Origin of the sequence: Flavobacterium sp., assembly GCF_044339515.1 — a bacterium.
GTDB lineage: Bacteria > Bacteroidota > Bacteroidia > Flavobacteriales > Flavobacteriaceae > Flavobacterium.
Genome location: NZ_JBIIVK010000008.1, coordinates 1 through 57,671 on the forward strand (window position 1 = coordinate 1; position 57,671 = coordinate 57,671).

Here is a 57,671-nt window from a genome sequence, read left to right on the forward strand (position 1 = left end):
AAATGAAGTCTACAAGCTTCTTCACTTCCAAAATTTGCCGTAAAACTGAATAAATTCATCGCTTTTTTTTATCAAATATAAGGCTTTTTATTTAATTATGGGTAATTGCGGACAATCAATTATTTTAAGATGGATTGTTACAATAATACAATTGATTCGTCTTCAATTTATTATTAATCAAAAAACAATCAATCATGAAAAAATTAATTTGTGTTGTAGCTGTTCTTTTTATCTCCATTTCCTCTTTTGCTCAATCATTTGAAAAGTTTGAGAAAGAAGAAAATGTAAGTAAAGTTTCAATGAGCAAGAGTTTATTTTCTTTAATTGGTAATTTGACAGAAAAAGAAAACTTATCCTCAGAAGATAAAAAAGTAGTAGATTTTATCAATCGTATTACATCGTTTAAAATGTATTCCACCAGTGATTCAAACTTGCGAAGCGAAATGAAATCAATTGCTAAAAAATTCAAAAAATCGAAAGAATTTGAAGAATTAATGCGAATAAATGACGGAGGAAAAGAAGTTGAATTTTTAGTAAAGAGCGGAAAAAACGATGAAATTAAAGAGTTAATTATGTTTGTGGAAGGTTCCGGCGAAAATGAATCAGTTGTATTTCAATTATCATTAAGTTAAGTATTATTTCAAATAAAAAGGTTCGCAAAAGAATTATTCTCTTTGCGAACCTTTTTTTATTTTATTTTGGAATTAAAACTAATCCAAACTCAACGTTATCTGTCCATCATCATCCAATTCGGTTTGAATATCATCAGAAACATTATCTTCTCCTGAAACTTCCATTTCTTCCGGTGCTTCTTCTTCCGGTTCTTCGAAAGGTAAAGGTTCTAATAGATTGATTTGCTTAATTTTATCCGTCGTCAACTGATTTCCAAGAGCTTTGATTCCCTTTATTGCAATAAATTGCTCGATATCAACTGTTTGATTCTCTTTTTGAACGCCTTTTACTTTCGCATAAATAACTTCAGCAACAGGTCGCCAATCGGTAGAAACGATTTCTAATTGCGATTTTTCATGTTCTGTAATAAAGGTTTCTTCTTTATTTTCATTTTCTACCAGAAAACGTTTCACAAAATAGCGATCTTTTTCCCCATCATAATAAATAGCAGAAATTGGTTTTTTAGGATGCCATTTTTCTAAAACCACCATGTCTTCATCAAAATGTGTGGTTAATTCAGGAATAATTGTTTTTAATTTTCCGGATTGGTTGATGACTAAAATTCGGTCATTCGGACGGAATTCACCCAACAACTCGCCTCTTCCATCTACATTAAGACGTTGCACAGTATCATCAAACCAAATTTTTCTTGGTCGTAAGGTGGATATTCCTTTTTCTTTCAATTCGATTTTTTTAATCGGATATTTGGTTACTGTATTTCCTCTAGAAGCTCTGCCTTTAATGGCAATGTCGGCAAAATCCACATCCCATTTCAACTTTTTTATGCTTCCCACTTGTCGCAATAAAATCGTCACAACTTCCGCTTCACCATTGGGATTCGCAGAAAAATACGAAACCATTGAACCGGCTTTTTCTTGGGTCAAATCGTAAAATTTATCTCTTGTCACCCCGGAAACATTGAATCGTTTGATGAAAGTGGAACCATTCTTTCCATCGCGATAAATCATATTATAAATCGTTCGTTTATCGTTTTTATCAAAAATGGCAATGTGAATAATGTCTTTCCCAATGAATTTTTTGTCATCTACTTTCGTCACCATCATTTTTCCGTCACGGAGAAAAACAATCACATCATCTATATCGGAACAATCCGCCACATATTCGTCTTTTTTAAGTCCGGTTCCCATAAAACCTTCTTCTTTGTTGACATATAATTTGGTGTTTCGTAAAACCACTTTGGTCGCTTCAATCGTGTCAAAACTGCGAAGTTCCGTTTGACGTTCTCTTCCTTTTCCGTATTTGTCTTTTAATTTTAAGAAGAAATCCACAGCAAAATCAATAATATGATCCAAATGATGCTTCACTTGCTCCATTTCAGCTTCCAATTTCGCAATGGCATCATCCGCTTTATCTGAATCAAAACGCGTGATACGAATCATTGGAATTTGGGTTAATTTCTGTAAATCGTCATCATTAATTTCCCGAACAAATGATTTTAAAAACGGTTGAAAACGGTCATACATATAAGCATACAACGATTCTCTATCAGAATATAATTTGAAATCAATGTACATTTCTTCCCGAATGAAGATTTTTTCCAAGGTTGAAAAATGCCATTTATTTTCGAGCTCATCCAATTGAATTTCCAACTCACGCTTCAGCAAATCAACTGTTCGATGGGTCGAAATTTTCAACATATCCGAAACCCCAATGAACAACGGTTTATGGTTTTCAATCACACAACCCAGCGGAGCAACAGAAGTTTCGCAAGCAGTGAACGCATACAACGCATCGATCGTTTTATCCGGAGAAACACCCAGCGGAAGATGAATCAAAATTTCAACTTCAGCAGCGGTATTATCTTCAATTTTTTTGACTTTAATTTTGCCTTTTTCGTTGGCTTTTAAGATACTATCAATCAACGTTCCGGTGTTGGTTGAAAACGGAATTTGCGTTATCACCAACGTTTGTTTATCCAATTGCGAAATCTTTGCACGCACTCGTACACGACCGCCACGCAATCCGTCATTGTAGTTGGAAACATCAGCGATTCCGGCCGTTGGAAAGTCCGGAAATAAAGTAAAGGGTTTGTTTTTCAAAACTTTAATCGAACAATCAATTAATTCATTGAAATTGTGTGGCAGCACTTTTGTGGATAAACCAACGGCAATTCCTTCGGCACCTTGGGCTAACAAAAGTGGGAATTTCACCGGAAGATTGATAGGCTCGGCACGACGACCGTCATACGACATTCCCCATTCAGTAATTTTTGGAGAATATAAAATATCGTGACCCAATTTTGAAATACGTGCTTCGATGTAACGGGAAGCTGCGGCACTGTCACCGGTTAATATATTTCCCCAGTTTCCTTGCATATCGATGAGCAAATCTTTTTGACCGATTTGCACCATGGCATCGCCAATACTGGCATCTCCGTGTGGATGATACTGCATGGTATGGCCGACGATATTAGCTACTTTGTTGTAACGACCATCATCAAGTTCTTTCATCGAGTGCATGATTCGGCGTTGCACAGGTTTAAAACCGTCTTCAATGGCCGGAACAGCACGTTCCAAAATGACATAGGAAGCATAATCGAGAAACCAATCCTTGTACATTCCCGTCACTTTGGTGATGGTATCTTCGGGGTTTTCGTCGTTTTCGTAAAAATGTTTGTTACTAAAAACTTTCACGTCGTCAAATCCTTGTTCTTGGCTTGAATCGTTTAGTTCGTCGTTGTTTTCATCGTCTGGGATGATGTTTTCTTCGTCTTCGTTCATTTATCGAAATCGATATTATTTTATGTATTCTATTTCTAAATTTTCCCTAACAAAAATCTCTTCTTTTTCCGTAATCAATGTTTTTCTTAGCTCTAAGACTTTTCTAATATCATTTTCAGCGAAAGCTTTACGCATTTCATCAGATAAAAATAATTCAAAATACTGTCCTTGGAATTCATGAGACAATAAAAAGGAAAGGTCTTTTTGTGAGCGAATCAGATTATTTAGGGTGTCATTATTTTCTATTACAAAGATTATATTTTCTGTAGATTTTTCACTTTTAAATAATTTAAATTCTTTAACTCCTTTTAAATCATTAAATCCTTCAATATTATTGTAGAAAAAATTTTCTTTATAAACAGAAAAATTAACCATAAAAAGTGCTAAAGATGTACCTCTTGCACTTCCAAAATCTATAGCCTTTGGAAATTCTTTTGTTTTAAATTTTAATGATGGAGCGATATATATTGGGTTATTATTTTCATTTTGAATAAAACTATTAAATTTCTTGTATGCCAGCCTAATCTCAGCCAAATTATAAATTGTAAAATAATTGGAATATGAAGTAATCCAAAACCATTTCTTCAATTCTTTCATTTGCTTAGGACTAGGCGATTTTACTTTATTAAAAAAATTAATAATAAAAATTAATTGATATTGAGATGAAATAAATTTACTATTTAAAACCAGTAATTTCTCAAATAAAAACTGAACTGTTTTTTCAAAATTATTTAGTGCATTTAAAGAAACATCTATAAAATTCTCCTCACTAGCCAACTTTTCTAATTCCTCTGTAGTTTTTGCAATATCAAAATAAGCTTTTTCCTCATCAAAAGCACTTAAAACACTTTGCAAAACTAAATTTCGCTTTTTCTTTTTATCATTTTTAGAAGTATAAAAATTATATTTTTCTAAATTTTCAAATAATTTATCAATTTCACTACCAAATCTAAAATTACGCTCTTTATTAAAACTTAATGCCGAAACTTTCCAATCATCAGAAACAGCTTCTCCTCTTGAGTTTAATCTTGAAAAAATATTTACAGCTTCTTTTATAGTACCTCCTATCAATTCAATAGCAGGAATATCATAACTAGATATCTTTGCTCCAAAGTTTTTATACCTATTAATGAATAGTTTTTTTTCATCATCGGAATATCCTAATGAAACAAGTGAAGTAGAAAAGTCAAAAAAGCTTTCTCCATCAATAAAATAATATAAAGGAATTTGATAAAACTCTAAATCATTTTTAGTCTTTTTATTTCTTTCAAATTTATCTGCTTTTAAATCGTAATAAAAGTCAAACTTTTTTCTTTCTGACTCATTTTGTTTTAAACTTGTATTTCTTGAATTTACAAAACATCCAAATAATGTAGATAATCTTTGATACCCATCTAAAATGTATTGAAACTCTGAATTAGTATTTTCTAAAAAATATCCTCCAATAATTTGAATTTCATCATCAATTAAATCATTTTTTACAGAACTTTCTGGTTTCCACAATAATACAGAACCTATTGGAAAACCATTTTTTAAACTATCCAAAAGATCTTTCTTCTTATTATCATCCCAAACAAAATCCCTTTGAAAAGGAGGAATTTGAATTAATCCTGCTTCAAATTCATTTAAATAATTTGATAAACGTCTTACTTTGGTACTTATTTCTAATTTGCTCATAGTAATTTGTTTATTTTATTTTGAATATTTTGAAGCTCGCCTTTTCCATCTCGTTCTTCTAAATTTTGTCTAGATATAAATGATTTTTTAAACCAATCAGGCATTTCATTTTTAAAACTAGATTCTTTAGCTGATTTCAAATTACCTTCATTTTTGAAACCTTGAAATTTGAAACCTCTATCTAATTTTTTAAATTGAATATCAGATGTATTCAATTCAAATAAAGATAAAATATCATTATCTATTTCTTTTCTAACATTATTTTTGTCAAACTTATTATCTTTAGGTTGAAATCCATCAGGAATATTTAAAAAATCTAACTGTTCCTTACTTGTTAAATTTAAATAAACATCAAGCCAATCTTTTATTTCTTCATTATCTAATCTATCCGTTTGTCTTTTTATTTCTTGAAAAACTTGTTTGGGAAGATAATTTTCCATCATTCTTTTTTCTAGAATATGAAAATTAGTATTTCTATTTAAAATTTCTCCTGAATTTTTATCAATTATATCCGAAGTATCAAAACCTAATGCATTTAACTTTCCTAACAAACTTATACAACTAGTTTTAACAAATTGTCTTTCCATATCCTTATCACTATCTATAATTATGATACCTCTAAAATAATCTATCAAATTCCTATTGTTTTTTTTAGCGATTGTTTTAAACTGATTTAAAAAACCTTCTAAAAAATTAGGTATATTTCCACAACCTCCAGCGTTTTCAAATTGAAGCCAAGCATTTTCAATATGTTCTTGAGCTTTATTATAGTTATTATCATTGCCAAAATATTTAATAATTGCCAAAATAAAATTAGAATCATTTTTATTATTCTCTAAAATAATGGATACAGGCTGATTAAAAAACAAAACTGCTTCCTCAATATTGAAATGTGATTTAACACTTTTTAGCGAAACTTGATATGGAATACTTGGGCTTAATGTGCTAAAATATATATACTCTAAATCTATAAATTCAATAAGACTTTTTTCCACAGAAACTAATTTTTTAAAATTTTCAGTTTCTTTAACTTTTTCTGTATCAATTAAAATATTATACCTAGGTCTAGAACTAGTTGATGGATTATATGATAAAATTTGATATAAATAATTCAAACCTTTAAAATCTGAATTTTCAAAAATATCCTTGTTAATTTTAATCCACATTTCTTAAATCATTTATATTAGCATTCATTATTGCTCTAGCTTCTATTACTGCTTCCCCAAAAACACCTTCTGGCCATTTTTCTACACTTCCATCTTCATGAACCACAATGTCTTCCAAATTACTTATGTTCTGTTCGTAATCAAAATCTACATAATAAATAGCTATTTGTTCAGGTTTCATTTTTCCTTCTGCTACTAATCTTCTCATTCTTAGTACGAAATTTTGAGAATGGGTTTCAATTAAATAACTTCTATTCTTATCTTCTAAATAGGAATCTACAAATCTTTCAGCTAAATTACCATGTGCCGCAGGATGTAAATGTGTTTCTGGCTCTTCAACAATTATTAATGTTGGTTTTTCAACTGGCATAAAAGACCTTAAAATCAATGGAAAAGATTGACTAATTCCTGAACCAGTATTTACAATATTGATAGGTTTATTAGTTCCATTTCTTAAAGTTATTTCATAAGAGATTACCGAACTTGGAATTTGATTAACTTCTAATTTCCAATTTTCAAAATTTTTAAAATACCAATCACTTATCAATTTATAAATTGGATTTTTCTCATCATAATATTTTGCAAATAAAGAGTATGCATTTTCTCCATTAAGACCAACTTTTAGAATTTCGGATGTCTTCTTTTGAAAATTAGCAAATGGTTTGTTTCTAAAAGCTTCAATATAGTCAAAATTTATCATTTCTAAAGATACTCCTTCAGGAATAAAACCTTTAGTCTTAGTGCTTTTCAAATCTATTTCTTCATCATTAACCAACAAACTTCTTAATCTAATATTATTATTTATATCTCCAATTATTGAAGCCTTAACAATAGAATTATCATCTTCAAAAACTTCAAAATTTAAAGAATCATTTGTAATTTCTCTATTGTAAAATGCATCTTCTGGATTTAGTCCAATCCGAACACCTTCGAATTCATTGTCAAATGGTTGAACAAATTCTCCGCTTAAACTTCCAGCAATCAATGTTGGTAACTTCAGAACAGCACTTTTTCCACTATTATTTTTTCCAATCAAAATTGTAATTGGTTTTAATTCTAATGTTTGCTTTTCTTTAAAAAGCTTATAATTTTTAAACGATATTTTATTAATCATTTTAATTTATTTAAACAGTTTCAAATTTAACTGTAATTTATTTTTCAACAACATCCAACTCCACTTTTAAATTATTGATAATAAACTCTTGTCTGTCCGGCGTATTTTTACCCATATAAAATTCTAACAAGGTTTCGATAGAAGTGGCTTTATCCAACATCACCGGATCTAATCGAATACTTTCACCAATAAAATTCTTGAATTCGTCGGGCGAAATTTCTCCTAATCCTTTGAATCGTGTGATTTCCGGTTTTGGTTTTAATTTCTCGATAGCATCTACTCGTTCTTGGTCGCTGTAACAATAAATGGTTTCTTTTTTATTTCGAACACGGAATAACGGCGTTTGCAAAATATATAAATGACCGTCTTTGATTAATTCAGGGAAAAACTGCAGGAAAAAAGTAATCAACAACAAGCGAATGTGCATACCATCAACATCGGCATCGGTAGCAATTACGATGTTGTTGTAACGCAAATCTTCCATTGATTCTTCAATATTTAAAGCCGCTTGCAATAAGTTGAATTCTTCATTTTCGTAAACGATTTTCTTTGTCATTCCATACGAATTCAACGGCTTTCCACGTAAACTAAACACTGCTTGCGTATTTACATCACGACTTTTTGTTATCGAACCCGAAGCCGAATCTCCCTCCGTGATAAAAAGCGTACTTTCTAAACTTCTAGGGTTTTTAGCATCGGTTAAATGCACACGACAATCGCGTAATTTTTTATTGTGTAAACTCGCTTTCTTTGCTCGGTCTTTGGCTAGTTTTCGAATACCTGAAAGTTCTTTACGTTCTCTTTCTGCTTGAAGAATTTTACGTAACAACGCATCAGCTACTTCCGGATTTTTGTGTAAAAAATTATCGAGCTTTTTGGAAATGAAATCATTAATGAATGTACGAACCGTTGGGCCTTTCGGACCAATATCAGTTGAACCTAATTTGGTTTTGGTCTGACTTTCAAAAACCGGTTCTTCTACTTTGACTGAAATAGCCGAAACAATTGATTTTCGGATATCAGACGGATCAAAATCCTTCTTATAAAATTCACGAATGGTTTTTACAATTGATTCACGAAAAGCAGTTAAATGTGTTCCTCCTTGAGTAGTATTCTGACCGTTTACGAAAGAATGATACTCTTCGGAATATTGCGATTTGCTGTGGGTTATTGCCAATTCTATATCATCACCGGAAAGGTGAATAATTGGATAAACCATATCTTCTTCCGTAATATTTTCTTCCAACAAATCTTTTAAACCATAATCGGAATAATATTTTTCACCGTTGTAATAAATTGTTAATCCCGTATTGAGGTAACAATAATTTTTGAGCATTTTAATGATGTACTCATTTCGGTATTTGTAGTTTTTGAAAATCGTTTCATCGGCAATGAAAGCTACTTTAGTTCCGCGACGTTTGGTAGATTCCTGAATGTCTTCTTCTAGGGTTAAATTTCCGGCAGAGAATTCGGCCGCTTTTTGTTGATTGTCACGAACGGATTCCACACGAAAATAATTGGACAATGCATTGACAGCTTTTGTACCCACACCATTCAAACCTACTGATTTTTTAAAGGCTTTGGAATCGTATTTACCACCGGTATTCATTTTAGAAACGACATCGACCACTTTTCCTAACGGAATACCTCGTCCATAATCACGAACGGTTACCAGCTTATCTTTAATAGTAACTTCGATCGTTTTTCCGGCTCCCATGACATATTCATCGATACAGTTATCTAACGTTTCTTTGAGTAAAATGTAGATACCGTCATCAGGTGACGAACCATCACCCAATTTTCCGATGTACATCCCAGGTCGCATTCGGATATGTTCTTTCCAATCGAGGGAACGAATATTGTCTTCAGTATATTGATTTTGCTCTGACATAGCGGAATTATGGATTTTCTGCTAATATAACGGATAAAGCAAAATTTTAAAAGAAATATGGTTTAAAGTTATTAAGAAACATATTGACAACCGAAGAAAAAAACTATAAATTAGGTTGGTAATATTTTTTTAACTTCATGTTTAATTCTTTTGGATTAAAAGGTTTGATGATGTATTCGTTTATGCCAATTTGTATAGCTCTATCCAAATATCCAAATGAAGCGGAAGCAGTCAAAGCTATAATAGGAATTAATTTATCATCTCTTCTTATAATTGAAGTGGCTTCATAACCATCCATCACAGGCATTGATAAATCCATTAACACCACATCGTATGCATTTGTTTTATATTTTTCCACTCCAACAAGACCATTTTCTGCCAAGTCAACTTCTACATTCCATTGTCCCATTATTTTTTGAGCGATTTTAATATTAATTAAGTTATCTTCAACCAATAATACCCGCATTCCTTGTAAATTTTGTTCTTTATAGTCTTCTTGCAAATCATCTGTAACTATAGCATCAAAATGTTTATTTAGGGGAAGACTAATCGTAAAATAGAATTTTGTTCCAACACCGATTTCACTTTCAAATTGAATATCAGAATCCAATAAGTTAAGCAACTTTTTGGTTATGACTAAACCTAAGCCTGTTCCTCCAAATTGTCGATACGTCTTTGTTTCTGCTTGTGAAAATTTTTGAAAAATATTCTGAAAATTTTCTTTATCAATGCCTATACCCGTATCTTTTACTTCAACTTTAAAAGTAGAAATATCATTGATTATTGAGATTTGATTGACTGTTATGGTAATTGTTCCTTCTTTAGTAAACTTAATTGCATTGGAAACTAAATTGGTGATAATTTGATTAATTCGCAAAGGATCACTAATCAAATTAGGTTTAAAATCAGCATCAATATTTATTTGAATTGTATTTAAATTTTCTGCTGCTTTAACTTGGAGTGACTTTGAAATTTGATTGATTAATTCTTTAAAATCAAATGGCATTTTTTCGATATCAACCTTACCGGCCTCAATTTTATTAAAATCAAGAATATCATTTATCAAAAGAAATAAATTTTGAGCAGAGTGTTTTAAAACTTCAATATTTTCATGAAAACTTTCTAAAGTATTTTCTTTTTCCATGATATAGACCAAACCAATGATAGCGTTAAGAGGGGTTCTTATTTCATGACTCATCATAGACAAAAATTCAGATTTGGCATCGTTGGCTTTTTCTGCCATTTCTTTTGCTAAGTTTAATTTTTGCTGATAATCCTTTTTTATTTCGATTTCACGATTTAGAATTTTAATCAGGTCTAACAAGCCAGCTTGTCCATCCAGTTCATCGCCGTCTTCATTCAGTTGCTTTATTGCCTCTATAATTTTTGCCTGAAAGAGCTCCTTTTTCTCTAGTTCTTCCTTAAGTTTTTTGTTTATTTCAGAATACTCTTTGTCATTTAAACGAGCAGATTGCTCAGAGAGTTCAATATCTTTATCATAATTCAAGTACGTTTGATTGATGACCTTTATAAAAGCAGAAAGATCCGGATTACTTTGAATTTGATTATTTGACAAATATTTTTCTATTTGTCTATTCAGGTGTCTATGTAAATTTGAGGTCATCATTATTCTTCAAATATAGTAGTGATAGTCATCGTTTGGTTGTGTAATTCACAAGCAATATTATCTTTTTGTGGGGAAATTTCGCCATATGAATAAAAGCCACAAAGCAAAGAGTTTTTTCCAAAAATTTCTTTCACAACTTCTAATTCTTCCTCTAATCGTTCTCCTAAAACAATTCTTCTCCCCACACAACTTACCAATAAAACTAACTGATTCTGTTCATTTGACTTATTTTCGATGTTGTGTGCTGCAGAGGAGGATGCATCGATTAGCTTATCCATATTTCCTTTTAATAATCGAACTAAAGCTCCTTGCGGAATATTTCCGGCAAAGGTCATCGATTTATTGGATTCATCTATAGAAAGTATCGTTCTAACTACTGATGGTGATAATGCTGTTTCTTTCATAGAAAGCGGAAAATATAATGAAGAACCGGGTAACTCTTCTGCGTATTTTCCTAAATATTCTTTATATAAATCCAATGCATACCTATCCCCTATTTTGTATAGAACATTTTTTTCTGATTGTGTCACTTCACGTTCAGGACCAAAATCACTCCATCCGCCTTTAGTGCTGTAACCAAAATGAACATTATTTCCGTAAAAACCTACTAGCACTATTTTACCTGATGATGCGTCAGAATTTAAACCAACTATTGTTTTTTCAAAGCTATATTCATCTCCAGCTAGTCCACCGAAAATTGGAATCTTCGATTCGGTTTGTTTAATCAATTCATTAATTAGTTCTGTCCCGTTAATGAATGTTCCTTCCGAAAGAACCAAAAGGGATTTCAACTCGGTAGTAACTAAATTATTTTTTATTTCTTTTCCTAAATTTTCTACGCTGTTATTCGCTAAAACATCAATGCTGGAGGTTTTAATAATTGTTTTATCAAAACTAATTGCTGTGATTACAATTTCCTCCGGAATTAAGCATTGATTTGATATTTGCCCTGAAGACGAGCAAATTACAATTTCAGCATTTGGAAATGAGGCTTTAACTTGAGCATAAGGTAAATATTTTTCAAGAATTGTTCTTTGACCAAATACAAGGACTAGATTAGATTCATTTGAATCAAATCCACCTGAGGCCTTTAACTCCCTGAACTGATTTGTACCATCATAAAGTAACTGTTGAAATTCCATGTTAAATAAATTTAGGCATCATAAATAAAAGAAAAAAATGATAAAAAAACAAAAAACCTACAAATTTCTTTGTAGGTTTTTTTATTATAAAGAAAAATGCTTTAAACATTAAAACGGAAATGCATGACATCGCCATCCTTCACAATGTATTCTTTTCCTTCTACGCGAAGCTTTCCGGCTTCTTTAACTTTGGCTTCTGAGCCGAAATTGGAATAATCTTCAAATGCAATCACTTCGGCACGTATGAAACCTTTTTCAAAATCGGTATGAATTACGCCTGCTGCTTTTGGAGCAGTATCGCCAATGTTGATGGTCCACGCACGCACTTCTTTCACTCCGGCTGTGAAATACGTTTGCAAGTTTAATAAATTGTAAGCGGCACGAATTAAAACGGCTGAACCCGGCTCGGTTAAGCCCATATCTTGCAAAAACATTTGGCGTTCTTCGTAGCTTTCTAATTCGGTGATATCGGCCTCTGCTCCTACTGAAAGTACGATGACTTCGGCTTGTTCATCTTTTACTAATTCGCGAACTTGATCTACATATTTGTTTCCGTTTACGGCTGAAGCTTCGTCTACATTACACACATACAAAACCGGTTTTGAGGTGATTAATTGAAATTCATCCATTAATTCTACTTCGTCTTGGTTTTGTGGGATGACTGTTCGAGCCGATTTTGCTTGCAACAACGCTTCGCGAATTCTGTCTAACAATGCTTTTTCTACTTGAGCTTCTTTGTTGCCGGTTTTGGCAGCACGATTGGTTTTTTCTAAACGTTTTTCAACCGTTTCTAAATCTTTTAATTGAAGTTCAATATCAATTGTTTCTTTGTCACGGATTGGGTTTACATTTCCATCTACGTGAACAATATTATCGTTATCAAAACAACGCAGCACATGAATAATTGCGTTACATTCTCGGATATTTCCTAAGAATTGATTTCCTAAACCTTCGCCTTTACTTGCTCCTTTTACCAATCCGGCAATGTCAACAATATCAACGGTTGCCATTTGAACACGTTCCGGTTTTACCAATTCTTCCAAACGAGCAATTCGCGGATCAGGAACGTTTACCACACCAATATTGGGTTCAATAGTGCAAAACGGAAAGTTAGCACTTTGAGCTTTTGCATTTGATAAACAATTAAAAAGGGTTGATTTTCCAACATTAGGTAATCCTACAATTCCTGCTTTCATTTTTAGGTAATGGGTTATTTGTAAAAGGTAATCGGTTTTTAAACGGGTGCAAATATAGTTTATAATATTGAAAGATTAAAAACATTCTAAATCATTGGGTGCGAATTGTATAAACCTTCATTAAAATTCTGTAACACAAGACAATCCGTAAGATTGTACCTTTACCATATTAAACAATTAAACAGATAAATTATGAAACTTACCACACTCATTGCACTTGTATTTACATTTTCATTAAGTCAAGCTCAAAATAAAAATGTCATCGACGAGACAAAAAAAACAATCATCACAGTAAACGATGGTGAGAAAGAGACAAAAACGATTAAAAACGAGAATTCCCGGGAAGTTCAAATGATTGAGTTAGAAGGTCCGAAAGATGCCACCGTGAATCGTGATATTAAACCCTCTCCAACCATTTTAGAACAGTCAACTGAAATTATCAACCCCGATGGTAGTATTAGAATTGTAGATGTCGATCGAACAAACTATTACACACTAAACGGTGAAAAATATAAAGTTGAATTTGATGCAAAAGGCTATCAATTAGTATCCGAAAACAATAAAAAGATTGGAAAAATCCGAAAAACTACCACTAACAGTTTCATATTCATAGGCAAAAACAAAACTGCTATTTCCTATTTTGATACCAGGGGAAACTTAGTTTTAGAATCGTATAACTCAACAACAGACATGGTTACCTATGAAACTTATGAAATTATGAAAAAGTAAATTTAACCCTAAATTTCTTTTAGAATCCTGAGTTTGGCTCAGGATTTTTTTATTTGGGTTCAAAATCCAATGGCAACATATCTCCAAATCGCTTTTCTGAAATTTCACCTGAAAAGTCTATTTGGTCAATATGGGTGTGATTACCAAATGCGTCAACATAGAATTCAGAAGTTTTAAAGATGATTTTGGATTGTTCTTTATTTTTATACAACACATTAAAACTTCTGAAGAATTTAGATGTAGTTTGTATATTTGTTGTGATTGCCTTTGGTTTCACTTTAATCAACTTCATGTTGTTGACATCTGAAATTTCAAAATGCAAATTGGCATCGGTAGCAAAGCTTCCATCAAAAAGAATGAATTCTTTCTTTCCCCATTTCTTTTCGATCAAATTTTTAAAAAAGTGCTTGAAAGAGCCTAAGTAAGAAGAAATTCTATTTTTATCATATGATTTGTCAATTTCTTCGATTTCTCTAAAAAAAGAAGTCACTGCAAAATAACTTCCACGCAAATAGTCATTAGAAAGTGTTCGTTTGTCATACAAAACATAAAAATCCACTAAATCAACTTCGATGATATACCCTAAATAATTATTTCTAATGGTTATTTTTTCATCTGAAAAAGCAGCTAATTTGAAATTTTTTGATTCGTACGAAAACTGAATGGCATCTTCATTTAAAATCACACAATTTTTTCCACCTTTGGTTCTTCCCAGAAACTGTTCTCTAAAAACAGCCAACATTTCTTTTCTGGAAAATGGAATGGGTTCTAAAATTACCTCTTTTAAAACAATGGAACTTGGTTTTAGCTTTATTTCAATTGGCGATTGAACAGTATTCAAATAAATCGATTCATACCCAATATAACTAATCACTAAAGTTGCATTCGGTACAGATTGTAGTTTTAATTCAAATAGACCATCATTATCTGTTGTAGTTCCGATAGTTGTGCCATCAAAATAAACTGATACACCATACAGAGGCGAATTATTTTCATCAACAATTTTTCCGTTTATGGTTTGTGCCAATAACGGAGTTATTATAAAAAAAATAAAAATCGGTAAGAATAAATTTTTCATAAAAAAATCCCAAAAGGGATTAATTTTTATTCGTTATGTAAAAAAGCTTGCCTATTCAAAAGTGTTTCTTCGCTTTCCACATGATTATCATCGGGAACACAACAATCTACCGGACAAACGGCGGCACATTGTGGTTCTTCATGAAAGCCTTTGCACTCAGTACATTTTCCTGGAACAATATAATAAATATCGTCAGAAATTGGTGTTTGAGCAGCTTCAGAATCTACTTCAGTTCCATCGGGTAAAATCACTTTACCTCGAAGTTTTGTTCCATCTTTATATCGCCAATCGTCTGCTCCTTCATAAATTGCTGTGTTTGGACACTCCGGTTCGCAAGCTCCGCAGTTAATACATTCGTCTGTTATGATAATAGCCATTTTTTTTTGTTTAAAAGTTATAGTGTTTAAAAGTTTAAAGTTATGCTATAAAATTAGTTTTAAACTTCCAACTATTTGCTGTTGCCAAAATTCTATTTCTTATTTTTGTGCAAAATTACAATCAAAAGACGTTATAAACAAGTATCAAATGTTACAAAAAAATAAAATTTCGAGTTTTGTTGAATTAGGAAAGTTTTTGACTCAGTTTTCATTGGATAATTCCCAGCGAAATATTGAGGTTCAACATAATAACCGCTTTTTTGATTCATTTGAAACATTGTTGGCTTTGTCGCAATCGCATTACGGTTGGTTTACACAAGAACAAGTTTATTTTGCTGTGAATTCGTGGGCAGAAGCTTTGACCGAAGAAAATTTAAATAAATGGCTTTCGCCTTATGATTTTTCGAAAGTGCAACCCAAAACAATCGGATTAATTTTAGCAGGAAATATTCCGCTGGTTGGTTTTCACGACTTTTTATCGGTGTTGATTTCAGGACATAAGGTTTTAGTAAAAACTTCATCTAACGATCAACATTTAATAAAATTCTTAGCAAATTATTTGATTTCCATCGAACCTGAATTAGCTGAAAGAATCACTTTTACCGATGGTAAATTAGAAAATTTTGATGCTGTAATTGCCACCGGAAGTAACAATACTGCACGTTACTTTGAATATTATTTTAAGAACAAACCGTCAATAATTCGTAAAAACAGAAATTCTGTTGCGATTTTGAATGGAAATGAATCGCACGAAGATTTAGTCAATCTAGGCGAAGATATTTTTCGCTATTTCGGTTTAGGATGTCGGAATGTCTCCAAACTTTTTGTGCCAAAAGGATATAGTTTTGACGCTTTTTTTCGAGCTATTTTTGAATACCAAGACGTAATTCATTATGAGAAATATTCAAACAATTACGATTACAACAAAGCTGTTTTTTTGATGAGTAATTTCAAATTATTGGATAATGGGTTTTTAACTTTAAAAGAAGATTCAAGCTACTCCTCTCCTATTTCCTCAATTTTTTATGAATATTATGATTCATTATCGGATTTAAAAAGTCGTTTGAAAAATGATGAAGATCAAATTCAATGTATTGTTTCCAATGGCTTAACAAAAAATAGTATTGCATTTGGTCAAACACAAAAACCGCAGCTTTGGGATTATGCCGATAATGTGGACACGTTAGAATTTTTGATTTCGGTTTAGAATTTTTCTTATATTTGTAGGAAACAACGCAATCATGATTAGAAAACTACTTTTGTCAGTCTTCGTTTTATTTCTAAATGGATTATTTGCTCAAACTAATTTAAGTGGATTTTCCCCTAACACAACTACACCTGCATTCTTATTTGGAAAAGAAACAGCATTATTTAACAACACAATTGTTGTTGCCGGTGGGTCATCTACTTTTCCACCTAGTATCGGAATGGTATATGTATTTTCACAAGAAAATCAAACAATAACTCAAGAAAATGTTTTCTATCCTGACGATGCAGCGTCTTCCGATCAATATGGGAAATCAATTTCTGTTAGTGATGAATTTATTGTCGTTGGATCACCTTTGCATGATGTTGGTTTTACGAATGCCGGAGCTCTTTATGTGTATAGAAAAACGAATAATGAATGGAGCTTTTTTCAAAAAATAACTGCAAATGATGCATCAGCTGATCAACAATTTGGTTCTTTTTTAAAAATTCAAGAAAATTCAATGTTCATCGCCGCTCCGAATGATGTAAATGTGGACGGAATTGGAGCTATTTATATTTATACATTTGATGGAACAGAATGGATTTTTAGTCAAAAATTGACTATTCCCAATACTGTCAATTTAGGAGAGAAAATAGAAATTCAAGATGATTTATTAGTTGTTTCAGAGCACACATTTAATCAAAGAAAATATCATACCTTTTTATTTGGAAGTAATTGGACTTACAGCGATTCAAGTGAAGAATTTGGTAGTTTAGAAAAAAATATAAAAGATTTTTCTTTTGATGGCCAAAGATTATACCTTAGTATACATGAATTAGATTCCGGTACTGGCTCTATAAACAATTTGTATATTTATAATCGTGTAAACAATACTTGGGAGTATGAAACTATTCTACCAATGGATTTTAATGATTTTGTAATTGGGAAAATTAACGTATCGGAAAATAATATGCTTGTTGGGTATGATGAATATGTATTGAATTTTAGTCGTAAATTCCCCGTTTTTTACTATAAAAAAATTGAAAACGAATGGCAAATGCAAACTTTTTTTTATGGAGAGGGACAAGCCGGAATGGATGATCGATTAGGGAATAGTATTTCTTTGCAAGGTTCTAATTTCGTGTTGGGAGCTTTTAATGAGGGTGTCATCAACAGCGGAAAAGCCTATGCTTTTAATTTGGAAAATCTAAATACACCTTCGTTCGAAAAAAGTGACATTTCTATTTTTCCTAATCCAACCGCGTCTGCTATAACGATTCAAAATAGTTCTTTAAATCAGTCAAAAAGTTATGAGCTTTTCAGTGTAACCGGAAAATTACTTCAATCATCATCTCTTGAGAATTCTACTATTTCATTAGAAAACTTTCAATCAGGGCTTTATTTCTTAAAAATTAACTTTGATAGCGGATTATTTGAAACCCATAAAATTATTAAAAAATAAAATTTTAACTTTTTAACTACAACGTTTTTGTTAATAATCAATAATAAAAACTACACTTAACTATCGGTGTTTTTGATGTGAATTTCAGAAATTTGCAATTCAATTTTTTGAAATCAAACTTCCATAATGAAAAAACACAATTATAGTGCAGGACCTTGTATTTTACCACAAGAAGTATTTGAAAAATCGGCTCAAGCCATTTTAAATTTTAATGATTCAGGTTTATCAATATTAGAAATTTCACACCGTAGCAAAGATTTTGTTGCTGTAATGGATGAAGCAAGAGCTTTAGCTTTGGAACTTTTAGGTTTAGAAGGAAAAGGTTATCAAGCTTTATTTTTGCATGGCGGAGCAAGTTTAGAATTTTTGATGGTTCCTTATAACTTAATGAAAGTGAACGGAAAAGCAGCTTATCTCGACACCGGAACATGGGCAAATTCTGCCATCAAGGAAGCTAAACACTTTGGCGAAACCGTAGTTGTTGCATCTTCAAAAGCTGAAAATTATAACCATATTCCAACAGGATATTCTGTTCCATCGGATGCTGATTATTTCCATTGTACATCCAACAATACGATTTTTGGAACACAAATTAAAGACTTTCCAAACCTTGAAATTCCAATGGTTTGTGATATGAGTTCTGATATTTTCTCTCGCACATTAGATTTTTCAAAATTTGATTTAATTTATGCCGGAGCTCAGAAAAATATGGGTCCAGCCGGAACAACTTTGGTCGTTGTAAAAGAAGAAATTCTAGGAAAATCAGGTAGAACTATTCCCAATATGTTGGATTATGTTCAACATATAGAAAAAGAAAGTATGTATAACACACCGGCTGTCTTTCCGGTTTATGCATCGCTATTAACCTTACAATGGTTGAAAAATTTAGGCGGAATTACAGCCATTGAAAAAGTTAATGAAGCGAAAGCCAATTTATTATATACTGAAATCGATCGAAATCCATTGTTCAAAGGAACAGCCGTTGCAGAATTCAGAAGTAACATGAACGCCACATTCTTATTGAATGATGAAGCCCACGCTCCTATTTTCGATAAACTTTGGAAAGATGCCGGAATTTCAGGATTACCGGGTCATCGTTCGGTTGGCGGTTACAGAGCTTCGATGTACAATGCTCTTCCACTGGAAAGTGTGCAAGTTTTGGTTGATGTGATGAAGGAATTAGAAAGTAAAATTTAGAGAATAGAAATAATATATTAACAAGTTGTCAGAATCTCAGAATCTCAGAATCTCAGAATCTCAGAATCTCAGCAACTCAGCAACTCAGAACCTAAAAAAATGAAAGTATTAGCCAACGACGGAATTTCTCCAAGCGGAATTAAAGCCTTAGAAAAAGGAGGATTTGAAGTAATTACAACCAAAGTTGCCCAAGAACAAGTGGCCAATTTTATTAATGCAAATCAAGTGAGTGTAATTTTGGTGCGAAGTGCAACTAAAGTTAGAAAAGATATCATTGATAATTGTCCGACTCTAAAAATCATCGGTCGTGGCGGTGTGGGAATGGATAACATCGACGTGGCATATGCTCGAGAAAAAGGAATTCACGTCATCAACACGCCGGCATCATCCTCAGAATCCGTTGCCGAATTAGTTTTTGCACATCTTTTTTCAGGTGTTCGTTTTTTGCATGATGCTAATAGAAATATGCCTTTAGAAGGTGATACCAATTTTGAAGGTTTGAAAAAAGCCTATGCTAATGGTATCGAATTACGAGGAAAAACATTAGGAATCATTGGTTTCGGTCGAATTGGTCAAGCAGTTGCAAAAATGGCTCTTGGTTTAGGAATGAAAGTGATTGCATCTGATAAATATGTTGGCGAAGCTGTTATTCGAGTAGATTTCTATAATGGTCAATTCATTAATGTTGATATTGCAACCGAACCAATGGAAGATTTATTAAAGCATTCTGACTTTGTTACTTTACATGTACCGGCTCAAGATGGCTACGTAATTGGTCGCGAAGAATTAAAAATCATGAAAGACAATGTGGGAATAGTTAATGCCGCACGTGGTGGTGTGATTGACGAAGTAGCTTTAGTAGAAGCATTAGACGAAGGAAAAGTGTTATTTGCCGGTTTAGATGTTTTTGAAAACGAGCCAACTCCTGAAATCAAAATATTAATGCATCCAAACATTTCGTTAACACCACATATTGGTGCTGCTACGTTAGAAGCACAAGATCGAATTGGAACTGAATTGGCTGAACAAATTATCAGTTTATTGAAAACAGAAAAATAATAGTGGTTTTCGTTAAATTAGTAGATTATTTTTTAACTTCGTATCAATAACTTTAAAAGCCAATACTATGTTAGAGCAATTAACACAATTAGTGCAACAATTCGGAAATGATGCCGTAGTTAAAAACAATGCCGTTCCCAATGAATTGAACGATAGCGTCATGAAAGAAACTGAAAGTTCTTTACTTTCAGGTTTGCAAAAAATGGCATCTGATGGAAAACTCGAGCAGTTAGCCGGGCTTTTTCAGGGAAATAATGCCGGATCTGCTTCAAATCCGGTCGTAAAACAACTTATAGAACAAGTTTCAGGGAATTTAGGTAAAAAAGTCGGTTTAGATAGTCAAGCTGCAAATGGAGTTGCGGCAAATATGATTCCACAAATATTGGGTTCATTAGTTGGAAAAGCTAAAGATCCAAATGTAAAAGGTTTTGAGGTTTCTGATTTGGTTAATGCAATTTCGGGTGGTTCTGGTAATTCCAATTTGATGGATATGGTCACTAAATATGGTGGTCAATTTGGTTTAGACCAAAATAATGATGGTAAAGTAGACATGCAAGACGCGATGGCTGCAGCCACTAAAAAAGGAGGTCTCGGTGGATTATTTGGTAAATTATTTGGCAAATAAAAATAGTAAACTACAATTATAAAACCACTTCTTTCGGAGTGGTTTTTTGTTAAATATACTTAATTAATTAGCTGAATCAGTCATTTTTTGTACTTTTATGGTATGAAAAATATAGTCTTCCTATTATTTCTTTGCAGTTTAATATATGCTTGTTCCGGGAATAAGTCTGTCGCTCCTGTTTCCCAAAAAGAAATTGCATCAACGGTTTCCGATACGGTTAGAATTGCAAATGAAGAGTTAGAATATGAAATCATCATCATAGAGCCTGGGTTTAATTTTTGGTTAGCCAGCAGAGCCATGCCAAGAGATTATTATTCGCAAAGTTATTTGGAAGCACGCAACCAATTTTGGGTCACGGAATTTAATAATCGTGTTTTACAACCCATCCGATTTGACCCTAATTTATATCAAATGCAAATTGACTACCAACGCGGAATAGATTATGGTTACGAAGTAAATTATATGCTTTTTAATTATTTAGTCTATTTTCAACAAACCTATAAACAACAATTGGGCGGATTTGCGGCCAGAATTTAATTGACTTTTATGTTGCAAAAATTTCTTTATATCATTATTTCTTTTCTTTTAGGAATAGTTTTGGTTATTGTTGGTTCTTATTTCAAAATCATGCACTACTCAAATGCTAATTTATTTTTATTGTTGGGAATGCTTTTTAAATCAATAGCCTTACTTTTGTTGATTGTAAAAATAGTCAAACATTCCAAAAAAGAAAAGGTCTAAATTCTCATTTTTTTTGAATTCTTCAGTTAATCTATGAAAAAACTAAAAGCCCGTTGGGGTGTTACTTCAAACTTTCAACTCGTTGTAATTTTTATTGTTTTTGCAATCACTGGTTCTGTATCGGCCTATTTATCAAAACCTTTTACGACTTATATTGGTCTAACCAGTGATAACTTAGGATGGTTGTATTTCCCAATCCGTTTGATTGCCATTTTTCCTATTTATCAGGTTTTATTGGTTTTATTTGGATTTCTTTTCGGACAATTTGAGTTTTTTTGGGCTTTTGAAAAAAAAATGCTTCGCAGTATGAAGTTAGGATTTATAGCGAATTGGTTTGAAAAGAATTCGTCCAAACAATAAAAAAACTGCAACGATTAAATTGCAGTTTTTAAAATTTCTATTTCTTTTTTATCAAGTAAGTATAAATCCATGTTATCGTGAAGGTGGGAATAAAATCAATTCCCGGCATCAATTCTTCTACAAAAACCAAAAATCCGCCCACGGTTCCAACAGTTCCTTTGTACATTCGCATCAAAATTAATCCGGCAATAGGTGCCCAAATAACATCCGATAGCGTACCTAAAAATGGTACCAAATAAGACAACATACCAATACCATCAAAAATAAGACTCAAAACTAAATCTCTTGATTTCGTATCTTTAACTGATTGAACAGCAACTTCTTTTGTCATTGAAAACTTGTTTAAATTTTACTTCATAACGACAAAAGTAATGCCAAATTATTTTTCTTTATTCAATAAATTAAAAAAATCATTTCTGTTTTCCTTTTCATCAAAGATTCCACCGTATTGAATCGTTGACGTGTAGCTTGAACTGTCTTTGATTCCGCGACTTGATACACACAAATGTTCCGCTTCAACAACCACAATAACGTCATCTGTATTTAAAACTGTTTTGAGTTCGTTAAAAATTTGCATAATCATGCGTTCCTGTACTTGTGGTCTTCGAGCATAGTAGTCAACAATTCGATTTAACTTTGATAAACCAATCACCTTTCCATTTGATACATAACCAATATGTGCTTTTCCTATAATAGGTAAAAAGTGATGTTCACAAGTAGAATTGAAACTAATATTCGCCTCTACCAACATTTTGTCATAGTGATAACTGTTTTCAAAAACAGAAATTTTGGGTTTATTAGCCGGATTTAAACCACTAAAAATCTCTTGGATAAACATTTTAGCAACTCGATGTGGTGTTCCTCGCAAACTGTCATCGGTCATGTCCAATCCCATTTCTTCCATAATAATATGAAAATGTTTTTCTATCGTGGCCATTTTCTCGTCGTCAGACTTGTCAAATGCGTCCGGTCGCAAAGGAGTTTCTGCAGAAGTCATCTGATGTTCGTCTCCCAAAAGTTCAAATAATTCTTTTTCAATTTGATTGTTCATAGCGTCTTTTTTTTTAAATTACATCAATGCTTTTTGTAAAGCTGTTCCGTGTTTAAACTTTTAGGCAATTAATTCTTCAATTTATCTTTAAAATTCTTTTTCAATTTTTCAATTTTCGGTGTGATTACATAACTGCAATACGACTGGGTTCTATTCAAATTATAATAATTTTGATGATAATCTTCCGCCTGATAAAAAACGGAAGCTGCCGAAACTCTTGTGACAATTGCACTTTTAAATGTTTTCTCGTCGGTCATCAACTTAATATATTCTTCAGTCAGTTGTTTTTGATCATCATTATAATAAAAAACTTCGCTGCGGTATTGCGTTCCTACATCATTTCCTTGACGGTTTAAAGTGGTTGGATCGTGCGTGGCGAAGAAAATTTCCAACAGTTCTCCAAACGAAACTACTTTTGGGTCAAACGTAATTTGAATAGCTTCGGCATGACCGGTCATTCCTGTTCCAATTTCTCTGTAAGTTGGATTTTTAGTTGTGCCTCCAATATAACCCGACACCACTTTTTTTACTCCCTCTATTTCTAAAAAAACTGCCTCTGTACACCAAAAACATCCACCGGCAAAAGTGGCTAATTCTAATCCGTTTGCTACATTCATTTTAATTGGTTGTTTATTTTCTAAAAAAGTACTTTTCTTTTCTTGCGATTGACAAGAAAAGGTTGAAAAGGCTACTAAGAGTATTACGAGATTTTTCATATCATTTTTTGTTTAACAAATGTACTATAATATTAAACAAAATTACATCTTTAACGTAATTTTATTATTTATACTACGATAAATAGAACTGATACGGTTTCACAATCATCAAAATCTTTGTTACTTTGTAAAAATTGTTTTTTATGATACAAGCAAAAAGAATTCATAAATATTTTGATCAACTTCATGTTTTAAAAGGAGTTGATATTTCTATTAAACAAGGAGAAATCATCGCAATTGTTGGTGCATCTGGTGCCGGAAAAACGACTTTGCTTCAAATTTTGGGAACATTAGAGAAACCATCGAAGGATAACGGTACCGAATTAACAATAGACAGTGAAAATGTTTTAAGCATGAATGACAAGCAATTGTCTAAGTTTAGAAATTTAAAACTTGGGTTTATTTTCCAATTCCATCAATTATTACCGGAATTTACAGCCTTAGAAAATGTTTGTATACCAGCTTTTATAGCAGGAAAAACAAAGCCTGAAGCCGAAGAGGAAGCTATAAAACTACTCAACTACCTTGGTTTATCACATCGAATGGACCACAAGCCGGGCGAACTTTCCGGTGGAGAACAGCAACGTGTGGCTGTTGCCAGAGCACTAATCAACAAACCGGCTGTCATTTTTGCCGATGAACCTTCCGGAAACTTAGATACAACATCTGCCGAAAACCTACATGAATTATTTTTCAAATTAAGAGTTGAATTCGGGCAAACGTTTGTGATTGTAACCCACAATGAAACTTTAGCTAATATGGCCGATCGTAAATTAGTGATGAAAGATGGTTTGTTTGACCAAAACTCAGGTTGGATTGATAACGCTTCAATTCCAAATGCAACTGTTTAATGAATCATTTGGAATTAAAAGAATTTCTGGATGAAAAAGTGCTGCTTTACAATCATCCAAAATTTATTGAAAGCGATCCAATTCAGATTCCGCATCTTTACACTTTAAAAGAAGATATTGAAATTGCCGGATTTTTAACTGCAACCATTTCGTGGGGAAATCGTAAAATGATTATCAATAATAGTCAAAAACTAATGGCAAAATTGGGAAATTCCCCTTATGATTTTGTGATGAATCATAATGAAAATGATTTGGAAAAAGTAAGTGATTTTGTTCATCGAACCTTCAATGGAAATGATTGTATTGCTTTTATCAAAGCATTGAAAAATATTTATCAATATCACAATGGATTGGAATCTGTTTTCAGTAAAGACATTAAAATAAATACCGTACAACAGAATATTTCTAATTTCAAAACTGTCTTTTTTGAAATTCATCACGATTACCGAACTCAAAAACATATTTCTGACCCAATGAATAATTCAGCTGCCAAACGTATCAATATGTTTTTGCGTTGGATGGTTCGAAACGATAATTCAGGAGTTGATTTAGGTATTTGGAACTCCATTTCTCCCGCACAACTTTCTTGTCCGCTTGATGTTCATTCCGGAAATGTGGCTCGAAAATTAGGTTTGCTTACGCGAAAGCAAAACGACGCAAAAGCACTTTTTGAATTGGATTCCAACTTACAAAAATTGGATAAAAATGATCCGGTGAAATATGATTTTGCTCTTTTTGGATTAGGAGTTTTTGAAGGATTTTAGTCGGTTTTAAGCATTGATTTAAAATTCCGTACCTTTGCAAAAATTATCTTTTTTATGTCTACTTTTCTGGATTTTGATTTGCCTAAATCATTGCAAAAAGCCATTGATGAACTAGGTTTCACGCACCCCACACCTATTCAAATTAAATCGATGCCGGTTATTTTATCCGGTCGCGATATGATGGGAATTGCTCAAACCGGAACGGGAAAAACATTTGCCTACTTATTACCGATTTTAAAGCATTGGAAATTTCAAAATACGCACACACCCCGTGTTTTGATTTTAGTTCCCACACGTGAATTAGTAGTGCAAGTGGCCGAAGAAGTCGTGAAATTGACCCAATATATGTCCGTTCGAACGTTAGGTGTTTATGGTGGCGTGAACATCAACACGCAAAAAACAGCCGTATATCAAGGTGTGGATATTTTAGTTGGAACACCAGGGCGGGTAATGGATTTGGCTTTGGACAACGTCATACGTTTTGATGAAATTCAGAAATTAGTGATTGATGAGTTTGATGAAATGCTGAATTTAGGGTTTCGTTTTCAAGTTACTTCCATCTTGACGATGTTAAAATCAAAAAGACAAAACATCCTTTTTTCGGCTACTATGACGGATGAAGTGGATGATATGTTAGATGAGTATTTTGATTTTCCTGTGGAAGTTTCATTGGCTCCATCCGGCACACCGCTTGAAAAAATTACACAAATTGGTTATAAAGTGCCTAATTTTCTAACGAAACTAAATTTACTTAAAGAACTATTGCACTCCGATGAAAGCATGTCGCGATTGCTGATTTTTATTAACAATAAAAAAACCGCCGATTTAGTTTCGATTGCTTTGGAAGAAGAATTTCCAGAACAGTTTGGTCTGATTCACTCCAACAAATCGCAAAATTATCGTTTGAATACGATGGCTTCCTTTCAAGCCGGAGAAATCAGAGGAATTGTAACCACCGATGTGATGGCACGTGGTTTGGACATTTCGGATATTACACACGTTGTCAACATGGAATTTCCGGAGGTTCCTGAACAGTACATTCACCGAATTGGTCGAACAGGCCGTGCTGATAAAACGGGAATAGCTGTTAGTTTTATTAGTCCAAGAGAAGAAGAAATTCAAATTGAAGCTGAAATTTTGATGGAAAAGGAAATTGAGCTTTTGCCACTTCCTAACATCGAAATCGAAGAGAAAATACTGGAATTTGAAAAGGAAAAGAAAAAAATGAAAATGCTTTTGAAACGTCCCAAAAAAGAAGGTGGTGAAGCATTTCATGAGAAAAAAGACAAAAATAAAAAGGTTAATTTAGGTGGTCCGGGAAAACGAACTCCTCGCAAAACAGAATCGAGAAACCGTGGTGTAGAGAGAAAGAGAGACGAGAAAAAAAAGAAAAAATAATTCTTTTGAGTTGAAATCTTTCGCTTTCGCTTAACACTTTTGATTTGTATCGTTAGAATATAAAAGTTATCTTTGACAAACTTTCAATTAATGCAGTTTAAACATCCTGAAATTCTGTATTTTCTCTTTTTATTGGTGTTGCCAATTTTAGTCCATTTATTTCAACTCAGACGATTTAAAAAGGAATATTTCACCAATGTAAAATTCCTGAAAGAACTTTCCATACAAACCCGAAAAAGTTCACAACTTAAAAAATGGTTGTTGTTACTAACAAGATTGTTACTATTAACAGCGTTGATTTTTGCATTTGCCCAACCTTTTTTTAAAGCCAAAGACAGTAAGGGAGTTACCAACGAATTATATCTTGTTTTAGACAATTCGTTTAGCATGCAAGCTAAAGGAAAACTAGGCGAATTGCTCAAAAGATCTGTTCAGGAATTGCTGGAAAAAACACCCGAAAATACGACTTTTTCGCTTCTTACCAATGACGATGTATATTGGAATACCGACATTAAATCGATTCAAAAAGAATTGATGAATTTGGAATACAGTGCCACTTCGTTTCAACTAGACCAGAGTTTAACCAAAATAAAATCCAGAAAAACGCCTTTTAATAAGGATGTTGTGGTGATTACTGATGCTATAAACCTTCAAGCAAATCAGTTAAAACCAATTGATGAAACAATTAATCCGATCTTTATCCTACCAAAATCGGAACAAAAAAACAATGTGTCGGTGGATAGTGTTTATCTTCAACAAACGTTGGATAATTTCTATGAAATAGGTGTAAAATTAAAATCGTTTGGCGAATCAGAACAAGAAATACCGGTGGCAGTTTACAACCAAAAACAGTTGATTGCCAAAACACAAGTTAAATTTGATCAAGCAGAAAAAGTGCTTTTTTTCACCATTCCGAAAGCTGATTTCAATGGATATGTTTTTATTGATGAACCCGGATTGACTTATGACAATTATTACTATTTCAGTATTTCAAAACCTGAAAAAGCGACTGTTTTAGCTATTGGTGAAACGGAGAAAAATCAATTTCTGACAAAAATTTATACGGAAAGTGAATTTCTCTTTTCTCAATTTGATTTGAAGTCATTGGATTATAATTTATTGGAAAAACAAGATGCTATTATTCTCAATGAAGTTAAGGAAATCCCGCAAGCCTTACAAACTACACTAAAATCATTTTATGAAAAAGGTGGTAATATTATTTTTATTCCTTCAGAGGAAAATAATGTTGCTAATATAAATAGTTTACTAAGAAATTTTGGAACATTTTCTGTGAATGAATTGCTGAAAAAAGAGGCGAAAATTACAAACATCTCGTTTTCACATCCACTCTATAATGGCGTATTTGAAAAGAAAGTTGACAATTTTCAGTATCCAAATACAAAATCAAATTTTGCTTTAAAAAGTACTTATCCTTCTATTCTAAATTATGAAGATCAAAGTTCATTTTTAACTGTGGTTTCAAATTCGTTGGGTAATTTTTATGTTTTTTCTGCACCTATCAACAAGGAAAATTCTAATTTTAAAAATTCCCCTTTGATTGTCCCAACTTTTTATAACATGGCATTTCAAAGTGCAAAAACCGGAATCAATGCATTAACAGTGGGCACTTCCTCACCTATTACAATTGACCAACTTTTGTCTAAAGATGAAATTATTTCTGTGGTTTCGGTTACTGATGAAAAGAGTGAAAAATTTATTCCACAGCAACAAATTCTGAATAATAAAGTAAAACTCACTTTTGCAGAAAGTCCTAATAAAGCCGGAAATTACAATGCTTTGAAAGACAATTCTATCCTAAAAAATATAAGTTTTAATTATTCCCGAACTGAAAGTGATCTGCGTTTGGATAATTCAAATTTGTTAGAATCTTACGAAAACGGTAATTCAATCGAAGCTGTTTTTGATGCATTACAAACCAACAGAACCGACAACACGATTTGGAAATGGTTTGTAATCCTTGCGTTATTATTTGTGTTACTGGAACTACTCATTCAAAAATTTGTGAAATGAATTTAATCATCCGAAATGCAACCATCATCGACCCAAACGGTGTGCATCACAACCAAAAAACCGACCTGAAAATTGTGGGTAAAACCATTGAAAAAATGGGTTCAAACTTGCCTTCAGAAAAAGATTTTGATGAAATTAGTTTAGAAAATCTTCATGTTTCCAAAGGATGGTTTGATAGCTCGGTTTCGCTAGGTGAACCCGGTTTTGAAGACCGTGAAACGATTGCCAACGGATTATCAGTAGCTGCTAAAAGCGGTTTCACAGCAATTGCTTTGCAACCCAATTCTTTTCCGGTGATAGATAATCAATCGCAAGTGCGTTTTGTAAAGGAAAAAGCCAACAATAATGCTGTTAATTTATTTCCAATAGGTGCATTAACCAAAGGTTCAGAAGGAAATGATTTGGCTGAATTGTTTGATATGAAAAATTCCGGAGCGGTTGCTTTTGGTGACTATGGAAAAAATATTGCCAATGCGAATTTACTCAAAATCGGATTGCAATATGTGCAAGATTTTGACGGATTAGTCATTGCCTTTTCGCAAGATGAAAAAATAAAAGGAAATGGAGTGGCTCACGAAGGTGCTGTTTCAACTCGTTTAGGTTTGAAAGGAATTCCCACTTTAGCAGAAGAATTAATTATTGCCCGGAATTTATTTTTATTAGAATACACAGGAGGAAAATTACACATTCCTACCATTTCAAGTGCAAAATCTGTGGAATTAATCAAAGAAGCAAAAGCAAAAGGTTTACACGTTTCTTGCAGTGTAGCGGTTCATCATTTGGTATTGACGGATGAAAAGTTAGAAGATTTTGATACTCGTACGAAAGTGAGTCCGCCTTTACGAGATGATAAAAACAGAAAAGCATTAATTCAAGGTGTTTTAAACGGAACGATTGATATGATTACTTCCGACCATAATCCGTTGGATATTGAACACAAAAAAATGGAATTTGATTTGGCCAAAAACGGAACCATTGGTTTAGAAAGTGCTTTTGGAGCGTTATTAAATGTACTTCCATTGGATGTGATAATTACCAAATTAACAAATGGAAAGGCAACTTTTGGTATTGAAAATTCAGCAATTAAAGAAGGTGAAGCCGCTGATTTAACGTTCTTCAACCCAAATACTGAATGGACATTTGGAAAGGAAAATATTCTATCGAAATCGAAGAACTCTGCCTTTTTAGAAGAAAAAATGATTGGAAAAGTTTACGGAATTTACAATAACGGAACATTAATTTTAGCATAATGGAACAAAATAAAAATGCTGCAATAGTGGCTTATTTAACAATTATTGGTGCGGTAATTGCCATCTTTATGAACAATGAAAACAAAAGTGCTTTTGCCAGTTTTCATATCAGACAAGCATTAGGCATTTTTTTAACTTTTTTTGCTTTGGGCTATCCCATTGGTTACTTTAACAGTTGGATGATTTCCTCAGCCTTTTATATCTTCTTTTTTATCTTATGGATTTATGGATTTTTAGGAGCATTGAACGGTGAAGAAAAGAAAGTACCGTTAGTGGGCGATTTTTATCAAAATCTATTTAAAAGCCTATAAGTATGTCGTTACATTATTTAATTCGTGAACCAAAAATCAAGTTAGACAAAAATCCGCTTTTGCTTTTATTACATGGTTATGGCAGCAATGAAGAAGATTTATTTTCGTTTGCTTCTGAACTTCCAGAGGAGTATTTTGTAATTTCTGCCCAAGCTCCTTATCCTTTGATGTACGGAAGTTATGCGTGGTATGCGATTAATTTTGATGCCGATGAAAACAAATTTTCCGACATTAACCAAGCTAAACAATCTCGAGATTTACTGGTTGACTTTATAGATGAATTGATTGTAAAATATACAATTGATATAGAAAAAATCACTTTAATCGGATTCAGTCAAGGTGCGATTTTAAGTTATGCTATTGGTCTATCCTATCCTGAAAAAATTTCAAAGATTGTTGCCATGAGTGGCTATTTGAATACCGAAATGGCCAAAGAAAATTTTGAACAAAATGACTTTTCAAATCTGAAAATTTTTGCTTCACACGGAACGGTTGATCAAGTAATTCCGGTGGAGTGGGCTAGAAAAACAGGTCCGATTTTAGAAAAATTAGGAATTAAATTTGAGTATAAAGAATATCCGGTTGGTCATGGTGTTGCCCCACAAAATTTTTATGATTTCAGAAATTGGTTAGAAGAAAATAAGTAACGTTAATCTTCAATCTTATCACTCCCGGTAACTTTTGGCCCAATACTGCCATCACCTGAAAATAGAATTTCTTCCCCTTTTTTGAGCATAAAACCTTTCCATGGAACTAATTGCCATTCATCAAATTGCCAAGGTTGTCCTTCTGCCGGACGAATAAGTATAATGGATTTTACTTGATTGGGTAAAAAAACTTCTACTTCATTTCCACCATTTTCCGCAAAAACAATGTAGGCATTTTTGGTTTCATCCTCATTATTTTGATTCTCTTGAGGATACAATGTAATGGCTGATTCATATATTTTAATACATTCTTTGTTGAGTGCCGACCAGAAATAACCGGCTCCATCCAAACAACCGTTTTCATCTTTATCAGCACTGGTGATGGTATCCATAAGCGTTTGCTTTTGAGAAAACTCAGGATCGGCTTCCTGATCAATTTTTTTACAGGAAATTAAACAAATCACAAAAGCCACTAAAAGCAAACCATTTTTCATATCAAAAAAATAAGGAATTAAATATACAAAAGTTTACTGTTTTGGGTACAATGTGGACTGAATTATTTTAAAATTCAACGATTCATCTTCTTCAATAAAATACTGCAATAATACTTCACCCCACAAATCACCATTACTGAAATCTGCAATAATCCAGCGGTGATTAAGCACTTCAATTTTATTGATAATAAATTTTTTATCATCTATCTTACCAAAATCAACCATTGGATTTCCTTCCGGATTATCGTTTAATTCCATTAAATTGGCTTCAATTTTCGGAATTAATTTTTCGATGGAATAATCTTCTAAATAGTTTTGGGCTTGATCGTTATTTCGCAATGTAAAATAATTAGCATCAAACAATTTGTTGTTTAAAGATTGAATGGTGTCATTCATTTTGGTTTTTAAATTTTCAAAACGCTCAGCTTCAAACTTAACTTTTTTACTGTAGTACATGTAAATGAAAATCGTCATCAAAAGTGTGACAATAAACAAGTAAATAAATAATGATTTTTTCATTTTATTAAATTGAAATTTCTAAATTATCGTATGCTAAATAAACGTTTTTTGGTAATTTTTGTTGTACTTCCTCATGAAAACCCATCAAATGACTGATATGGGTTAAATAACTCTTTTTTGGTTTCACCAAAGCTATGAAATTTAATGCTTCTTCCAAATTAAAATGTGTACTGTGTGGTTCTTCTCGTAAGGCGTTCACTACCAGTACATCTAAATTCTTTAGTTTCTCAAGTTCTTTTTCTTCTATTGTTTTGACATCTGTCAAATAAGCGAAATTATCAATTCGATACCCAAAAACTTGTAGATTTCCATGCATCACTTCAATTGGAATAATCGTTTTATTTCCCACGATAAAATTTTGATTGGATATCACCTCATTAATTGCCACAGAAGGTGCTCCGGGATATTTATTCTCAATTTCAAATATATAGTCAAATCGCTTTTTTAAGTTTTCTATCACTCGCTTGTGAGCATAAATTGGGATATCACCTTGTTTAAAAAAAAAGGGGCGAATATCATCTAATCCCGCTGTATGATCGGCATGTTCATGCGTGAAAAGAATGGCATCCAATTTTGTACAACCGCTCGTGAGCATTTGTTGTCTAAAATCGGGACCACAATCTATCACAAAAGAATAATTTTCATCATAAATCCAAACCGAAACACGCAATCGTTTATCTTTTGCATCCTTACTTTTGCAAACGGAATGATTACTTCCGATGACCGGAATACCCTGAGAAGTTCCAGTTCCTAAAAAATATACTTTCAAGACGTTAAATTTTCACAAAAATAGCACTATTTATCTTTTATAACGGTATGATATTTGTTAACTTTGCAATGCATTACCAATGAAAATGGAAAGAATAGCAATGGAAATAAAACTTAAGGGAGACAGAGCAATTGAACAAATCCCTTCAATTAAAGACAAAGCTCTTAGAATCAATCTGAACGAAAATATTTACGGAACTTTTGCTGAGATTGGTGCCGGTCAGGAAACGGTTCGTCACTTTTTTAGATCAGGCGGTTCTTCGGGAACGATTGCAAAAGCTATGTCTGCTTACGATAAAGACTTTAGTGATGCCATTTACGGTGTTGAAAAAGATGGTCGATATGTAACAGAAAGCCGTTTGAAAAAAATGCTTACGCACGAAGTGGATTTAATTGAAAAACGCTTAGATCGTGTAAAACATCCTAACAAAATGTTTTTTAGTTATGCCAATACCGTTGCTACGATTGATTTTGCAAAGCAATTTAAAGGACACGGTTGGGTTGGAATTAAATACCAAATTGAACCCGATGAAGACTATAATGAAATTATTCTTCACATTCGATTTAAAGAAAATGATGCCCGTTTACAGCAGGAAACGCTTGGTATTCTTGGTGTGAACTTAATTTATGGTGCATTTTATAAATACAACGATCCAAAAAAAATATTGCGTTATTTGTATGACCACTTAGACAAAGATCAATTGGAAATTGATACTATTAATTTTTCTGGACCACGATTTGCCAATGTGGACAACCGATTAATGAGTTTACAATTGGTTAAAAATGGTATGACCGATGCGGTAATGTTTGGACCGGATGGAAATAATATACTTCCCGCATCTATTTTATACAAGAAAAACATACTAGCCCTTCGCGGAAGTTTTCGTCCGGTTACTCGAGTGAACATGGACATGTATGAGAAATCCTTGGAGATGTTTTTAGGGGAAAACAAAGTAGAAGCTGATAATACGTTGGTGATTTTTGAAATTACACTTTCCAACTTACGTTCTGAAGGTGAAATTGACGAACGTGACTTTATGGATAGAGCTGAATTACTTTGTTCGCTAGGACAATATGTTATGATTTCTAACTTCCAAGAATATTATCGCGTGGTCGAATATTTCTCTAATTACACCAAAGCCAGAATGGGATTGGCCATGGGCGTAAATAATTTAGTAGATATTTTTGACGAAAAATACTATCGCCATTTAAGTGGTGGAATTTTGGAAGCATTTGGAAAATTATTCTATCGTGATTTAAAAGTTTTCCTTTATCCCATGAAAGAAGAAAATGGTGAAATTACCAATTCTGAAAACTTAAAAGTACATCCAAGAATGAAAGAATTGTATAAGTTCTTTAAATTCAATGGAAAAGTAGTCGACATAGAAATTGCCAATCAAAATAACTTAGAAATATATTCGCGTCATGTTTTGCGAATGATTGCCAAAGGAACTGATGGTTGGGAAGAAATGTTACCCAAAGGTGTTGCTGAAATAATTAAGAAAAATAACCTTTTTGGCTACGACCCGAAGAAAATCATAGAGGAACATACCAATTAAAAAAAACAGCCATTTAAAAGTGGCTGTTTCTTTTTATCCTAAAATTTGTTCCGCATGAGCTTTTGTTTTCACTTCTTTAATCACGTCTTCTATGATTCCGTTTTCATCAATGATGAAGGTGGTGCGGTGAATTCCGTCGTATTCTTTCCCCATAAATTTTTTTGGCCCCCAAACTCCAAAGGCTTGTATAACTGATTTATCTTCATCAGCCAATAGCGGAAAAGGAAAATCGAATTTATTCTTAAAACTTGCTTGAGCTTTGGCATTATCTGCACTTACACCCAAAAGAGCATAATTTCCGGCTTGAAAACGAGCAAAATTATCACGCAAATCACAAGCTTCGGCTGTGCAACCTGGTGTGTTCGCTTTGGGATAAAAGAATACTACTAATTTTTTTCCTTTATAATAAGTTAAAGTATGAAGGTTTCCATCTTGGTCTTTTGCAGAAAAATTGGGTGCTTTATCGCCTTTTTGTAATGTCGTCATAATTTGTAGTATTGAGTTACTGTTTAGCTAAGTTGCTTAGTTGTACAATTAAAGTTATTTTTACAACTCAAAATTACCAAAAATGACAAAGAAAGAACGTGCAACATTTGTTATAAATACGTTAAATGAGTTATATCCGTCGATTCCTGTGCCATTAGACCACAAAGATCCGTATACACTACTCATTGCTGTATTGCTTTCAGCCCAATGCACTGATGTCAGGGTAAATCAAATTACACCCCTATTATTCGCCAAAGCGGATAATCCTTATGATATGGTAAAAATGACTGTAGAAGAAATCAAGGAAATTATTCGTCCTTGTGGACTTTCACCCATGAAATCAAAAGGAATTCATGGTTTATCTGAAATTTTGATTGAAAAATACAACGGTCAAGTTCCACAAAGTTTTGAAGCGTTGGAAGAACTTCCGGCAGTGGGACATAAAACGGCGAGTGTGGTGATGAGCCAAGCATTCGGAGTTCCGGCTTTTCCGGTGGATACGCACATTCATCGGTTGATGTATCGCTGGAATTTATCAAATGGGAAAAACGTGGTGCAAACGGAAAAAGATGCAAAAGCCATTTTCCCAAAAGAATTGTGGAACGATTTGCATCTTCAAATTATTTGGTACGGACGAGAATATTCGCCAGCAAGAGGTTGGAGTTTGGAGAAAGATGTGATTACGAGAACAATTGGAAGAAAGTCAGTGTTGAAAGATATCGAAAAAAAAACATCCCGACTTTAATCGGGATGTTCCTTTTAATTAGCAATGGTTTCAAAAGTTATGTTTCCAACTTTAACAATGCTCAGTGCCTTGGAGTAGTCGAGCAAAAAACGAATTGTTTCTTTTTTGGGTAACATCTTTGGAGCCGCTAATTTTTTACTAGTGTAAAGTTTTGCCATAGATAATTATGTTTGTTTTTATCTACAACGAAAGACTTCTCCAAATATTGTTTAATTGGTTAAAATTATTTGATTTTTTTCAATTACTTTTCGTAAATTCATCAAAGCATATCGCATTCTACCTAAAGCGGTGTTGATGCTGACGCCGGTTAAATCAGCGATTTCTTTGAAACTCATATCTTGGTACATTCGCATTACCAATACTTCTTTTTGATCGACCGGTAATTCATCTAATAAACGCTGTAAATCCGTTTCTACTTGATCGGTAATCATTCGGCCTTCTACATTCATTGAATTATCAGACATATACGAAAAGATAGAATATTCCTCCGTTTCGCGTTGCATTGGCATTTTTTTAGTTCTTCGGAAATGATCAACAACCAAATTATGGGCAATTCGCATCACCCACGGTAAAAATTTACCCTCTTCGTTGTACGAATTTGATTTTAAAGTTTTAATTACTTTAATAAAAGTATCTTGAAAAACATCATCTGTAATATCGCGATCAGCAATTTTAGAATAGATAAATCCATAAATTTTAGATTGATGTCTTTCTATAAGAATAGCCAACGACTGCTCGTCACCAGCAATGTAATTCTTAACCAATAAAGCGTCTGGGAGTTGATTAACAGTAGCCATAGTAATACCTTTTTAATTTCGTGTTTTGAACTAAATTTTCTGAAAGTATTTTTTTCCTATAAGCAGTTGTTAAATAAAGATTAATTATTAGCCAAATGTAACACAAATTTATTTTAACAAGCAAATATTAACTGAAATTTTAACATTCAAAATGCAATAAATGTGGGAAAACGTAAAAAACATGTCATTTTTTGCATAAAAAAGATACTTTTTATACTTGACTGGGTTATGAAAGCTGTCAAGTGCAACATTTCCTTAAAGTCTCTTGTTAACTCCCTAAAAATAGAATTTCCCATCCTTTTAATTGAACTCTCAAATCACTATCTTTGCGATTCTTTCCATTTTGCTATGACACCAGAAGAATTTGCTCTACTCGAACCCAAGAAAAATATCCTGATTAAAGGAGCTCAGTTACACAATCTTAAAAACATTGATGTAGCGATTCCGCGAAATAAATTAGTAGTCATCACCGGACTTTCAGGTTCAGGAAAATCGAGTTTGGCTTTTGATACCTTATATGCTGAAGGACAACGCCGTTATGTGGAAAGCTTATCATCGTATGCTCGTCAGTTCTTAGGAAGATTAGACAAGCCAAAAGTGGAATATATAAAAGGCATAGCTCCCGCTATTGCTATTGAACAAAAAGTAAATACGACCAATGCTCGTTCTACAGTTGGTACTTCAACTGAAATATATGATTATTTAAAATTACTTTTTGCTCGTATTGGAAAAACCTTTTCACCTGTTTCCGGTCAAGAGGTAAAAAAGCAAAGTGTTTCAGATGTGGTGAAAACTATTACTTCCTTTGAACCCGAGAGCAAATGGCTCCTCCTCGCTCCTATTCATTTGGAAGAAGGTAGAGCATTAGAGGACAAATTAAAAGTGTTACTTCAACAAGGTTTTATTCGGATTTTGGTTGAGAATGAAATGATTCGCTTGGATGAATTAGAACAACATTCGCTAGACAATAAAGACATTCTGTTAATCATCGACCGAATTGTAGTGAAAGACGATGAGGAGTTCTTAAATCGATTAGGCGATGCCGTTCAAACCGCTTTTTATGAAGGAAAGGGCGAATGTTATGTACAAGAAGTTTCAACTCAAAAAAGACTGGAATTCAGCACAAATTTTCAATTAGATGGTCTCACTTTTTTAGAACCAAACATTCATTTGTTCAGTTTTAATAATCCATACGGAGCTTGTCCAACTTGTGAAGGTTACGGAAATGTCATTGGAATTGATGAAGACTTGGTTGTACCTAATACTGCTTTGTCCGTGTATGAAAATGCAATTTTCCCCTGGCGTGGTGAAAGCATGGGATGGTACCGCGATCAATTGGTTAACAATGCCTACAAATTTGATTTCCCGATTCACAAACCGTATTTTCAATTGACTGAGGAACAAAAACAGTTGATTTGGAACGGAAATAAATATTTCACCGGATTGCACGATTTCTTCAAGGAATTAGAAGAGAAAAATTATAAAATTCAAAACCGCGTAATGCTTTCTCGATACAGAGGAAAAACAAAATGCTCCACTTGTAAAGGAAAACGTTTACGTGTGGAAACCAATTATATTAAGGTAGGAAACAAAACCGTCTCGGAATTGGTTGATTTACCGATAAAAAACTTAATTGTCTTTTTTCAACAATTGGAACTTTCAGAATACGATCAAAAAGTTGCGAAACGATTGTTGATTGAAATTAATAACCGATTGAAATTTTTGGATGAAGTGGGTTTGAATTACCTCACGTTAAACCGAAATTCCGCTTCACTTTCCGGTGGTGAATCGCAACGTATTAATTTGGCTACGTCATTAGGAAGTAGTTTGGTGGGTTCGATGTACATTTTAGATGAACCCAGCATCGGATTACATCCAAAAGATACCGAACGATTAATTGAAGTGTTGAAAAACTTGCGAAATCTCGGTAATACAGTTATTGTTGTTGAACACGACGAAGACATTATGAAAGCCGCCGATCGCATCATTGACATCGGACCTGAAGCCGGAACTCACGGTGGTCATTTGGTTGCAGAAGGAGATTTTAGCGAAATTTTAAAAGCGGATTCACTCACAGCAAAATATTTGAATGGCGAATTAGAAATTGAAGTTCCTAAAAAAAGACGAAAATTCAAGAATCACATCGAAATTATTGGAGCTCGTGAAAACAATTTGAAAAACATTGACGTCAATTTCCCATTGGATTGTTTGACGGTTATTACAGGTGTTTCCGGTAGTGGGAAAAGTACGTTAGTTAAAAAAATATTGTTTCCTGCTTTACAAAAAAAATTAGAAGGTGTGAGCGATAAAGCCGGACAGTTCACAGAATTACGAGGTAATTTTTCGCACATCAAACACATTGAATACGTCGACCAAAATCCGATTGGGCGAAGCTCCCGTTCCAATCCGGTGACGTATATCAAAGCGTATGATGATATTCGGGATTTGTTTACCAAACAAAAACTATCTAAAATTAGAGGTTATTTACCAAAACACTTTTCGTTTAATGTGGATGGCGGTCGTTGTGAAACCTGCAAAGGCGATGGCGAAGTAACCATCGAAATGCAATTTATGGCCGATGTTCATTTGGAATGTGAAACCTGTGGCGGAAAACGTTTCAAAAAAGAAATCCTCGAAGTTCAATTTGAAGGAAAAAATATCGATAACATTTTGACCATGACTATCGATGATGCCTTAGCTTTTTTTGATGAACACAAGCAAACTAAAATCATTCAGAAACTGAAACCGCTTCAAGATGTTGGTTTGGGTTATGTGCAATTGGGTCAGTCCTCTTCTACTCTTTCAGGTGGAGAAGCTCAACGGATTAAACTCGCCTCGTTTTTAGTAAAAGTTATAACCAAAGACAAAGCTCTTTTTGTATTTGACGAACCGACCACTGGTTTGCATTTTCATGATATAAAAAAATTACTTGCTTCGTTTGAAGCTTTAATCGAAAAAGGACATTCCATAATTGTGATTGAGCATAATTTAGACCTAATCAAATGTGCGGATTATATCATCGATATCGGTCCGGAAGGTGGCGAAAATGGAGGTCAACTCATCGCATTTGGAACTCCGGAAGAAGTAGCAAAAGATAAAAAATCAATTACGGGGAACTATTTGAAGGCGAAGTTGAAATAATATATCTAAAACCAATATCCCAAATAGAAATAAAAATTCCAATTACCACTATCTTTAGATGATCGTGCTGTGAGTAATTGTATTGGACCTAATGGAGAGTCAAAAGCATATCCACCACCAAAGCCATCAATATATTGAAAATCTTTCCAAATGACATTATTATCTGCTACATTCATGAGAGTTCCAACATTACTAATGATTTTAAAGTATTGCTTTTTGAGGAATTGCCAATGAAACTCCGTTGAAAATGAATGTAAACCATCAGCAATGAGTTCCATTCGTTCATAGCCAAAAAATGGCTGTAAATTAAAAGGATAATCCAAACCCCATCCACCACTAAAATATTTGTTTGGACCATCCAATGGTTGATTTATTCCGCTACCTGAATATGCGGAATAAGTTATACCCCACTTGGATGATGGCCTGAAACTTTGAGTAAAACGAATTTGATAATGAAGTTTTGCTTCTGAATTTTCGGTATTTTTTAAATTCCATGTGGAATTTAATTCTGCATCTAAACTCATACCATTGGAAGCAAAATAACGATTTCTAAAGGTACTCCATTTGTAAAATGCATTGGCATTTAATTGATCAAACTTACCAGTTTCTAAATCAAATAATGAAAATGCATCCCCAAAAAATCCTGTATGTCTGTAGGAAATACCAAATCCTGTACTACTATTTAAATTCAAATTACTTTTTCCGTAAATTCGTGCAATATAAGATTGAAAAACATATTCAGAAACAGAATTTCCATCGTCATAAAAAGGTTGTGTATAGCGATAATAAGACAATTCCATAGCCGGCATAAATTCACGACCAATGGTTCTTTGGTATTCCAATCGAACAGATGGACTTTCAGATGCAATGAGATCTGCTGAAAGTCTATACCAAGCTGACATAAAATTAGTGTCAGTATAGTTCAACAGCAAAGCAGCTTTAAAATCAGACGTATAATTAATTGCCAAGTTAATACTTTGATCCGTTTTTTTAGGCTTCAACATGTAAACAAAGTTATTTCCTTGATTTAACGAATCCTTCACAAATCGATAGGAAATCTTTTCAAAATCTCCAGTTCCATATAAATCGATAGCTGATTTCATGTAGGTTTTGGGATCAACATCACCACTAAAATTTGTGTTTGTAATGGTGCTAATTTTTTTGTTTACATAATTTTCAGGCAATTCCAATTTAGTTTGAGTAATTTTTCTTTTTTCAGAGGGAAAAGGATTTTTAAATTCACGTTTAACAATTTTTAGTGAATCTGCTAGAAATTTCAGTCGGTTAAATTGTTTACGGGCAGTATGTTCACCAATTTTAACGATAGTATCTGCTTTTTTAAAATCCGCAGTTGAGATACTTCCTAATTCAGGTATAATTAACACATCACATAACTCCCTATTAATCTTATTATAACGAGTATTTACATAACTCCCGGATTCAATTAATATCTCTAATAAATTTAAATCGTCATGAGGAATACTCTCTGAATGTGGAAAATCGACACCAATGATAAAATCCACATCCAGCTCTTTCATGCGTTCAACAGGAAAATTATTTACTTTCCCACCATCAATTAAAACGCGGTTATTCAATTTTACTGGAGTAAAAAAACTAGGTATAGACATACTAGCCCTCATAGCATCAGGTAAAAATCCTGAATTTAGGATCACCTCTTCGCCTGAAAAATAATCCGCAGCTACACAAAAATAACGACGGGGTAGTTTATTAAAATCTGTGACTTCATGAAAATCTTCAGAAAGATTAGTAAGCAATAAATAAATCATCGCACCATCGCTATAACCTACCGGTAGCCTAATCTTTTTGTCAATAATTGGCAATTCAAAATGATATCTAGATATGGCATTCCAATTTTCAATAGGTTGTGTTTGCGGAATAGGAACACGATTCATCAATTCATCCCAATTGAGTTTTGCTAATTGTTCTTCCATTGTTTTAGCATCATACCCCATCGCATAAAGTCCACCAATTACTGCTCCCATACTGGTTCCACCAACAATTTCGGCATCAAAACCGGCTTCCTCTAAAACTTTTAAAACACCAATGTGTGCCAAGCCTCTAGCTCCTCCTCCAGCTAATACAATTCCAACTTTTGGCTTTTGCTGGGCATAAGAACTAAAAATAGTGAGTATAAACCCAATCGATAATAAAAATCTTATCGAAAACTTGTTAGTATGTGCAGTATTTTTTAAAACCATATAAAAAACGAGTTGATATTTGTACATCTAAAGTATAAATTATTTAGTAATAATGTTAAATTATTTAAAATTGAATGATGAAATTTTAGTCATAAAAAAAATAAATGAATGATTTACAGCTACTTAAAAATCATTAACAACTCATTCACAACACAAAATTCATTTCTGGCACGGCAATTGAAAATGACTAAACAAGAAACTGAAACAAATCAGTTTTTAGTGAAAGCTGAAAAACTCAAGAGTAAGCAAAAAAGTTTAAATCGAATGTGTCATGAAAAAAATTACCCTCTTAGTAGCCGCAAACTTACTGGTTGGAAGTTTGGCTTTAGCAACAGAAAAAACAACTTTTTCTGATTTTGAAAGAAATGTTGCTCACGAAAATTACATGGACGCAGAACCAATTGTATTCATGGAACGAGGTATCGAGTTCTTTGTATTCTTAAACGGTGATTTCGATTTTAATACTCGTCCGCAAGACAGTCAAGGCGGAATTTTCTACCGCAGAGGAGGAACACGTGGAAACACAACTGTAGCTGTAAATTACGGCGTTCGGATTGAGCATGATAGTTTTGGAAGAGTTCGTCGAGTAGGCAATACCTTTATTAACTACGACAGTAGAAACCGTGTAAGCCGCATCGGATCTGTTTTTATGAGATACAATCGTTTTGCACTGTCTCAAATTGGTGGAATGCAAATTGTTTACAACAGAAGAGGAATGATAATTCGCACCATTGGTCAAGTGAATTATAACAACGAAAATTGTGATTATGCTCAAACTACTTACTACGGTAGTACTGAAAACTATAACAGCGGTTACACTTATAACAACAATAGTTACTATTACTATAAAGCAGATGGAACAAGAGCGTTAATTGAAGAAAAGTAATAAATTAAAAAATTGAGTTTGGTTAGTTAGATTAAAAAGTTTGGTTAAGTTTGGTTGATGAAAGTCCTGCGAAAATCTCAAAGTAGCAGGGCTTTTTATTTTTATTAATCAATGAAAACTTAAATTTAAATCCTTGAAAATAAAAAAAATAAGAATTACCGATTTCTTGATTGAAAAACAGTGTGAATTATGGAAAAAATTTAACAATTAAATCTAAATCTTAAGACAATAATATATTTATTATAAAAGATTAATGTTAAAGTAAATGAATAGAGTTTGAAGTAAACATTTAAAGATTTACCTCTACAAAAAGGTTATTATTAAACTATTTAAATAAAATATCAAAAACTAATTTAATCTAGTTTATCTTATTGAAAAAAAAATCTTTCACAAAAAAACCACCTGATTATCAGATGGTTCAATGTGACCCAGTCAGGATTCGAACCTGAGACCTACTGCTTAGAAGGCAGTTGCTCTATCCAGCTGAGCTACTGGGCCATTTGTCGGGGTGGCAGGATTCGAACCTGCGGCCTCCTGCTCCCAAAGCAGGCGCGATAACCGGGCTACGCTACACCCCGAGAAAAAAGCGGAGAGACAGGGACTCGAACCCTGGCGACAGTTACCCGTCGACAGATTAGCAATCTGCTCCGTTACCACTCCGGCACCTCTCCTATTCTGCAAAGAACTTAACTTTTTTGCGGTTGCAAATGTAGCTTTTCATTCTTTAGTTTACAAGTATTTAGACTATTTTTTTGTTATTTTTTTTGGTTTTGTATAAAATCACTTAGAAGTCAATCACATAGCAAATTTGGGAAATCATTAATTATCATTTGACATGGGAGTTGGATAGTCGATATAGATTATACCGGTTACGAATGAAATTATAAAAAATATAATTTATCTAGTAAAAATAGCTTTAAAATAGTTAATTTCGCAACATAAACAAACATAAACTTAGTTATGAATAAAAAAGTAGTTATCGTATCTGCAGTAAGAACTCCTATTGGAAGTTTTATGGGAGGTTTGTCCACTATTACAGCATCACAATTAGGGTCTATTGCTATTCAAGGAGCATTAGCAAAAATAAATTTAGACCCTAACGAGGTTGATGAAGTTTTGATGGGTAATGTGGTTCAAGCCGGAGTTGGTCAGGCTCCTGCAAGACAAGCTGCACTTTTAGCAGGTTTACCAAATACTGTTCCTTGTACTACGGTTAATAAAGTTTGTGCTTCGGGAATGAAAGCGGTTATGCAGGGAGCACAAGCGATTCAATCCGGTGATGCAAATGTGGTGGTTGCCGGTGGAATGGAAAACATGAGTTTAATTCCGCATTATGTTCATTTACGTAACGGATATAAATTTGGACCAACTACAATGATAGATGGTATGCAGAAAGATGGTTTAACGGATGCCTATGATAATAATGCCATGGGAGTAAGTGCCGATTTGTGTGCGTCAGAATATAAAATTTCAAGGGAAGAGCAAGATGCGTTCGCCGTTCAATCTTATGAGCGTTCCGCAAAAGCTTGGACTGAAGGTAAATTTGATTCAGAAATTGTTTCGGTAGCCGTTCCACAACGAAGAGGTGAACCGATTATTATTTCAAAAGATGAAGAATTTACAAATGTAAAATTAGATAAAATTCCAAGTTTAAATCCTGCTTTCACCAAAGAAGGAACAGTGACTGCAGCCAATGCTTCAACCATAAATGACGGTGCAGCGGCTCTAATTTTAATGAGTGAAGAAAAAGCACTTTCATTAGGATTAAAACCATTAGCGTACATTAAAAGCTATGCAGATGCTGCTCATGAACCAAAATGGTTTACAACAGCTCCTGCAAAAGCGTTACCTAAGGCATTAGATAAGGCTGGTATTACTATTATTGACATTGATTATTTTGAATTTAATGAAGCATTCTCAGTTGTTGGTTTGGCAAACGCAAAAATATTAGGACTAGATAGTTCGAAAATAAACGTAAATGGAGGTGCTGTGTCATTAGGTCACCCACTAGGTTGCTCGGGTGCAAGAATTATTGTTACTTTGCTAAATGTATTACAACAAAACAATGCTAAACTCGGAGCAGCTGCAATTTGCAACGGTGGTGGAGGAGCATCAGCAATTGTAATCGAAAGAGCATAATTAAGAAACATTAATTTTCATGTACGGAATCTGCAATTTAGCCATCATTCCACTCCGAATTGAACCCAATGACCGAAGCGAGCAAGTTTCGCAAGTGTTGTTTGGTGATCATTTTGAAATACTCGAACAACTTAAACAATGGTTTAAAATACGTTTGCAGTATGATAATTATGAGGGATGGATTGATTCTAAACAGTGTCAGATTATTTCAGATAGTGATTTTAATGAAATTTCAAATAGTGCTGTCATTTTAAATCATGATTTAGTAGAATATATTACTACTAAAGATGATTCACTTATTCCAATTCCAATTGGTTCATCGTTAACTTTTTTAAATTTAGAAGGCGTAAATAAAAATAATTTTGAATTTGAAGGTTTAAAAGTTACCGGGATTAAACCTAAAAATGAATTAATTAAAACAGCGTTCATGTATTTGAATGCTCCTTATCTTTGGGGAGGAAAGACACCTTTTGGAATAGACTGTTCCGGGTTTACTCAAATGGTTTACAAACTAAATGGATATAAACTTCTGCGTGACGCCTCTCAACAATCAACACAAGGAGAAGCATTAAGTTTTATAGAGGAAAGTGAACCGGGCGACTTAGCTTTTTTTGATAACGAAGAAGGAAAAATTATTCATGTTGGTATTATTATGAATGACAATTATATTATTCACGCCAGTGGAAAAGTCAGAATTGATCGTCTAGACCATTTGGGAATATACAATGCGGAAACGAATAGACATACCCACAAACTTAGAGTAATTAAAAAAATTATATAAAAAAAATCCCGATTTTATCGGGATTTTTTACTTAATAGAATTTTATGTTTTAATTCATAGTTGCTTTTAGAGCTTTGTACTTATCTGTCATATCTAACGAAGTATAAACATTTAATAGTGTTTGTTTTGCTTCATTATTAGTAGGATCAAATTCAACTACTTTTTCTAAATATGGAAGTGCATCTTTAAATACTTTTTCTCTCTGTACTTTAAGCTCTTCATAACGCTTATTGTCTTTTGCTGAATTACCCAAACCATTCATTTCTTGTACGAGCTTAGTGTCAGCATCAAGCTTCATAATAGCTAAATTCAAGTAAGCATTTGAATATTTTGGGTTAATTTCTATTGCTTTAGTATAATATTTCTCCGCATCAGCATGATTATTAGCAGTTCCGGAAATTACACCCAAATTATAATACAAATCAGCATCATTTGGTGATTTTTGTAAAACCTCCTCGATTACTCTTTTATATGAAGTATAATCTTTAGCATCTAAATATAAATTTGCTTCAGTTAGGGCTAAAGAAGTATCATCTGGATTACTCTTTTTTGCATCTTGGATAGCTTGCATCGCTCTATCCTTTTCCCCTTTTTCAACCAAAATGAGGGCGTAATTTCTGTAAATTTCACCTCTTTTAGAAGGGATAATTTCATCCCTCGGATCAGTATGCACTTTCAACTTTACGGAATTATCTCGATCTTGTTTGGTGGGGAAAGCCTCCTCTTGTCCGTTAATAACACTTTTAGCATAAAAAGCCACACCCTTTCCGGAGTAATTTAATGATTTTAACTTTTCATAGTGAAGTAAAGCTAAATCATACTCCTTTCCATTAACGGCACTACTCGCTGCATAATAAAGATAAATAGTGTCTTTTGGGTTTAAATTATAAGCATCATACAATTTTTCTGCACTTTCTTTAAATCTTTTTTCATCACTATCTTTTATCGCAGAATTTACTAGTTTATTTTTAACGTCAGTTAAAGAATTTTCCGCTTGAACTAAATATTTGTTTTTACCAAGCTTCTTTTCAGTTGCTAATAATTCTTGATACGATTTGGCCGACTCTTTTAAATTCTTGCCAGTTTCCATGTTTCTGTTGGCCATTTCTAATAAAGCATTACCTTTTAGAAAATAAAACTGAGCTTTTTCTTGATCAGTTGCTCTTCCAATAACACTTTCTGCTGCCGATAAGGCGTTTTTAACAGCAGTTGGATCAAAATTTTTAATGGCCTTTTCCAATGCTTTTAATTGATCTTTTTGGGCAAAACTACCCAAACTCAACATCAAAGCTAAAGCGGAAATGATGTATCTACTTTTCATTGTAAATCAAATTTTAGTTAATATTTATTTATTCTTGGTTTTCTTCATTTTCTTCTGTTTCTTCATCAGTATCGTCATCAAAATCAGTAGTTTCTGATGTAGAGCTACCTTCTAAAACGGCTGCACTCACATCTTCAAACTCTACTTCTTCCGCTGCTTCTTCTTTCATCACTTTGGTTACTGCTGCAATGGAATCATTTCCTTTAATATTGATTAATCGGACACCTTGTGTGGCTCTTCCCATTACTCTTAAATCGGAAACCTCCATTCTAATGGTTAATCCTGACTTGTTGATAATCATCAAATCATCAGCATCGGTAACATTGTTAATAGATACTAAACGACCTGTTTTATCAGTAATATTAAGAGTTTTCACTCCTTTTCCTCCACGGTTTGTGATACGATAATCTTCTAAGGATGAACGTTTTCCATAACCATTTTCAGATACTACTAAAATCTCACTACTCATATCATTGACAGAAACCATGCCAATTACTTCATCTTGCTCATCCGCTAAGGTAATTCCGCGAACTCCCGAAGCTCCTCTTCCCATCGGACGTGTTTTGCTTTCTTCGAAACGAACCAATTTACCGGATTTTACAGCCACTAAAATTTGACTTTTTCCGTTCGTTAATTTTGCTTCTAACAATTCATCATCTTCTTTAATGGTAATAGCAGCAATTCCGTTCACTCTCGGACGTGAATATTGCTCCAACAATGTCTTTTTAACTTGACCTTGTTTTGTTGCCATAATCACATAATGACTATTGATGTACTCTTCATTTTTCAAATCTTGAGTACAAATGAACGCTTTTACTTTATCATCATTTTCGATGTTAATCAAGTTCTGAATCGCTCTTCCTTTGGATGTTTTGCTTCCTTCCGGAATTTCATAAACCCTCATCCAGAAACATTTTCCTTTTTGAGTGAAGAACAACATATATTGATGATTCGTTGCCACAAACAAATGCTCTAAGAAATCTTGATCTCTTGTTCCTGCACTTTTTTGTCCAACTCCTCCTCTATTCTGTGTTTTATATTCTGAAAGGTTTGTACGTTTAATATAACCTGCGTGCGAAATTGTAATAACCACATTTTCATCGGCAATTAAATCTTCGATACTTACATCACCTCCGGCATATTCAATGACAGAACGTCTTTCATCACCATATTTATCGCGAATTTCAACCAATTCATCTTTGATTACTTGCATTCTCAAATCTTTGTTAGCCAATAATTCTCTTAAATGTGTAATCAATTTCATGATATCTTCATACTCAGCACGCAATTTATCCTGCTCAAGACCTGTAAGTTGACGCAAACGCATTTCAACAATTGCACGAGCTTGTATTTCAGATAAAGAAAATCGTTCGATTAATTTTGTTCGAGCTTCATCACCATCTTTCGAACCTCTAATCAAAGCAATTACTTCATCAATATTATCTGAAGCAATGATTAAACCCTCCAAAATATGAGCTCTTTCTTCTGCTTTACGCAAATCGAATTTTGCTCTTCGAACCACAACATCGTGACGGTGTTCAACAAAATAATGAATCAATTCTTTTAGATTCAACATTTGCGGACGGCCATTTACTAACGCAATGTTATTTACGCTAAACGATGATTGTAATTGGGTGAACTTATATAAGGTATTCAACACCACGTTAGGAACCGCATCACGCTTTAATTCGTATACAATTCGCATTCCGTTTCTATCCGACTCATCTCGGATATTAGAAATACCTTCAATTTTTTTATCATTAACTAAATCGGCCGTTTTCTTAATCATATCAGCTTTGTTGACCTGATATGGGATTTCGGTTACGATGATGGCATCTTTTCCATTACTTTCTTCAAAAGCAATTTTGGCACGCATTACGATTCGACCACGACCGGTTTTGAATGCTTCACGAACACCTTCGTAGCCATAGATGATTCCGCCTGTAGGGAAATCAGGAGCTTTGATGTGTTCCATCAATTCATCAATCTCTATTTCATTATTGTCAATGTAAGCTAATGTGCCATTAACCACCTCAGTTAAATTGTGAGGCGGCATATTGGTTGCCATACCAACCGCAATACCGGAAGCTCCATTAATCAAAAGATTAGGAACTTTAGTTGGCATTACTTTTGGCTCATATAAAGTATCATCAAAGTTCAATTGAAAATCAACGGTTTCTTTTTCGATGTCGGCCATAATTTCTTCCGAAATCTTTTGCATTCTGGCTTCCGTATAACGCATTGCAGCCGGACTATCTCCATCGACTGATCCAAAGTTACCTTGACCATCAACTAAAAGATACCGCAAACTCCATTCTTGAGCCATACGAACCATCGCATCGTAAACAGATGTATCGCCGTGTGGGTGATATTTACCTAAAACTTCTCCGACAATTCTAGCGGATTTCTTGTGAGCTCTATTCGAAAAAACGCCTAAATCATACATTCCGTACAATACTCTACGGTGTACAGGCTTTAAACCATCTCTAACATCAGGCAATGCACGTGACACAATTACAGACATCGAATAATCGATGTATGCTGATTTCATTTCGTCCTCGATGTTAATAGGAATCAACTTTTCTCCTTCAGACATATGTATTTATTGGTTAAAAATTATAATTATTTCAAAACGTGCTAATATAGGGATTTTTGAGCTTTTTGAAAGCTTTTTACCAAACTAATTTCAATGATTTATTAACAAAAACAAGGTGTTTTTTGGTTAATAATTATACGTAACTTTAACTTTCATAATTCAAATATTTTTTGTCAATTAGCTGACAGTAGATAGGAATGGGAATAGTTTTTGCATTTACCAACCATATTTAGTAAATTTACCTTAAAAAAGAAGTGCTATGGATGATAATTTTTCTCCAAGGGTCAAAGATGTAATCACGTACAGTAAAGAAGAAGCCTTGCGATTAGGCCACGACTTTATTGGTACGGAGCATTTGATGCTTGGAATATTAAGAGACGGAAATGGTAAAGCAATCACTATTTTAAGCAATTTAGATATTGATTTGGACTATTTGCGTAAAAAAGTAGAAATACTGAGTCCACCCAACCCAAATGCTGAAATGGGTAATGAAAAAAAGAATCTTCACTTAACGCGACAAGCGGAACGAGCGTTAAAAACAACTTTTTTAGAAGCCAAAGTTTTTCAAAGTTCTTCCATTAGTACGGCACATCTTTTGCTCTGTATTTTAAGGAACGAGAATGATCCGACAACAAAATTACTTAACAAGCTAAAAATCGATTACGATATAGCAAAAGAACAATATTTGAATATGATACCCAATAACAACGAAGACGAATATACTGACAGCTTTCCCAAAAACGAATCTTTTAATGAGGATTCAGGACAAGATGACAGTTTAAAAGAAGGCAACTTTAATAATCCCGGAAGTAAAACCAATAAAAAATCAAAAACACCTGTTTTAGATAATTTTGGTCGTGATTTAACCGAGTTAGCCGAAGAAGGAAAACTTGACCCGGTTGTGGGTCGTGAAAAAGAAATCGAACGTGTTTCGCAAATTTTAAGCCGAAGAAAGAAGAACAATCCGCTTTTAATTGGTGAACCCGGTGTGGGAAAATCTGCCATTGCCGAAGGTTTAGCATTGCGAATCATCCAAAAGAAAGTATCTCGAATTTTATTTAACAAACGTGTCGTAACACTTGATTTGGCCAGTTTAGTGGCCGGAACAAAATACCGTGGACAGTTTGAAGAAAGAATGAAAGCGGTGATGAATGAATTGGAAAAAAATGATGACATCATTTTATTTATCGATGAAATTCACACTATTGTTGGTGCCGGTGGAGCAACAGGTTCATTGGATGCTTCGAATATGTTTAAACCTGCTTTAGCCAGAGGCGAAATTCAATGTATTGGTGCTACCACGTTAGATGAATACCGTCAATATATTGAAAAAGACGGTGCTTTAGAAAGACGTTTCCAAAAGGTAATTGTGGAACCTACTACTATTGAAGAAACAATTACAATCTTGAATAATATTAAAGGTAAGTACGAAGATCATCACAGTGTGACGTATACGCCTGAAGCGATTGATGCCTGTGTGAAATTAACCAGTCGTTATATGTCTGATCGATTTTTACCGGACAAAGCAATTGATGCTTTAGACGAAGCCGGTTCACGCGTTCACATCACCAACATCGAAGTGCCGAAACAAATTTTGGAACTAGAAAAGCAACTGGAAGATGTTCGTGAATTGAAAAACACCGTTGTTAAAAAACAAAAATACGAAGAAGCTGCTAAACTGCGAGATGATGAAAAACGTATCGAAAAAGACTTAGCGATTGCTCAAGAACAATGGGAAATTGATTCTAAAAACAATAGAATTACCGTTACTGAAGATAATGTTGCCGATGTGGTTTCGATGATGACCGGAATTCCCGTGAACAGAATCGCACAAACCGAAAGTAATAAATTAGCTCATTTACCGGAATTAATCAGAGGAAAAGTAATTGGACAAGAAGAAGCAGTGATGAAAATTGCTCGTTCCATTCAACGAAATCGTGCAGGATTAAAAGATCCAAATCGTCCGATTGGTTCGTTTATTTTCTTAGGTCAAACCGGTGTTGGAAAAACGCAATTAGCCAAAGTTCTGGCGAAAGAATTATTTGATTCCGAAGATGCTTTAGTTCGTATCGATATGAGCGAATACATGGAAAAATTTGCAATTTCCAGGTTAATTGGTGCTCCTCCGGGATATGTGGGCTACGAAGAAGGTGGGCAATTAACAGAAAAAGTACGCCGCAAACCCTATTGTGTAGTTTTGTTAGATGAAATCGAAAAAGCTCATCCCGATGTTTTTAATATGATGTTGCAAGTACTCGATGATGGTTACTTGACTGATAGTTTGGGTCGTAAAATCGATTTTAGAAATACTATTATTATTATGACTTCCAACGTTGGAGCACGTCAATTGAAAGATTTTGGACAAGGTGTTGGTTTTGGTACATCAGCAAAAGTCTCTCAAGCAGATGAACACTCCAAAAGCGTTGTGGAAAATGCATTGAAAAAAACTTTCGCACCTGAATTTTTAAATCGTATCGATGATGTGATTGTGTTTAACGCCTTAGAAAAAGAGCACATCGATTTAATCATCGAAATTGAATTGAAAAAATTATATGCTCGTATCAAAGATTTAGGTTACACCTTGAATTTGTCTGATAAAGCCAAAGCATTTATTGCTGAAAAAGGTTTTGACAAACAGTTTGGAGCCCGACCTTTAAAAAGAGCCATTCAAAAATATGTGGAAGATTCACTAGCCGAAGAAATTATTACTTCCAAAATTGGAGAGGGTGATGAAATCTTTATGGATATTGAAGACGATGCTCAAGAATTAAACGTAAAAATTCAAAAAGCAGAAAAACCAACAAGTTAAATAAAACTAAATTGTAAGCCACGAATTCACGAATTAAAGTAAAAACTATTTGTGAATTCGTGGCTTTTTTTTATTTCATCAATCAAAAAAAATGTTAGACAACAAATTAATTTTAGGTAGCGAGGAATGGTGTTCTTTTCCTGAACTTGGCATTCCAACCATTAAAGCACGGGTGGATTCCGGTGCTAAAACCTCTGCCCTACATGCTATCAACATTAGTCCGTTTATCAAAGAAGGCGAACATTGGGTAAAATTTGATATCAATCCGATTCAAAATAATGTAAAAACCATCATTCATTGTCAAGCACCTTTGATTGATAAACGTGTAGTAAAAAGTTCCAGTGGATTTCGTGAACAACGTTTTGTGATTCAGACACAATTGCAATTGGGTGATTCGCATTGGGTGATTGAAATGACATTGACTAACCGAGATTCGATGGGTTTTAGAATGCTCTTAGGCCGCGAAGCGATGAGTGGACGAGCCTTGGTTGACCCCGAGCGAAAATATTTGTTGGGCGATAATTCTAGTGATAAATTAAAAGATTTATATCCGGATGTTTTAAAAGAACGTTCGGGTTTAAAAATTGGACTTTTAGCCAGTAATCCTGAGCTGTACAGCAACAAAAGAATTATGGAAGCCGGTGAACGCCGTGGTCACGAAATGCAATTTTTAAATATCAAAGAATGTTATATGAAATTGGATGCCGACACACCTGAAATTCATTACCGTGGTGGAAAAGTTTTAAATGAATTGGATGCAGTCATTCCTAGAATCCGTCCAAATATTACTTTTTATGGTTGTGCGTTAACCCGCCAATTTGAGGCATTAAAGATATTTTGTTTAAATTCTTCATCTGCGATTACGCAATCCAGGGATAAACTATATTCGTTGCAATTACTTTTGAATAACGGAATCGATATACCAACTACCGGATTTGCCAATTCGCCATTAGATACGGATGATTTGATAAAAATGGTTGGCGGAACACCTTTAATTGTGAAACTTTTAGAAGGAACACAAGGAAAAGGAGTCGTTTTGGCAGAAACAAAAAAAGCAGCAGAAAGTGTGATTAATGCTTTTAAAAGTTTGAATGCCAATATTTTAGTTCAAGAATTCATCAAAGAAGCCAACGGAAAAGATTTGCGATTGTTTGTGATTGACGGAAAAGTAGTCGCCGCAATACAACGAGAAGCTTTGGCAGGAGAATTTAGAGCTAACATTCACTTAGGTGGAACGGCATCTGTCATCAAGCCCACCAAAGAAGAAAAAATCATTGCCGTGAAAGCAGCTAAAGCAATGGGGTTAAAAGTTGCCGGAGTTGATATTATTCGTTCCAGTAAAGGGCCTCTTTTGTTAGAGGTAAACTCTTCTCCCGGTTTAGAAGGAATTGAAGGTGCGACTAATAAAGATATTGCGGGTGAAATGATTAAGGCGATTGAGAAGAATTTTAGGGTGAAGTAAAAAAATCCCAAAAGCGTAATGTTTTTGGGATTAATTTTTAATCAATTTCTATCTCAAAACTCCTCAAAAAGGCAATTGAGTTTTCAATATCATAATGCAAAATACGGTCTTCTTTGACAAACGGAACTTCTGAACGATATGATTTCAAAAATTGCTCAATAAATGCACTCGATTTCAAAGGTCTTCTAAATTCAATCGCTTGCGAAGCATTCATCAATTCAATAGCCAAAATGCGTTCTAAATTTTCAATAATTTTATAACATTTTGTAGCAGCATTAGCACCCATACTCACATGATCTTCTTGACCATTACTGGAAACAATGCTGTCAATACTGGCCGGAGTAGCCAATTGTTTATTCTGACTAACGATGCTCGCAGCCGTATATTGCGGAATCATAAATCCGGAGTTTAATCCGGGATTATCGACTAAAAAAGCTGGCAACCCACGCAGACCGGAAATCAATTGATAGGTTCTTCTTTCCGAAATACTTCCTAATTCCGCTAACGCTATACCGAGAAAATCTAATGCCAAAGCTAATGGTTGTCCGTGGAAATTCCCGCCGGAAACAATTATATCTTCGCCTACAAAAACATTTGGATTATCCGTTACAGAATTAATCTCTGTTTTAAAAACTCTTTTTACATAATCCATTACGTCTTTTGTAGCTCCGTGAACTTGCGGTATACATCGGAAGGAATATGGATCTTGAACGTGTATTTTTTTCTGATTAATAATTTGACTTCCCTCTAAAAATTCAGTAATCCGTTGAGCCGTTTCAATCTGACCTTTGTGCGGACGAACGATATGAATCAACTCGTTAAACGGATCTATTCTTCCATCAAATCCTTCTAAAGAAATAGTTCCGATTAAATCAGCTAAATAGGATAATTGATAGGATTTTAATAAAATATGAACACCATAGGCACTCATAAACTGCGTTCCGTTTAACAATGCCAGACCTTCTTTGGATTGCAAAACGATGGGTTTCCAATTAAAATGAGCGAGCACTTCTTTGGAATGTACTTTTTTGCCTTCAAAATTTACTTCTCCTTCACCTAATAAAGGTAAACTCAAATGAGCTAACGGAGCCAAATCACCGGAAGCACCTAACGAACCTTGCGTATAAATGACCGGTAAAATGTCTTGGTTATAAAAATCAATCAATCGTTCCACTGTTTCCAATTGAACTCCAGAATTTCCGTAACTTAACGATTGTATTTTGAGTAGGAGCATCAATTTTACAATCGAATTAGACACTTCCTCTCCTGTTCCGCAAGCATGCGATTTCACTAAGTTTTCTTGTAGTTGCGAAAGATTTTCATTCGAAATCTTGACATTACACAACGACCCAAATCCGGTATTGATTCCATAAATCGGATCGGTTTGCGATTGCATTTTTTTATCTAAATAGTCACGGCATTTTTGGATATTGACTTTCGCTTCTTCCGATAAAGCCAACGATTTATTCTCAAGTATAATTTGATTGATAGTATCCAATGAAAGCACATCGGAACTGATATAATGATAATGGTCCATCTATTGTTTGGTTGAGGTTTCAAAATTCCGCAAACGTTTGCATAAATGCAACATAATTGTGGTTTTTTTAATAACAAATAAAAAATGAATTGCTTACTTTTGAGAATCTAAACTATTTACAGAATGAAAAAAATTATTGCTTTACTGACCGCAATTTGCTTTATTTCTTGTCAAGATAAAGAAATTGGTACCCTACTATCCGGTAAAATTACCAACTTAGACGCTAAAAGCATTAAATTAGAAGGGTTGAATTTTTCTAAAGAAATCAATCTTAATGCTGATGGTACATTTTCCGATACGCTTCAATTGGATTACGACGGACTGTATTCATTGGTTTTAAACGATGAAAAGCAGCGTTTCATTTATTTAGAAAATGGATTTCAATTGAATGTTGAAAATGATGCTTCCGATTTTAAAAAATCATTTATTTTCAAAGGAAATGGCTCTGACGAAAATAATTTTATGTTGAAGAAAACCCATATCATTGATTCGGTTTATGGCGATTTGGAAGATATGGAAAATGCTAAAATCTTATTTACACTGGATGAAAAAACGTTCATCGACAAAAATGAATCCTATAAAAAAGTGATTTTGGCAGCTTTAGAAAAAGAAAAACTTACCAACGAGCATTTCGTTAAATATGAAAAATTAGATGCCGATTATCACGTCTTGAGAATGTATGAACAATATCCATCCTATCATGGCTATTTTATAGATAATCGTGAATTCAAACCTTCTGAAAGCTTTCCGTTAGCAAAAGATGATTTCTCTATGGATAACGAAAATTTGTTTAAATTTTCTTTTTCCTATCGAAATTTGTGCAATGGTTTCTTCTCTAAAAAAATGTATGATGGTCCTCAATCGGATAAAACACCCATCGAAAAAGGGTTTGCGGCTTTAAAAACAATTAAAAGCAAACTGATTCAAAGCGAATTAGTTAAAAATATGTTCTATGAATTAAATGGGACTACTCCAAATTTAGAAGCTGTTTACAAAGAAATGCTTAGTTATTCTATTGATAAAAAATACAAAGAGAAACTAACTGAAAAATTTGAAATTGTAAAAAATCTTGCCAAAGGCTTGCCCTCGCCCTCTTTTGATTATGAAAATATAAATGGTGGAAAAACTTCATTGGAAAGTTTAAAAGGAAAATTCGTTTACATTGATGTTTGGGCCACTTGGTGTGGACCATGTATTGCAGAAATTCCGGCTTTAAAAGAAGTTGAGAAAGAATACCATGGAAAAAATATCGAATTTGTAAGCATTTCAATTGATGATAAAAAAGACCATGAAAAATGGAAAAAAATGTTGGCTGATAAAGAATTGAAAGGTATTCAATTGTTTGCAGATAATAACTGGGAATCGGAATTTGTAAAAAAATATGCTATCGACGGAATCCCGAGATTTATTTTAATTGATACCGAAGGTAAAATCGTAAATGCAGATGCTCCAAGACCTTCAGATGCTAAATTAAAAGAGTTGCTTAAGGAAGTTGGTTTGTAGTATAAACCATTTTTTGAACCATTAAGACATTGAAGAGCATTAAGATTTAGTCAACTTAATTTTCCTTAATTTCTTAATGGTTTACTTTTTTAACTCCAAAAATACTTTCCCCAAATATTTAATAATATCCGAAGCTATAAAACCTTCATAACCCATATCGTTCATAGCAATATCAGCCGTTCGTCCATGAAAATAAACGCCTAAAAGAGCAGCATCAACAGCAGAATAGCCTTGAGCACGAAAGCTCGTAATCATTCCGGACAACACATCGCCACTTCCCCCAGTTGCCAAAGCCTGGTTTCCGGAAGAATTCACAAACACGTTTTTCTCATCAATAATTAAGGTAAAAGCACCTTTGATTAAAACCACTAAATGATACATTTTGGCAAATGCTTTTACTTTTTCAATTTTGTCAAAATCGTCATTCCAAGTTCCAATCAATCGCTCTAATTCTTTGGGATGCGGTGTTAAGATGGAATTTTTTGGTAATAAACTCAACCATTCTTTATTTTCCGAAAGAATATTCAGTGCATCGGCATCAATCACCAACGGAATGGAATTATTTTTTAAAAAGTCAAAGATAGCCGCTGCTGTTGCTGCATCTTGACCAATACCCATCCCAATTCCAATCGCTTTGGGCTGAAAATTAAATGCAATATTACTTATTTTATGGTAGTCTTCATCCGTAATAACCATAGCTTCCGGTGTAGCTGTTTGCAAAATTTCATAACCACATTTAGGTATAAAAACAGTTGCTAAACCGCATCCTGAACGTAAAGCTGCTTGAGAAGCCAAAACCATTGCTCCTATTTTTCCGAAACATCCTCCGATTAATAAAACATGCCCT

50 protein-coding genes and 3 tRNA genes (1 of these 53 running past the window's edge) are annotated in these 57,671 nt (G+C 33.6%); 26 read left to right on the plus strand and 27 right to left on the minus strand.

Going from position 1 to position 57,671, the window contains the following annotated elements; all coding sequences use genetic code 11:
* Positions 1-194 precede the first annotated feature (194 nt).
* Positions 195-632: a DUF4252 domain-containing protein gene (locus ACIQ0M_RS03305; RefSeq protein WP_396149692.1), complete on the plus strand. Its 438-nt coding sequence runs from the start codon at positions 195-197 to the stop codon at positions 630-632.
* A gap of 78 nt (positions 633-710) precedes the next feature.
* Here the strand turns inward: ACIQ0M_RS03305 and ACIQ0M_RS03310 are convergent, their stop codons facing one another.
* From ACIQ0M_RS03310 to ychF, 8 genes are all read right to left on the minus strand, one after another.
* Positions 711-3,413, minus strand: coding sequence for a DNA gyrase/topoisomerase IV subunit A (locus ACIQ0M_RS03310; protein ID WP_396149694.1), 2,703 nt, complete (start codon positions 3,411-3,413; stop codon positions 711-713).
* Positions 3,414-3,428: 15 nt separating this feature from the next.
* Complete coding sequence (locus ACIQ0M_RS03315) at positions 3,429-5,090, minus strand: DUF262 domain-containing protein (RefSeq protein ID WP_396149696.1); 1,662 nt, start codon at positions 5,088-5,090, stop codon at positions 3,429-3,431.
* Positions 5,087-6,256 (minus strand): hypothetical protein, encoded by a 1,170-nt coding sequence (locus tag ACIQ0M_RS03320; protein ID WP_396149698.1) that lies wholly within the window; start codon positions 6,254-6,256, stop codon positions 5,087-5,089. Before ACIQ0M_RS03320 ends, ACIQ0M_RS03315 begins: the two co-directional genes overlap by 4 nt.
* Positions 6,246-7,370, minus strand: coding sequence for a DUF3696 domain-containing protein (locus tag ACIQ0M_RS03325; RefSeq protein ID WP_396149700.1), 1,125 nt, complete (start codon positions 7,368-7,370; stop codon positions 6,246-6,248). Before ACIQ0M_RS03325 ends, ACIQ0M_RS03320 begins: the two co-directional genes overlap by 11 nt.
* A 37-nt stretch (positions 7,371-7,407) precedes the next feature.
* Complete coding sequence (locus tag ACIQ0M_RS03330) at positions 7,408-9,261, minus strand: DNA topoisomerase IV subunit B (protein WP_396149701.1); 1,854 nt, start codon at positions 9,259-9,261, stop codon at positions 7,408-7,410.
* Between the two features lie 103 nt (positions 9,262-9,364).
* On the minus strand, positions 9,365-10,837 hold the full coding sequence (locus ACIQ0M_RS03335; RefSeq protein WP_396149703.1) for an ATP-binding protein: 1,473 nt from the start codon (positions 10,835-10,837) through the stop codon (positions 9,365-9,367).
* A gap of 50 nt (positions 10,838-10,887) precedes the next feature.
* Positions 10,888-12,030, minus strand: a complete 1,143-nt coding sequence (locus tag ACIQ0M_RS03340) for an FIST signal transduction protein (RefSeq protein WP_396149705.1) — start codon at positions 12,028-12,030, stop codon at positions 10,888-10,890.
* Between the two features lie 101 nt (positions 12,031-12,131).
* Positions 12,132-13,226, minus strand: a complete 1,095-nt coding sequence (gene ychF / locus ACIQ0M_RS03345) for a redox-regulated ATPase YchF (RefSeq protein ID WP_396149707.1) — start codon at positions 13,224-13,226, stop codon at positions 12,132-12,134.
* A gap of 192 nt (positions 13,227-13,418) precedes the next feature.
* On the opposite strand from ychF, the gene ACIQ0M_RS03350 reads away from it, so the two are divergent.
* Positions 13,419-13,955 carry a hypothetical protein gene (locus ACIQ0M_RS03350; RefSeq protein WP_396149710.1) on the plus strand — a complete coding sequence of 179 codons (537 nt, stop codon included), beginning with the start codon at positions 13,419-13,421 and terminating at the stop codon, positions 13,953-13,955.
* Positions 13,956-14,004: 49 nt separating this feature from the next.
* Here the strand turns inward: ACIQ0M_RS03350 and ACIQ0M_RS03355 are convergent, their stop codons facing one another.
* Positions 14,005-14,982, minus strand: coding sequence for a carboxypeptidase-like regulatory domain-containing protein (locus ACIQ0M_RS03355; protein WP_396149712.1), 978 nt, complete (start codon positions 14,980-14,982; stop codon positions 14,005-14,007).
* A 77-nt stretch (positions 14,983-15,059) separates the two neighbouring features.
* Complete coding sequence (locus ACIQ0M_RS03360) at positions 15,060-15,410, minus strand: 4Fe-4S dicluster domain-containing protein (protein ID WP_129464076.1); 351 nt, start codon at positions 15,408-15,410, stop codon at positions 15,060-15,062.
* Positions 15,411-15,558: 148 nt separating this feature from the next.
* Here ACIQ0M_RS03360 and ACIQ0M_RS03365 point away from each other — a divergent pair, with 148 nt between their 5' ends.
* The 8 genes from ACIQ0M_RS03365 (at position 15,559) to ACIQ0M_RS03400 (ending at position 22,043) form a co-directional block, all read left to right on the plus strand.
* Positions 15,559-16,617 carry an acyl-CoA reductase gene (locus tag ACIQ0M_RS03365; protein WP_396149715.1) on the plus strand — a complete coding sequence of 353 codons (1,059 nt, stop codon included), beginning with the start codon at positions 15,559-15,561 and terminating at the stop codon, positions 16,615-16,617.
* Positions 16,618-16,651: 34 nt separating this feature from the next.
* On the plus strand, positions 16,652-18,061 hold the full coding sequence (locus ACIQ0M_RS03370) for a T9SS type A sorting domain-containing protein (RefSeq protein ID WP_396149718.1): 1,410 nt from the start codon (positions 16,652-16,654) through the stop codon (positions 18,059-18,061).
* Between the two features lie 126 nt (positions 18,062-18,187).
* Complete coding sequence (gene serC, locus ACIQ0M_RS03375; RefSeq protein WP_396149720.1) at positions 18,188-19,258, plus strand: 3-phosphoserine/phosphohydroxythreonine transaminase; 1,071 nt, start codon at positions 18,188-18,190, stop codon at positions 19,256-19,258.
* A 99-nt stretch (positions 19,259-19,357) separates the two neighbouring features.
* Positions 19,358-20,317 carry a D-2-hydroxyacid dehydrogenase gene (locus ACIQ0M_RS03380; protein ID WP_396149722.1) on the plus strand — a complete coding sequence of 320 codons (960 nt, stop codon included), beginning with the start codon at positions 19,358-19,360 and terminating at the stop codon, positions 20,315-20,317.
* A 67-nt stretch (positions 20,318-20,384) separates the two neighbouring features.
* Complete coding sequence (locus tag ACIQ0M_RS03385) at positions 20,385-20,942, plus strand: hypothetical protein (protein WP_396149724.1); 558 nt, start codon at positions 20,385-20,387, stop codon at positions 20,940-20,942.
* Positions 20,943-21,044: 102 nt separating this feature from the next.
* Entirely contained in the window at positions 21,045-21,479 is a 435-nt protein-coding gene (locus ACIQ0M_RS03390; RefSeq protein WP_396149726.1) for a DUF6146 family protein, read from the plus strand.
* 9 nt (positions 21,480-21,488) lie between these two features.
* Positions 21,489-21,683, plus strand: a complete 195-nt coding sequence (locus tag ACIQ0M_RS03395; protein WP_396149729.1) for a hypothetical protein — start codon at positions 21,489-21,491, stop codon at positions 21,681-21,683.
* Between the two features lie 33 nt (positions 21,684-21,716).
* Positions 21,717-22,043, plus strand: coding sequence for a DUF6787 family protein (locus ACIQ0M_RS03400; RefSeq protein ID WP_396149731.1), 327 nt, complete (start codon positions 21,717-21,719; stop codon positions 22,041-22,043).
* Between the two features lie 37 nt (positions 22,044-22,080).
* Here ACIQ0M_RS03400 and ACIQ0M_RS03405 read toward each other — a convergent pair whose 3' ends face one another.
* The 3 genes from ACIQ0M_RS03405 to msrA all read right to left on the minus strand — a co-directional run bounded on the left by ACIQ0M_RS03405 (position 22,081) and on the right by msrA (position 23,810).
* Positions 22,081-22,374: a hypothetical protein gene (locus tag ACIQ0M_RS03405; RefSeq protein ID WP_396149733.1), complete on the minus strand. Its 294-nt coding sequence runs from the start codon at positions 22,372-22,374 to the stop codon at positions 22,081-22,083.
* A gap of 48 nt (positions 22,375-22,422) precedes the next feature.
* Positions 22,423-23,094: a GTP cyclohydrolase I FolE gene (folE, locus tag ACIQ0M_RS03410; RefSeq protein WP_396149735.1), complete on the minus strand. Its 672-nt coding sequence runs from the start codon at positions 23,092-23,094 to the stop codon at positions 22,423-22,425.
* A 68-nt stretch (positions 23,095-23,162) separates the two neighbouring features.
* The gene (gene msrA / locus ACIQ0M_RS03415) at positions 23,163-23,810 is read right to left on the minus strand and encodes a peptide-methionine (S)-S-oxide reductase MsrA (RefSeq protein ID WP_396149738.1); all 648 of its coding nucleotides are present in this window, start codon (positions 23,808-23,810) and stop codon (positions 23,163-23,165) included.
* Between the two features lie 143 nt (positions 23,811-23,953).
* On the opposite strand from msrA, the gene ACIQ0M_RS03420 reads away from it, so the two are divergent.
* From ACIQ0M_RS03420 to ACIQ0M_RS03450, 7 genes are all read left to right on the plus strand, one after another.
* Positions 23,954-24,661, plus strand: a complete 708-nt coding sequence (locus ACIQ0M_RS03420) for an ABC transporter ATP-binding protein (RefSeq protein WP_396149741.1) — start codon at positions 23,954-23,956, stop codon at positions 24,659-24,661.
* On the plus strand, positions 24,661-25,425 hold the full coding sequence (locus ACIQ0M_RS03425; RefSeq protein ID WP_396149743.1) for a TIGR02757 family protein: 765 nt from the start codon (positions 24,661-24,663) through the stop codon (positions 25,423-25,425). Before ACIQ0M_RS03420 ends, ACIQ0M_RS03425 begins: the two co-directional genes overlap by 1 nt.
* A gap of 54 nt (positions 25,426-25,479) precedes the next feature.
* Positions 25,480-26,823 carry a DEAD/DEAH box helicase gene (locus ACIQ0M_RS03430; RefSeq protein ID WP_396149745.1) on the plus strand — a complete coding sequence of 448 codons (1,344 nt, stop codon included), beginning with the start codon at positions 25,480-25,482 and terminating at the stop codon, positions 26,821-26,823.
* Between the two features lie 90 nt (positions 26,824-26,913).
* A complete protein-coding gene (locus tag ACIQ0M_RS03435) occupies positions 26,914-28,854 on the plus strand; it encodes a BatA domain-containing protein (RefSeq protein ID WP_396149747.1) in 1,941 nt (646 codons plus the stop codon).
* Entirely contained in the window at positions 28,851-30,104 is a 1,254-nt protein-coding gene (locus ACIQ0M_RS03440; protein WP_396149749.1) for a dihydroorotase family protein, read from the plus strand. The genes ACIQ0M_RS03435 and ACIQ0M_RS03440 overlap by 4 nt, the downstream gene beginning before the upstream one ends.
* Entirely contained in the window at positions 30,104-30,415 is a 312-nt protein-coding gene (locus ACIQ0M_RS03445) for a DUF4870 domain-containing protein (RefSeq protein ID WP_396149751.1), read from the plus strand. The genes ACIQ0M_RS03440 and ACIQ0M_RS03445 overlap by 1 nt, the downstream gene beginning before the upstream one ends.
* Positions 30,416-30,417: 2 nt before the next feature.
* Complete coding sequence (locus ACIQ0M_RS03450; protein WP_396149753.1) at positions 30,418-31,062, plus strand: alpha/beta hydrolase; 645 nt, start codon at positions 30,418-30,420, stop codon at positions 31,060-31,062.
* A gap of 2 nt (positions 31,063-31,064) precedes the next feature.
* Here ACIQ0M_RS03450 and ACIQ0M_RS03455 read toward each other — a convergent pair whose 3' ends face one another.
* From ACIQ0M_RS03455 to ACIQ0M_RS03465, 3 genes are read right to left on the minus strand one after another with little or no spacing between them, the layout of a single operon-like run.
* Positions 31,065-31,556 (minus strand): hypothetical protein, encoded by a 492-nt coding sequence (locus ACIQ0M_RS03455; protein WP_396149756.1) that lies wholly within the window; start codon positions 31,554-31,556, stop codon positions 31,065-31,067.
* A gap of 33 nt (positions 31,557-31,589) precedes the next feature.
* Complete coding sequence (locus tag ACIQ0M_RS03460) at positions 31,590-32,075, minus strand: hypothetical protein (protein ID WP_396149759.1); 486 nt, start codon at positions 32,073-32,075, stop codon at positions 31,590-31,592.
* Positions 32,076-32,079: 4 nt separating this feature from the next.
* Positions 32,080-32,844 carry an MBL fold metallo-hydrolase gene (locus ACIQ0M_RS03465; protein ID WP_396149761.1) on the minus strand — a complete coding sequence of 255 codons (765 nt, stop codon included), beginning with the start codon at positions 32,842-32,844 and terminating at the stop codon, positions 32,080-32,082.
* A 94-nt stretch (positions 32,845-32,938) separates the two neighbouring features.
* Between ACIQ0M_RS03465 and ACIQ0M_RS03470 the strand changes: the two genes are divergently transcribed.
* Positions 32,939-34,402 (plus strand): TonB-dependent receptor, encoded by a 1,464-nt coding sequence (locus ACIQ0M_RS03470; protein WP_396149845.1) that lies wholly within the window; start codon positions 32,939-32,941, stop codon positions 34,400-34,402.
* Between the two features lie 33 nt (positions 34,403-34,435).
* On the opposite strand, the gene bcp is transcribed toward ACIQ0M_RS03470, so the two are convergent.
* The gene (gene bcp / locus ACIQ0M_RS03475; protein ID WP_396149763.1) at positions 34,436-34,888 is read right to left on the minus strand and encodes a thioredoxin-dependent thiol peroxidase; all 453 of its coding nucleotides are present in this window, start codon (positions 34,886-34,888) and stop codon (positions 34,436-34,438) included.
* Positions 34,889-34,970: 82 nt separating this feature from the next.
* Here bcp and nth point away from each other — a divergent pair, with 82 nt between their 5' ends.
* Positions 34,971-35,633: an endonuclease III domain-containing protein gene (gene nth, locus ACIQ0M_RS03480; RefSeq protein WP_396149765.1), complete on the plus strand. Its 663-nt coding sequence runs from the start codon at positions 34,971-34,973 to the stop codon at positions 35,631-35,633.
* Between the two features lie 14 nt (positions 35,634-35,647).
* Here the strand turns inward: nth and ACIQ0M_RS03485 are convergent, their stop codons facing one another.
* Together ACIQ0M_RS03485 and ACIQ0M_RS03490 are read right to left on the minus strand one after the other, a co-directional pair.
* Positions 35,648-35,791 (minus strand): hypothetical protein, encoded by a 144-nt coding sequence (locus ACIQ0M_RS03485; protein ID WP_396149767.1) that lies wholly within the window; start codon positions 35,789-35,791, stop codon positions 35,648-35,650.
* A 51-nt stretch (positions 35,792-35,842) separates the two neighbouring features.
* A complete protein-coding gene (locus ACIQ0M_RS03490; protein WP_396149770.1) occupies positions 35,843-36,430 on the minus strand; it encodes an RNA polymerase sigma factor in 588 nt (195 codons plus the stop codon).
* Between the two features lie 348 nt (positions 36,431-36,778).
* Here ACIQ0M_RS03490 and uvrA point away from each other — a divergent pair, with 348 nt between their 5' ends.
* A complete protein-coding gene (uvrA, locus tag ACIQ0M_RS03495) occupies positions 36,779-39,571 on the plus strand; it encodes an excinuclease ABC subunit UvrA (protein WP_396149773.1) in 2,793 nt (930 codons plus the stop codon).
* Positions 39,572-39,576: 5 nt separating this feature from the next.
* Here the strand turns inward: uvrA and ACIQ0M_RS03500 are convergent, their stop codons facing one another.
* A complete protein-coding gene (locus ACIQ0M_RS03500; RefSeq protein WP_396149775.1) occupies positions 39,577-41,817 on the minus strand; it encodes a patatin-like phospholipase family protein in 2,241 nt (746 codons plus the stop codon).
* A gap of 244 nt (positions 41,818-42,061) precedes the next feature.
* Here ACIQ0M_RS03500 and ACIQ0M_RS03505 point away from each other — a divergent pair, with 244 nt between their 5' ends.
* Positions 42,062-42,676 carry a hypothetical protein gene (locus tag ACIQ0M_RS03505; protein WP_396149777.1) on the plus strand — a complete coding sequence of 205 codons (615 nt, stop codon included), beginning with the start codon at positions 42,062-42,064 and terminating at the stop codon, positions 42,674-42,676.
* Positions 42,677-43,100: 424 nt separating this feature from the next.
* Here the strand turns inward: ACIQ0M_RS03505 and ACIQ0M_RS03510 are convergent.
* From ACIQ0M_RS03510 to ACIQ0M_RS03520, 3 genes are all read right to left on the minus strand, one after another.
* Positions 43,101-43,174, minus strand: a tRNA-Arg gene (locus ACIQ0M_RS03510).
* A 5-nt stretch (positions 43,175-43,179) separates the two neighbouring features.
* Positions 43,180-43,254: transfer RNA gene (locus ACIQ0M_RS03515), tRNA-Pro, on the minus strand.
* Between the two features lie 9 nt (positions 43,255-43,263).
* Positions 43,264-43,347 (minus strand) — tRNA-Ser (locus ACIQ0M_RS03520).
* A 289-nt stretch (positions 43,348-43,636) separates the two neighbouring features.
* Between ACIQ0M_RS03520 and ACIQ0M_RS03525 the strand changes: the two genes are divergently transcribed.
* Complete coding sequence (locus ACIQ0M_RS03525) at positions 43,637-44,815, plus strand: acetyl-CoA C-acyltransferase (protein WP_396149780.1); 1,179 nt, start codon at positions 43,637-43,639, stop codon at positions 44,813-44,815.
* 19 nt (positions 44,816-44,834) lie between these two features.
* A complete protein-coding gene (locus ACIQ0M_RS03530; protein WP_396149782.1) occupies positions 44,835-45,596 on the plus strand; it encodes an NlpC/P60 family protein in 762 nt (253 codons plus the stop codon).
* Between the two features lie 49 nt (positions 45,597-45,645).
* Here ACIQ0M_RS03530 and ACIQ0M_RS03535 read toward each other — a convergent pair whose 3' ends face one another.
* Together ACIQ0M_RS03535 and gyrA are read right to left on the minus strand one after the other, a co-directional pair.
* A complete protein-coding gene (locus tag ACIQ0M_RS03535; protein ID WP_396149783.1) occupies positions 45,646-46,917 on the minus strand; it encodes a tetratricopeptide repeat protein in 1,272 nt (423 codons plus the stop codon).
* 28 nt (positions 46,918-46,945) lie between these two features.
* On the minus strand, positions 46,946-49,513 hold the full coding sequence (gene gyrA / locus ACIQ0M_RS03540; RefSeq protein ID WP_396149785.1) for a DNA gyrase subunit A: 2,568 nt from the start codon (positions 49,511-49,513) through the stop codon (positions 46,946-46,948).
* 259 nt (positions 49,514-49,772) lie between these two features.
* Here gyrA and ACIQ0M_RS03545 point away from each other — a divergent pair, with 259 nt between their 5' ends.
* A complete protein-coding gene (locus tag ACIQ0M_RS03545; RefSeq protein WP_396149788.1) occupies positions 49,773-52,322 on the plus strand; it encodes an ATP-dependent Clp protease ATP-binding subunit in 2,550 nt (849 codons plus the stop codon).
* Positions 52,323-52,413: 91 nt separating this feature from the next.
* Positions 52,414-53,784 carry a 30S ribosomal protein S6--L-glutamate ligase gene (gene rimK, locus ACIQ0M_RS03550; RefSeq protein WP_396149790.1) on the plus strand — a complete coding sequence of 457 codons (1,371 nt, stop codon included), beginning with the start codon at positions 52,414-52,416 and terminating at the stop codon, positions 53,782-53,784.
* Between the two features lie 37 nt (positions 53,785-53,821).
* Here rimK and hutH read toward each other — a convergent pair whose 3' ends face one another.
* The gene (hutH, locus tag ACIQ0M_RS03555; protein WP_396149791.1) at positions 53,822-55,321 is read right to left on the minus strand and encodes a histidine ammonia-lyase; all 1,500 of its coding nucleotides are present in this window, start codon (positions 55,319-55,321) and stop codon (positions 53,822-53,824) included.
* A gap of 123 nt (positions 55,322-55,444) precedes the next feature.
* On the opposite strand from hutH, the gene ACIQ0M_RS03560 reads away from it, so the two are divergent.
* The gene (locus tag ACIQ0M_RS03560; protein WP_396149793.1) at positions 55,445-56,824 is read left to right on the plus strand and encodes a TlpA family protein disulfide reductase; all 1,380 of its coding nucleotides are present in this window, start codon (positions 55,445-55,447) and stop codon (positions 56,822-56,824) included.
* 81 nt (positions 56,825-56,905) lie between these two features.
* Here the strand turns inward: ACIQ0M_RS03560 and ACIQ0M_RS03565 are convergent, their stop codons facing one another.
* Positions 56,906-57,671, minus strand: partial view of an NAD(P)H-hydrate dehydratase gene (locus ACIQ0M_RS03565; protein ID WP_396149795.1) — the 3' portion only. 731 nt of this gene lie beyond the right edge of the window; 766 of the gene's 1,497 nt are visible here — the last part of the coding sequence; its start codon lies beyond the right edge, outside the window — the gene reads right to left on this strand; its stop codon occupies positions 56,906-56,908.

Coding starts and splice junctions, on each gene's coding strand:
- ACIQ0M_RS03500 (WP_396149775.1), bottom strand. CDS start 41,817: ATGTACAAATATCAACTCGTTTTTTATATGGTTTTAAAAAATACTGCA.
- hutH (WP_396149791.1), bottom strand. CDS start 55,321: ATGGACCATTATCATTATATCAGTTCCGATGTGCTTTCATTGGATACT.
- ACIQ0M_RS03440 (WP_396149749.1), top strand. CDS start 28,851: ATGAATTTAATCATCCGAAATGCAACCATCATCGACCCAAACGGTGTG.
- ACIQ0M_RS03325 (WP_396149700.1), bottom strand. CDS start 7,370: ATGATTAATAAAATATCGTTTAAAAATTATAAGCTTTTTAAAGAAAAG.
- ACIQ0M_RS03395 (WP_396149729.1), top strand. CDS start 21,489: ATGTTGCAAAAATTTCTTTATATCATTATTTCTTTTCTTTTAGGAATA.
- ACIQ0M_RS03530 (WP_396149782.1), top strand. CDS start 44,835: ATGTACGGAATCTGCAATTTAGCCATCATTCCACTCCGAATTGAACCC.
- ACIQ0M_RS03535 (WP_396149783.1), bottom strand. CDS start 46,917: ATGAAAAGTAGATACATCATTTCCGCTTTAGCTTTGATGTTGAGTTTG.
- ACIQ0M_RS03525 (WP_396149780.1), top strand. CDS start 43,637: ATGAATAAAAAAGTAGTTATCGTATCTGCAGTAAGAACTCCTATTGGA.
- ACIQ0M_RS03315 (WP_396149696.1), bottom strand. CDS start 5,090: ATGAGCAAATTAGAAATAAGTACCAAAGTAAGACGTTTATCAAATTAT.
- ACIQ0M_RS03455 (WP_396149756.1), bottom strand. CDS start 31,556: ATGAAAAATGGTTTGCTTTTAGTGGCTTTTGTGATTTGTTTAATTTCC.
- serC (WP_396149720.1), top strand. CDS start 18,188: ATGAAAAAACACAATTATAGTGCAGGACCTTGTATTTTACCACAAGAA.
- bcp (WP_396149763.1), bottom strand. CDS start 34,888: ATGACGACATTACAAAAAGGCGATAAAGCACCCAATTTTTCTGCAAAA.
- ACIQ0M_RS03305 (WP_396149692.1), top strand. CDS start 195: ATGAAAAAATTAATTTGTGTTGTAGCTGTTCTTTTTATCTCCATTTCC.
- msrA (WP_396149738.1), bottom strand. CDS start 23,810: ATGAAAAATCTCGTAATACTCTTAGTAGCCTTTTCAACCTTTTCTTGT.
- uvrA (WP_396149773.1), top strand. CDS start 36,779: ATGACACCAGAAGAATTTGCTCTACTCGAACCCAAGAAAAATATCCTG.
- ACIQ0M_RS03330 (WP_396149701.1), bottom strand. CDS start 9,261: ATGTCAGAGCAAAATCAATATACTGAAGACAATATTCGTTCCCTCGAT.
- gyrA (WP_396149785.1), bottom strand. CDS start 49,513: ATGTCTGAAGGAGAAAAGTTGATTCCTATTAACATCGAGGACGAAATG.
- ACIQ0M_RS03400 (WP_396149731.1), top strand. CDS start 21,717: ATGAAAAAACTAAAAGCCCGTTGGGGTGTTACTTCAAACTTTCAACTC.
- ACIQ0M_RS03390 (WP_396149726.1), top strand. CDS start 21,045: ATGAAAAATATAGTCTTCCTATTATTTCTTTGCAGTTTAATATATGCT.
- ACIQ0M_RS03385 (WP_396149724.1), top strand. CDS start 20,385: ATGTTAGAGCAATTAACACAATTAGTGCAACAATTCGGAAATGATGCC.
- ACIQ0M_RS03450 (WP_396149753.1), top strand. CDS start 30,418: ATGTCGTTACATTATTTAATTCGTGAACCAAAAATCAAGTTAGACAAA.
- ACIQ0M_RS03425 (WP_396149743.1), top strand. CDS start 24,661: ATGAATCATTTGGAATTAAAAGAATTTCTGGATGAAAAAGTGCTGCTT.
- ACIQ0M_RS03485 (WP_396149767.1), bottom strand. CDS start 35,791: ATGGCAAAACTTTACACTAGTAAAAAATTAGCGGCTCCAAAGATGTTA.
- ACIQ0M_RS03460 (WP_396149759.1), bottom strand. CDS start 32,075: ATGAAAAAATCATTATTTATTTACTTGTTTATTGTCACACTTTTGATG.
- ychF (WP_396149707.1), bottom strand. CDS start 13,226: ATGAAAGCAGGAATTGTAGGATTACCTAATGTTGGAAAATCAACCCTT.
- ACIQ0M_RS03380 (WP_396149722.1), top strand. CDS start 19,358: ATGAAAGTATTAGCCAACGACGGAATTTCTCCAAGCGGAATTAAAGCC.
- rimK (WP_396149790.1), top strand. CDS start 52,414: ATGTTAGACAACAAATTAATTTTAGGTAGCGAGGAATGGTGTTCTTTT.
- ACIQ0M_RS03310 (WP_396149694.1), bottom strand. CDS start 3,413: ATGAACGAAGACGAAGAAAACATCATCCCAGACGATGAAAACAACGAC.
- nth (WP_396149765.1), top strand. CDS start 34,971: ATGACAAAGAAAGAACGTGCAACATTTGTTATAAATACGTTAAATGAG.
- ACIQ0M_RS03360 (WP_129464076.1), bottom strand. CDS start 15,410: ATGGCTATTATCATAACAGACGAATGTATTAACTGCGGAGCTTGCGAA.
- folE (WP_396149735.1), bottom strand. CDS start 23,094: ATGAACAATCAAATTGAAAAAGAATTATTTGAACTTTTGGGAGACGAA.
- ACIQ0M_RS03420 (WP_396149741.1), top strand. CDS start 23,954: ATGATACAAGCAAAAAGAATTCATAAATATTTTGATCAACTTCATGTT.
- ACIQ0M_RS03490 (WP_396149770.1), bottom strand. CDS start 36,430: ATGGCTACTGTTAATCAACTCCCAGACGCTTTATTGGTTAAGAATTAC.
- ACIQ0M_RS03405 (WP_396149733.1), bottom strand. CDS start 22,374: ATGACAAAAGAAGTTGCTGTTCAATCAGTTAAAGATACGAAATCAAGA.
- ACIQ0M_RS03370 (WP_396149718.1), top strand. CDS start 16,652: ATGATTAGAAAACTACTTTTGTCAGTCTTCGTTTTATTTCTAAATGGA.
- ACIQ0M_RS03545 (WP_396149788.1), top strand. CDS start 49,773: ATGGATGATAATTTTTCTCCAAGGGTCAAAGATGTAATCACGTACAGT.
- ACIQ0M_RS03505 (WP_396149777.1), top strand. CDS start 42,062: ATGAAAAAAATTACCCTCTTAGTAGCCGCAAACTTACTGGTTGGAAGT.
- ACIQ0M_RS03560 (WP_396149793.1), top strand. CDS start 55,445: ATGAAAAAAATTATTGCTTTACTGACCGCAATTTGCTTTATTTCTTGT.
- ACIQ0M_RS03435 (WP_396149747.1), top strand. CDS start 26,914: ATGCAGTTTAAACATCCTGAAATTCTGTATTTTCTCTTTTTATTGGTG.
- ACIQ0M_RS03445 (WP_396149751.1), top strand. CDS start 30,104: ATGGAACAAAATAAAAATGCTGCAATAGTGGCTTATTTAACAATTATT.
- ACIQ0M_RS03350 (WP_396149710.1), top strand. CDS start 13,419: ATGAAACTTACCACACTCATTGCACTTGTATTTACATTTTCATTAAGT.
- ACIQ0M_RS03365 (WP_396149715.1), top strand. CDS start 15,559: ATGTTACAAAAAAATAAAATTTCGAGTTTTGTTGAATTAGGAAAGTTT.
- ACIQ0M_RS03340 (WP_396149705.1), bottom strand. CDS start 12,030: ATGGAATTTCAACAGTTACTTTATGATGGTACAAATCAGTTCAGGGAG.
- ACIQ0M_RS03320 (WP_396149698.1), bottom strand. CDS start 6,256: ATGTGGATTAAAATTAACAAGGATATTTTTGAAAATTCAGATTTTAAA.
- ACIQ0M_RS03430 (WP_396149745.1), top strand. CDS start 25,480: ATGTCTACTTTTCTGGATTTTGATTTGCCTAAATCATTGCAAAAAGCC.